Source organism: Bradyrhizobium sp. HKCCYLRH3073 (genome assembly GCF_051167995.1).
In the GTDB taxonomy this organism is placed as follows: Bacteria; Pseudomonadota; Alphaproteobacteria; order Rhizobiales; family Xanthobacteraceae; genus Bradyrhizobium.
Genome location: NZ_JBNPUD010000013.1, coordinates 57672 through 112889 on the forward strand (window position 1 = coordinate 57672; position 55218 = coordinate 112889).

A 55218-nucleotide genomic window follows, 5' to 3' on the forward strand; every position below is an offset into this window, starting at 1 on the left:
GACCGACCAGCCGGTCTCGGCGGCCATCGGCTTGAGGAACACCGGCAGCGAGAACAGGCCGCCGACCGCGACGCAGCCGAGCACGCCCCCGGCCGCCACGATCACCCAGCGATAGTGCGATGTGCTCATTCGTCTCCTCCTCTGCCGTTCGATGACAAGACGAACGGCGCGGGGCTCGGACGACATACGCGCGGACCATTTTTCGTCGCCCCTGGACCGTCGAAGGGATCGGCCGACGCGCGCAACCGGCAGCCGCGCCCCAAGCCGGTGCCGATGCGCTGGTCGCTTCCGATCCGTGCCTACTCCGTCTCGATCTCGGGAAAGGGCGAGTAGACGCGCTTTGCGTCGCAGCTGAGCATCGCGATCTCGCGCCGGCCTTTCAGACCTGCGTGATTCAGGCGCTTGTTGGTGAAGGAAATCGATTCAACCACCGTCCGCGGGCTGAGCTCCTGTCCAAAAGCACGCGGCTTGGTCATGTAGCGCACGCAGATGCCGACCACGGTTCCACCATTGAGGATGTCACCGAACTCCTTGGCGGGGTTCGATATCTGGGCCTTGGTGATGGGCATGCCAGCGTAGTCCGGCCAGGTCTTGAAATCGTTGGCGAGGATCTGACGATAGTCGGCCGGCAGATGCGTCGCCATCGCGGCGGCTTCCGCAGCCTTGTCATTTTCCGCGCTCTGCGTGACGCAGCCGGTCAGCAACGGAGGGATGAGAGATACGAGAGGCCAGCGACGCATGAGTCCTTCCATTCGCTTTCAGCACACGTCCTTCCATAGGGCGCGGCGGGGCGAAGTTCCATGCGGAAGTTGCGAGGCACGTGACGTCCAGGACGATCCTTGCCCCTCGCCGCCTCACACCGGCGTCATGCCGTGCTGGCGCTTGGTCTCGGCGGTCTCGTCCGAGACCAGATATTCGATGAACGCGCGTGCGGCGTCGGTGTGTGCGCCGGCGTTGCACAACGCGGCGGCGAACACGGTGCCCGGCTGCAGCGCGTCCGGCAGCAGACCGACGATGTCGATGCCAGGTGCGCCGAGCATCTCGCTGAGCTGCTGGAAGCCGACATCGACCTCGCCATCGGCGAGCAGCTTGGCCACGGGAATGCCGGGCTTGGCCTGGACCAGGCGCGAGGCGCCATCGCCCTCCAGGCCCCAGTCGCGGGCGAGCTTCTGCACATATGTGCCGCTCGGGCCGGTGGAGATGCCGATCGCCTTGGCGTTCTCCATCGCCTTGCGCATGGCGGCTTCGTCGAGCGGATCGGGCTTGGCGCTGCCGGCGCGCACCGCCATCGCCATCGGCGATTCCGCGATCTCGATGATGCTGCCGGGCACGAGGTGGCCGTCGGCCTCGAGCTTCTGCAACGCGTCGGAAGCCAGCACCGCGAAATCGAACGCTTCGCCGGCGCGGATGCGCTTGGCGGCATCGACGCCGCCGACGGATTCGATCGTGATCACCTCGCCGGTCGCCTCCTCATAGGCGGCCGCGAGCTCGGCGAGGATCTGCCTCGTCGCCATCGAGGAAATGCCGGCGGCGGTCACGCTCATGGAGGGGCTCCGTTTGAAGAGGCAATTGCAGCGCCGCAAACTACGCTGCGACGCTTTTTCGGATATGGCAAGCGGGGCAGCGGAGCAAGACGGTGGGAGGCAACAGCGGTTACGGCGAGCGCCGCTGCGCTCCCTCTCCCCGTTCTTACGGGGAGAGGGAGCGCACCGCCCGTGATGCAAAACGGTGCGCCATCAACATGCCACGAGAACTGCGTCCCTCACTTCGGCACGCTCTCCAGGTCCTCCAGCCACGCCGTGGCATTGCCGTCCGACGGCGCGCGCCAGTCGCCGCGGGGCGATAATGCGCCGCCGGCCACCACCTTCGGGCCGTTGGGCATCGCCGAGCGCTTGAACTGGCTGAAGGCGAAGAAGCGCTTGAGGAACACTTCGAGCCACTTCCTGATGTCGCCGAGCGCATAGGCGTTGCGCTTGTCGGGCGGAAAGTGCGGCGGCCAGGCGCCCTCGCCCGCATCCTTCCAGGCGTGATGCGCCATGAAGGCGATCTTCGACGGGCGCATACCGTAGCGCAGCGTATAGAACAGGTTGAAGTCCTGCAGCTCATACGGGCCGATCGTGGCCTGCGTGCTCTGCGGCGTCTCGCCCTCCTTCACCGGCACCAGCTCCGGCGAGATCTCGGCCGACAGCACCGCCTCCAGGGTGCGGTCGACATCAGCCGAGAACTGATGCGAGGCGATGACCCAGCGGATGAGATGCTGGATCAGGGTCTTCGGCACGCCGGCATTGACGTTGTAGTGCGCCATCTGATCGCCGACGCCATAGGTGCACCAGCCGAGCGCGAGCTCGGAGAGATCGCCGGTGCCGAGCACGAGGCCGCCGCGGTCGTTGGCGAGGCGGAACAGATAGTCGGTGCGCAGACCGGCCTGCACGTTCTCGAAGGTGACATCGTAGACCTCTTCGCCGCGGCCGAACGGATGGCCGATGTCCTTCAGCATCTGCGTGGCGGCGGGGCGGATGTCGAGCTCGGCGGCACTGACTTGAAGCGAAGACATCAGCGCATGCGCGTAGGACTTGCTCTGCGCGCCCGTGGCAAAGCCCGGCATCGTGTAGGCCAGGATGTTGGTGCGAGGCAGGCCGAGCAGATCCATCGCCTTCGCCGCGACGATCAGCGCATGCGTGGAATCGAGCCCGCCGGAGACGCCGATCACGATGCGCTTGGTGCCGGTGGCGCGCAGCCGCTGCGTCAGGCCGGCGACCTGGATGTTGTAGGCCTCGTAGCAGTCCTGATCGAGCCGCGCGGCATCGCTCGGCACGAACGGAAAGCGCTCGATGCTGCGCCTGAAGCCGATGTCGCCCTCGGCCGGCTGCAGCTCGAAGCCGATGCGGCGCCAGTGCACGCCGGCGCCTTGCGCGCGCGCATTGTCGTCGAACGTGCCCATCAGCGCGCGCTCCTGGCGCAGCAAATCGAGATCGACGTCGGCGACGATGGTCTGGCCGGTCTGGCGGAAGCGCCCGCTCTCGGCGAGCAGCACGCCGTTCTCGAAGATCGAGGTCTGGCCGTCCCAGGCGAGGTCCGTGGTGGATTCGCCGGCGCCGGCCGCCGCGTAGACATAGGCGGCGAGGCAGCGCGCCGAGGTCGAGCGGCACAAGAGTGAGCGAGACTCGGCGCGGCCGACCGTGATCGGGCTGCCGGAGAGATTGGCGAGCACGGTGGCGCCGGCAAGCGCAAGTTCGGACGCCGGCGTGACAGGGATCCACATGTCCTCGCAGATCTCGACGCCGATCACGAGCCCGGCGACATCGGCGGCGGCGAACAGCAGGTCGGTGCCGAACGGCGCCATGGTCTCGGCGACCTCGATCATCTCGCCGCGGATGCCGGCACCGGAGGCGAAGTGGCGGCCTTCGTAGAACTCGCGATAGGTCGGCAGGTAGCTCTTGGGGATGACGCCGAGCACCTCGCCGCGATGGATCACGACGGCGCAATTGTAGACCCGGTGGGCGAACCGCAGCGGCGCGCCGACGATCAGCACCGGCATCAGGTCGTGCGAGGCTTCGACGAGGGTGAGCAGCCCGCGCTGCACGGCATCGAGCAGCGGGTCCTGCTTGACCAGGTCCTCGATCGCGTAGCCGGACAGACAGAGCTCCGGAAACACCGCGACCGCCGCGCCCTGATCATGGCAGGCGCGCGCCGCCGCCAGGATCGCCGCCGCGTTGGCGGTCGGGTTGGCGACGCTGGAGACCGTGACGCAGGCGGCGACGCGGGCAAAGCCATGGCGGTAGATCGAATGGAAATTCATCGTGGCAGTCCATCTCCTGTCGCCGGAGCATACGACATGGACCATGACGGGAGCCATAACAAGCGCGGCAGGTCAGCACCGCCCCGCCCGCAGGCTGACTCCGCGCGCGTCATTTGAATTGCGCGGGCCACCCGGCGCCGGGTAACTCGGAGGCTCATCTATTCGCGCAGTGCAGGTGAACGGCATCCATGAACCTCTTCGTCATCGGCTTCGGCTACACCGCCCAGCGCTTCGTCGAGCTGCACCGTGGCGCGTTTGCCCGCATCGGCGGCACGGTGCGCAGCGCCGGCAAGCGCGCGGAGCTGGCGCCTGATGACATCGACCTGTTCGACGGCACGGCGCCCGCCGCCGCGACGCTGGCGAAGGCGGCGGACGCCGACGTCGTGCTGATCTCGGTGCCCCCCGGAGCGGGCGACGACCCGGTGCTGGCCGCATTCGGCGACGCGATCACGGCGGGGCGCGCGCGGCGCGTGGTCTATCTCTCGACCGTCGGCGTGTACGGCGACCACCAGGGCGGCTGGATCGACGAGGACACGCCGCTGGCGCCAGAGCACGACCGGGTGCAGGCCCGTGTCCGCGTCGAGGCGGAATGGCGCGCTGTCATCGGCGACCGGCTCGCGGTGCTCCGGCTCGGCGGCATCTACGGGCCCGGCCGCAACGCGCTGGTCGAGCTGCAGGCCGGGCGGGCGCGCCGCATCGTCAAGCCGGGCCAGGTGTTCAACCGCATCCATGTCGATGATGCCGCCAGCGCGATCATGGGTGCGATCCGGCACGGACAAGGCGGCGCCTGGAACATCGTGGACGACGAGCCGGCGCCGCCGCAGGACGTCATCGCCTATGCCGCCAGCCTGATGGGCATCGCGCCGCCGCCCGAGCTGCCGTTCGACAGCGCCGAGCTGTCGCCGATGGCGCGCAGCTTCTATGCCAGCAACCGGCGCATCCGGAATATTCGCGCCAGGCAGGAGCTCGGCGTCGGCTTCGCCTACCCGACCTATCGCGCCGGGCTCGACGCGCTGTGGGCCGCCGGCGACGGGCGCTGAGGCAAGATTTTCGCCGCCGGGCGGGAAACCTTTCATGCCACCGGCGATTGCAACGAACAGAGATTGTCATGCGGGTTTGACGCGACTGCACGTCGCGCAGCCCTCACGGATCAAAGGATGTTCGACATGCAAGGCGATCAACCCATCAGCTGGCTGATGTTCTTCACGCTCGCGGCTGCGATCATCATCGCGGCCGGCGCGTTCCTGGCCTTCCTGCGCTCGCGGCACAACCGGGAGATCGCGGCGGTGGCGCTCGAGGGCGACGGCCGGAGCCGCGGCGTCGCCCCATCTGGCGCGCTGCCCGAGCTCGGCGGCCTGTTCGTGCTCGGGCTCGTGGTCGCCGGCCTGCTGGTCGCCGGCTATCAGAGCGGCGGTGCGACGCGCTTTGCCGGCGGCGACAAGCCGACCCCGGTGCCGTCGGCGCCGAGCAACACCGATCGCGGCACCACGGTCGGCGCCGGCGCCGCGATCACCCCGCCGGAAGCTCCGACCATGACCCAGCCGGCGCGGCCGGGCCCGGACCTGCGCACCGCGCCCGCGTCGTCGCCGACCGGAGCCGGTCCCGAGAGCGGCGGGCATCCAGAGGCCAATCCGCCGGCGCGGTAAAAGACCCCCTCGAACAGCGAAGGCCGCGCAATGCGCGGTCTTTTGACGTGTTCACGGCAGGGATCGCCCGGATCAGATCGCAGCTGCGACCTTGTCGAGGCCGATCGTGCGCGCGAGCCGCCGCACTTCGTCCTTCTGGTCCTCGCGCAACTGCCAGAGCAGCGGCATCGCGGCCGACTTCAGCTGTTGCACCTCATCCGAATCCGGATCGAGCGCCACCGCGCCCGGCTTCGCCGCGCCCTGCCGTCCGGCGTGGATCTTGCGGGCGACGGCGCGCAGCGCCGTCTCGACCGCCGGCCAATAATATTCCTGGCTCGACGAGAGCCGCAGCCGCTCCTTGATGCCGGCGATCTGGCCGTCCGACAGCAGCGAATAGGCCTTCTGCACCTCGGGCTTCAGCGGCGCCGGCGTCGGCTCGCTCCGGGCGAGAATCTTGGACTTCGGCACCACCGGCTCGGCAGCAACGACCGCAGCGGCCGACGCCTTGGCCATTTCGGCCTCGGACGGCGCATAGGCATAGGCTTGGCGGAGAGTCGTCTTCGGGGCGGCACTCGGCTGCTGCACCTCGGGGGCCGCAAGTGTGACCATCGCCAGGCGGTCGCCCTTGGCTTCACGGTTGGAGAGCGGGCTCTTCGCCACCACGGGCGGCATCATCGCACCGGCCGAAGGCACGCTGTCCTGCATCAGGACGCTCGTCACGGCCGCGCCTGCGATCAGCACGCCCAGCAAAGCGACAAAAGCGATCGACTTCGTCACGCAATTCTCCGTATCCCGGCGGAAAGCCGCACTTTGCCGAAAAGTGGGAGTTAATTAAGGCTTTACGATGCCACAGAAACACGCCGGCCACCATTCCGCCCTGTGAACATGACGGATATTTTTTTCACGCCGCCGAAGACAGCTCGGCCGGGATCAGCAGATCGTACGCGGCCTGGATGTCGGCAACGATGTCGGAGGCCTCCCAAAGCGCCGCCGGTTCCACCGAATGCAGGCTGATGGTCCAGTTCCCGCCGCGGGCGGTGCGGGGAACGCTCATGATGTCGAACTGGACGCTGCGGCACAGCGGATGCCGCTGCAGGGCATGCCCGACACGGATCCGGATCTCCTCAAGCGTCGCCCGCTCTTTGTCCTGCCGTAGCCCGATGCCCATCGCACGATTCCGCCAAGTTCAAGCTCCGCGGATTGTGGGACCCGATGGTTAATGGTGCCTTAAGGACACACATCACGTTTTCTCACGAGCGTGGCCACCGGCGCCCATGTACTCATCGGCCGTGCGCGCGACCAGTTCGGCAACGGACGGAATGTCGGTGACCCCAGAGGTCGCGTGCCCCGCACTCCAGATGTCGCGCCAGCGTTTCGGCCGCGCCTCGCGCGCAGCAATGTCGATGTCGCTGCCGATCTCGATCGCGCCGCGCGCCGGCAAGGCTTCGGGGTCGAGCCCGGCGGCGACGATCGACGGCCGCAGCATGCTGGTCGGCAGGCCGGTGAAGGCGGACGTCAGCAGCACGTCGTCGGCCGAGCTCGCGACCAGCATCGCCTTGTAGCGATCATCGGCCAGGCTTTCGCGTGTGGCGATGAACTTCGTGCCCATATAGGCGAGGTCGCAGCCGAGCACCTCCGCCGCGCGTAGCGCGACGCCGTCGCTGATGCCGCCGGCAAGCACGATGGGACCATCGAAGAACGCCCTGACCGCGCGCACGAAGGCGAATGGATTGAGCCAGCCGGTCTGGCCGCCGGCCCCGGCCGTGAGCAGCACCAGGCCATCGGCGCCGGCCTCGACCGCGCGCTCGGCATGACGGATCGAGGCAACGTCAGCGAACACCAGCGCGCCCGCATCATGCAGGGGCGCAACGACCTTCGCCGGCGAGCCGACCGAGGTGATCACGATCTCCGGACGATGCCGCAACAGCACCGCGAGATCGTCCTGCAGCCGCGCGTTGGAATGGTGCACGATCAGGTTCGGGCAGAGCGGCGCAGCCGCCCGCCCACTGGCATCGCTGTGGCGCGCGAGCCGATCGGCCATCTCGCGCAGCCAGGCGTCGAGCTCATCGGGAGTGCGACAATTGACGGTCGGGAACGCGCCGATCACGCCGTTCCCGCAGGCCGCGCTCACCAGCTCGATCCCCGACACCAGAAACATCGGCGCTGCGATCAGCGGCAATCGCAGCCGCGTCCGCAGCCCTCCCCATCGCGTGTCCTGCACTTCAGGTCCCTCCCTGATCCTTCGTTGGGCTCAGGGATAGCGACGCGACCGCGTGCGATCAATCGTCGCCGAAGAAGCTGAAGCGCGGTCCATCCATGCCGACCGGCTGCGCCGCATAGGCGCGCGGCGTCGTGTCATCGCGCACCGCCTGCTCGACGGCGCGCATATCCTGCTCGCGGCGCTGCCGCCGGCGCTCGACATATTGCCGGTGCCGCTCGGCGCGGCGCTGCTCCGCGGCGCGCTTGCGCTCGGCGCCGCGCGACTTGAGATCGGCGTCCTCGGGCTTCGCTGCGGCCTTGTCCTGAACGTCCTCGGCGGTAGCGGTCTGGGTGACGGCGTTCGCCGAAGAGGCCGCCGTCGCCTCTGCTGCGGCGTCTTGCGGCGCCGGCGAGGGATCGGTCGAGACCGGGGTCACGGGCCTCGTCTCGGTTGCGGCAGGCGCCACCTTGACCGGCGTGATCGCAGCCGCCTGCGTTGCCGCAAGATACGAGGTGACCGTCGGACTTGGCGACGGCGCCTCCGGCACGGAACGCTCGAGCTTGGCCTGCTCGAGCGCCGGCGATCTCGGATGCATGCCTTCCGCGATCATGAGCCCGCCGCCGAGACCGGCCGCGACGGCAATGGCAACCGTTCCGGCTCCCGCAAAAAAAGCTGTCGAGGTGCGCATGGCCTTGCTCCGTTGTTGTTCGGCCGGGCAACGCGGCGCGCGCAGCGATGTTCCGAGGACGACAAGCGCACCTTGAGCGCGATCGGCTTTCTGATAGCGTCGGCAACAAGCCACGCGACGCAACAACGATCGCGGCATCTCGGAAGGATCGTCCATGAGCCCACAGCTTCATTCGTTTCCGGTCGTCTGTGAGCAGACCCTGCTCACGCTGTCGCGTCATCCGTCGCGCACCGCCTTCAGCTGGCCTGGTGGATCGCTGACCTATCAGGGCGCGACCGACCTCATCGGCCGCATGCAGGGCGTGTTCATGCGGCTCGGCCTGCCGCCGGGAACACGCGTCGCGTTCCTCAGCGCGAACCGCGCCGATGCCTGGTGCGCCGGCACGGCGGCGCAGCTGTCGCGGCTCGCCATCACCTGGCTGCATCCGCTGGGCTCGCTGGACGATCAGCTGTTCCAGCTCGCCGATTCCGAATCGCAGGTGCTGGTGATCGATGCCGCCGCGTTCCACGACCGCGGCGGCGAGCTGGCCGCGCGCTCGGGCGGCCTGCGTCACGTGTTCACGCTGGGCGCAGCCGGCTATGGCGCCGACCTCCTCGCCGCGATCGAGCAGTCCGGCCACGCCACCGCGCGAAGCTTCGCCACGCCCGAGGACATCGCGACCTTGAACTACACCGGCGGCACCACCGGAAAGTCGAAGGGCGCGCTGCGTCATCACCGGGAATATGGCGGCTTCGCCACCGCGATCCTCGCCGATTTCGAGATTCCGGAGCGCGCCCGCTACCTGACGGTCGCCCCGATCAGCCATGTCGCCGGCACCAAGGTGCTGCCGACCCTGATGCGCGGCGGCACGGTTCACATGCTGAAGGGCTTCGATCCCGAGGCGGTGCTGGCGACGATCGCGCGCGAGCGCATCAACTTCACGCTGTTCGTGCCGACGATGATCTACGTGCTGCTCGATCATCCCGCGTTGGCCAGGACCGATCTCTCCTCGCTCGAGCTGGTGCTGTATGGCGCCTCGGCGATGTCGCCGACGCGGCTCGTCGAAGGCATCGAGCGCATCGGCCCGGTGTTCTCGCAGCTCTACGGCCAGACCGAATGCTATCCGGTGTCGGTGCTGCGCAAGGCCGACCACGATCCGAAGCAGCCGGAGCTGTTCCTGTCCTGCGGCTTCCCGATCGCGGCCTGCGAGGTCAAGATCCTCGATGACAATGATCAGGAGGTTGCGCAGGGCGAGGCCGGCGAGATCTGCGTGCGCGCGCCGCATGTGATGAGTGAATATTGGAAGCGGCCGGACACCACCGCCGAGACCCTGAAGAACGGCTGGCTGCACACCGGCGACATCGCCCGCCGCGACGAGCGCGGCTACATGTACATCCTCGACCGCAAGAAGGACATGATCGTCTCCGGCGGCTTCAACATCTTCCCACGCGAGATCGAGGATGTGCTGACGCAGCACGCCGATGTGGCGATGTGCGCCGTGGTGGGCGTGCCCGACGACAAATGGGGCGAAGCCGTCACCGCCATCGTGGTGCCGCGCGCCGGCGCGCAGATCGACGCCGACGCGCTGATCGAGCTGGTCAAGGCGCGCAAGGGCTCGGCGCACGCGCCGAAGCGCGTCGAGTTCGTGAAGGAGCTGCCGGTGACGGGCGTCGGCAAGATCGACAAGAAGGTGCTGCGCGCGCGGTACTGGGAGGGACGCGGGCGGATGGTGGGGTAGCGGCACGGCAGCGCGGCTTCGATGGTCGTCGTCATTGCGAGCGAAGCGAAGCAATCCCGGGTCATCGCGGGACTCTGGATTGCTTCGTCGCTGCGCTCCTCGCAATGACGGCGAACCATTCATTGAAAGAGACCAGACGAAACGACGGCGCGAATGTCTGGTTAGCCCTGCTCGCAACCGCCGCACTCCGCTGTCGTCCCGGGCAAGCGAAGCGCGACCCGGGATCCATAACCACAGGATGGCGTGGTGAGCGCGGATGTCGCGGCAGTCGTGCCTCATACAACGTCCTGTGGTTATGGGTCCCCGCGTTCGCGGGGACGACACTATTTGCGTGGCCCGAGGCGCCGGAATCCAATAGGTCACCCTCGACCGATATGCGCCGCTCAAATCGACCTGAACGTCTGTTGCACGATCTGCAAACATGACATCGCCATCTCGCGGCGCATCGGCGTCCGAGTCTTGCTGACGTCTCCCCTCCATCAGACGGAGGGGGCAGGGAAGGCCAGGCCTCGACCGAGGCCTGCGGTCCGCGTGCAGCAAAAAAGCACGCGGCAGAACCACAGGTTCGGCCGGATAGACCCGGCCTTCCCTGCGCGATGGGTTGACGGATTATACGCAGTCTCCCCGGCGACCGGGCTTGTTTGCCACCGTCGTCCCGCAAGATGCCCCTCGGCGATCTCACGAAACTTGACCTCAGCGTCGGGAGGCCAGGACCCTGCGACTTCACCGTCCGCGACGAGACGTACGTCGGCATGCTTGGAGCACGCTGCGCCCGTCGCGGCCACCGCCTCCCACCCCAACGCGTCGTGACGTTCGCGAAGCGCCCCTCGTCAGTGAGGCGGGATGAGACGAGGAAAGCAGATATTTCGGATAATGCAAAGTCATTTATTTCTTGTCGAAGATCTGGACAGGCCAAATCAGTTTGAAGGCGTTGCCGAATTTCACATGATTGCGCACGCGGTTTCAGCTGCGCGGCGCCGCCGTGGAGCCGGGTAAATGTGAGAAAGCCTGCTCGTCGGGCAAATCACCTCGCGCGGTCGATGACCCCGCTTCTGCACGATGGCCGACGCACGGGGATTGGCGTCCGCTGCCGCGCCGGGCCGGCTACGGCTTTCGACCGCTCCGCTTCGTCCCGTTGAGCGCCACCGCGGCGCGGATGAGGGCCGTGAACGCCGCCTCGTCGATGACATCGCCTTCATGGATATCGATGGCGCGGCGGTTGTTGCCGTCGAGGCTGGCGTTGAAGAGGCCGGAAGGGTCGGGCAGCGAGGCTCCCTTGAGGAAGGTCAGCTTCACCACGCTCTTGTAGGTTTCGCCGGTGCAGATGATCCCGCCATGCGACCAGACCGGCACGCCGCGCCACTTCCACTCTTCGACGATCTCGGGATCAGCTCGTTTGATGAGATCGCGGATGAAGCTCAGCCTGGTGCCACGCCAGTCACCGAGTTCCGCGATCCTGGCGTCGATCGACTCCGACGCCGATGGGCTCCCCTTGTCGACGTTCGCAGTCCCCGCTGGTTTTGCCATGACGCTTGTTCCCCATCACCCGCTTGTAGTTCCATCTGCGTGTAGTTCGCAGCGTGCCGTATTTATACGGCCGGCCTGCTCTGCTCAAGTTTAGAGCAATATTTATAACTCCGAGGCCAAATCAGCAGCACGCGCGGACCACGATGCCTCAACGTTGAGCGCTCGGCGCGCGATCTGCAGCACGCGCACATCTCAAGCCGGCTGCCCCCAATCCCCGGAACTATCGAAGCTGGAGTCGCAGATGCCGTCGTTTTCCAACCTGTCCATTCGTAACAAGGTCCTGCTGGCCTTCGGCATCGTGCTGATCACCGCGATAGGGCTCGGCGGCTTCTCGATCGATCGTCTTGGCACGGTCAACGGCTCGGCTGCGGAGGTGCGCGACAACTGGCTGCCGGCGACCGGATGGCTCGGAACCATCTCCAAATCGATCGAGCAATATCGTGCCCGGCAGGGTCAGTTCCTGCTGGCGACCACGGCCGAGGAAAAGGCCATCCAGGAGCGGCAGATCGCCGAAAGCCGCGAGCTGTTCGACAAGACGTGGCGTCTCTACGAGCCCACGGTGACGACCTCGGAAGAGAAGGCGCTGGTGGCCGCGTTCAAGAAGCCATGGACCGCCTATCTCGACGACAGCAAGCAGTTGCTCGAACTGTCACGCAAGAACCAGGTCGAGGCCGCAACCGCGCTCTTCATGGGCAAGCTGCGCGACGACTTCGTCCTGGCCCGCAAGGCGCTGGAGCAGGACCTCGCCTGGAACGTCGAGCAGGGCAAGAAGGAAGCCGACAGGGGCGCAGCCGTCTATCTGTCGTCGCGCGCCTGGATCCTGGGTGGGATCGCACTGGCGGCGCTGCTGTGCATCGCGATGGGTTACCTGATCGTGGCCGGCGTATCGCGCCCGATCACCGCGATGACCGACGCGATGCGCCGGCTCGCCGGCGGCGACATGTCGGCGCCGATTCCCGGCACCGACCGCAAGGACGAGATCGGCAACATGGCGGGCGCCGTGCTGGTGTTCAAGAACAATGCCATCGAGACCGAGAAGCTGCGCGCCGAGCAGGCGGAGGCCGAGAAGCTCGCCGTCGAGCGGCGCAAGCGCGACATGCACGAGCTTGCCGACAGTTTCGAGAGCGCGGTCGGCGAGATCATCAACACGGTCTCCTCCGCCTCGACCGAGCTCGAAGCGTCGGCCACGACCCTGACCTCGACCGCCGAGCGCACGCAGCAGCGCACCACCACCGTCGCGGCCGCATCCGAGCAGGCGACCGCCAACGTGCAGTCGGTCGCATCGGCCACGGAGGAGCTGAGTTCGTCGGTCACCGAGATCAGCCGCCAGGTGCAGGAATCGGCGCGGATGGCCAACGAGGCCGTCGACCAGGCGCGCAAGACCAACGACCGCGTCGGCGAGTTGTCGAAGGCCGCAGCACGCATCGGCGACGTCGTCGAGCTGATCAACACCATTGCCGGCCAGACCAACCTGCTCGCGCTCAATGCAACCATCGAGGCGGCGCGCGCCGGCGAAGCCGGCCGCGGCTTCGCCGTGGTCGCCTCCGAGGTCAAGGCGCTGGCCGAGCAGACCGCCAAGGCGACCGGCGAGATCGGCCAGCAGATCTCCGGCATCCAGGCGGCGACCCAGGAATCGGTCGGCGCCATCCGGGAGATCAGCGGCACCATCGAACGGCTGTCCGAGATTTCCTCGACCATCGCCGCGGCGGTCGAGGAGCAGGGCGCCGCGACGCAGGAGATCTCGCGCAACATCCAGCAGGCGGCACAGGGCACCCACGAGGTGTCGTCCAACATCACCGAGGTGCAGCATGGCGCCAGCGAAACCGGCTCGGCCTCGTCCCAGGTGCTGTCGGCGGCGCAGTCGCTGTCGCAGGACAGCGACCGGCTGAAGCTGGAAGTCGGACGGTTCCTCAACACGGTGCGGGCGGCGTAAGAGCGAGATCATTCGTCGTCGGACTCGTTCACTCGCGACGACGGCAGTTCGTTCCGTCTCCCGCTTGCGGGGGAAGGCCAGGGAGAGGGCAGCTCCAGCGGCGGTGTGCGTGGCGCCCCCTCTCCAACTCTCCCCCGCAAGCGGGGGAGAGGGCGCAGCGGAGCGCGAGGTTGATTGGCTCACCGGAAACGGAGCAAGCGGCTGCCGATCACCCGCGCCGTTGGAAACGAAGCAGCGCCGGTGCGGCGATCAAACTCGCCAACTTGCTATCAACGTAATCCGGACGGCTGACCGCCCCGCTCACCGCTTCTCGATCACCAGGCTCTGCACCACCCGTCCGAAGTAACCCTTCGCATCCCCCAGGCGCGCCATCGCCAACCCCGCACCATCAGGGCCGATCCAGCTTTCGGCGTCGAGCAGGATCCAGTCGCCGACCGGCTCGCGGGCCATGTTCACGGTGAGGTCGGCATTGAGGAACGTGTAGCTGTGGAAGTCGAGCGCGGCCGAGGTGCCGTTGCAGAAGTCGCTCGCGACCACGGCGCGCATCGCCTGCGATACGGCATGGCCGTCGACGAGCGGCCAGTCGACGCGGTACCAGATCGCGCCCGGTCCCTTGACGCCGAAGCGGCCGCGCGCGGCGCGGAGCGTCATGCCGCGCACGAAGGGGCTGGTCGAGAAATCAGCCGGCTCCGGCAGCGCCTCGTCGGGGCCGACCAGATCGACCGGCAGCTCGCCGACATCGTCCGGCAGCGGCACCGCATCCTGCCTGATCTTGAGCACGGTCGCCGTGACGACCACCGTGTCGCCGGCGCGCAAGCGCACGGCGCAGAGCTGGATCTTGCGCCCCTCGCGCAGCACCTCGGTCTCGATGAGGAGCTCTGCGAGCGGCACCGGGCGCATCAGGTCGATGGTGACGCGGGCGATGCGCATCGGCGACTTCGTGGGAATGCGCTCGGCCGCCCACACGGCCAGCGCCGATGGCGCAGACCCATGTTGCATGGTCGGATCCCATGGTCCCGCAGCATCGGAGCTGACGGCGACCCGATTATCCGCGATGCGGAAGATCGGCCGCATCAGCGCGCGCCTCGCCACGTCTCAGCCGGCGCTGGCAAAGGCGCGGTCGGCGCCATTGGGCAGTTCGATGTCGACCTCGAGCGTCGAGACATGCTTTCCCCGGTCCATGCGAACGATGACCTTGTCCGGATCAAGTACCACATGGCGCGAAACCACGGCGAGGATTTCCTCGCGCAGCTGCATCAGGAGATCGGGCTGGCCGCGCAGGCTGCGCTCATGCGCGAGCAGGATCTGCAGCCGCTCCCGCGCGACGGGCGCGGAGGCCGCACGCCCCGTAAAGAGCCGCAGCACACTCATGCAGCCCTCCGTCCCAGGAGCAGGTTCATCAGGCCCTTGCGCTCGGTCGGGATCTGCATCTCGACCTCCTCGCCGAGCAGGCGGCGCATTGCATCGTGATAGGCGCGCGCCGGCGCGCTGGCCGGGCTGTTGAGCGTCACCGGGCAGCCGACATTGGAGGCGCGCAGCACGTCCTGGCTCTCCGGCACGATGCCGAGCAGCGGCGTCGCCAGGATCTCCAGCACGTCGTCGATCGACAGCATCTCGCCGCGCGCGGCACGGCCCGCATCGTAGCGGGTGATGAGGATGTGCTTCTCGACGCGCTCGCCGTTCTCGGCGCGCACGGTCTTGGAATCGAGCATGCCGATGATGCGGTCGGAATCGCGCACCGACGACACTTCGGGATTGGTGACGATGAGGGCCTCATCGGCGTAGCGCATCGCGAGCATCGCGCCGCGCTCGATGCCGGCCGGGCTGTCGCAGATCACCCAGTCGAATGTCTTGCGCAGCTCGGTGATGACGCGGCCGACGCCATCCTCGGTCAGCGCGTCCTTGTCCTTGGTCTGCGAGGCCGGCAGCAGCCACAGATTCTCCAGCCGCTTGTCGCGGATCAGGGCCTGCGGCAGCTTGGCGACGCCATGCACCACGTTGATGAGATCGAACACGACGCGGCGCTCCGCGCCCATCACCAGGTCGAGGTTGCGCAGGCCGACGTCGAAATCGACGACGACGACCTTCTCGCCGGCCTGCGCCAGCGCCGCGCCCATCGCCGCCGTCGTGGTGGTCTTGCCGACGCCACCCTTGCCCGACGTTACAACAAGTACTTTCGACATTTTGGGAATCCTCCTGCTACTCAGTTCAATGCAACGATCTTCATGGAATGACCTTCGAGCCGCGCCTGCGCGGCCCGGCCGCGCAACGCGGCATCGATCTGCTCGGCGGTCTGGTAGTAGCCGTCGATCGCGACCAGCTCGGCCTCGATCCTCTGGCAGTAGATGCGCGCCGCCGCGTTGCCGTTGATGCCGGCCATCGCGCGGCCGCGCAGCGCGCCGTAGACGTGGATCGAGCCGCCGGCGACGATCTCGGCGCCCGACGACACCGCGCCGAGCACGGTGACGTCGCCATCGGGAAACACGATCGACTGGCCCGAGCGTACGGGCTGGTCGAGCAGCAGCGAGGTCGGCTGCTGCAGCTGTGGCTTCTCCGGCTCGATCTCCTGCACGGCGCAGTGACGGCCGCCGGACAACAAGGGCGGCATGCCGAGCGACAGCCGCCCCTGCTCGACGCCTTCGAGGCCGAGCACGCGGATGTTGCGCGACTCGATGCTCTTGATGAGATGGGTGATGGCGAGCGGGCTCAGATCCAGCGCCGAGAGATCGAGCACGATCGGCTTGCCGACGAAGAAGCCGGGCGAGCCCGCGAGCGTTGCATCGAGCTCAGCCAGCCAATCGGCAATCGGCACAACCGGCGAAAACACGAAGGCGACGTAGGAGCGCCCGCGCAGACGAATAACAGGACGCACCGTTTCAGCGCTGGCACTCATGACCATCCGACCCAACCCTTCTTAGTGATTGGTTAACTGTCGGCGCCAGATGGTTAACGGATGGTTAAATCGACGCTAAGCCGCTCAAAAATCGACAGCGGCCCGCCCGACATAGTTCGATGATGATCGAATCAAGGCACAATGTTGGCATCAATGAGACGCAATTCATGAGCATCTGCGTCAAGACCTGTCATGCCTCATTTTAATCACATCATGATGATAACTTTAACGTACATATAATTCGGAACCGACGGCTTTAGGAAGTTCCGATCGATTGACACTCGTCAGGGGGCGGGGCATGGGATCGATAGAGGCGCCCAAGGCACGGCAAACCTGCCACGGCGCCTTGCAGGAAGGGACTGCTGGCGTGCGATCGCTGATCGACGCGAAACGTCTGATTCTGCAAATGATTCCGTGTGATCTGAAGTGGCAGAACCGCTCCCGCTCTTCGTTTGAAACTAGCTCTCATACGACCGTGGCAGAAGCGTATCAGTTTACCGGAATCGAGCGTCAGAGGAGTAGCGTATGAGTTCGTTGAGTGAACAGAATCCGATGAACCCGCAGGACCCGCTGCACTATGCACCGCGGTGGCTGCGCGAACGTCCGGAAGCCGCGCGTCTATCTCTCGTCGGTGACAATGCCAAGGCAGCGGAGGCGGCCGAGCGTCCCGCTTCGGGACAGCAAGGACCGCTCGATGCTCGCCTGGAGACCGCCGTGTTCGAATCCCTTCGCCAATCGCTGAATCCCCAGGTCATGCGCGAGCCGCCGGATCTGGAGCGCGAGCGCGACCGCCGCTCGGTCGTGTTCAAGGTGGCCGGCCGCTTCGCCGCCGCAACCGGCGTCGCCGCCGTCGTCGCGCTGTTCTTCGTCAACATCGTGCCGGTGTGGCGCCAGCCCGACGCGAGCTCGTCCTTCGTCGCCGCCGTGCAGTCGATGAAGACGCTGCCGCCGGTCGCCGCCGACGTGCAGGACGCCAAGGCGGATCAGACCAGCGCGCTGCCGGAGCGGGTCGAGGCTCAGGCCGCCCCGGCGCTGTCGCAGTTCAAGTCGCTGCTCGCGGACGCTCCGGAGCCCGCGGCAGATTCCGACAATCCCGAAAAGCCCATGCTGCAGCAGTTCATGCAGTGGAACCAGAAGACGGGTCAGATGGAGCGGGTTCGCTAACCCTCTACGACTGATCCAGCTTCCAACACTTCACAGGCGACGATGATCGACGTCCTACCGCAGAAAGCGGCAGCACGCCGTCCGCTGGCTCACGCCCGTGTGGCAGCCATCCTGCTCGCGTCCCTCGTGGCCGGCGAGGCCGTTGCCGCGCCCGGCGAGAGTGTGAGCGTGGCGCGCCAGCTCGGCAGCCGCGTCGGCCCGATCATTGGCGCAGCACTCGCGTGCCGCGACATCGCCCGGCCGCGCATCCAGGCCATCATCGAGAAATTCCAGCTCGTCATCCGCGAGGCCGCGTCCAGCGAGGCCGACCGTGACGAGCTGACGCGCCTGCTCGACCGCTATGTGGCCGAAGGCCGCAGCCTCGTCACGTCAGGCCGGATGGATTGCGGCGGCGCCGATCGGCAGCTTGCCGATCTCGAACGATCCATCGCAGCGCCGCCTCCGGCGCGCGCGAACCTGCCTGCCGTGAGCATCGGACCTGCGACGGCGCAGGCCGCGACCGTCCCGGCGCAACTGCTGCCGCCGGCCGGCAACGTGCGCGGGGTGACGCAGAGCGAGATCAAGCTCGGCATGGTCATTCCCTACAGCGGACCGGTGAAGGAGAGCGGGCGACTGCTCAAGATCGGCGTCGAGACGGCGTTCAATCGCGCCAACGAGGCCGGCGGCGTCAACGGCCGCATGCTCAAGCTCGTCACCGCCGATGACGGCTACGATCCCGCGCGCACGCTGGATGCGATGAAGCAGCTCTACGAGAAGGAGCAGGTGTTCGGCTATATCTGCAATTTCGGCTCGGCCACCGCCGCGGTCGCCATCCCCTACGCGCTCGAGCGCCGCACGCTGTTCTTCGCGCCCTATACCGGCGCCAACGTCGTGCGCCACGATCCGCCCGACCGCTACGTCTTCAACTACCGGCCGAGCTATGCCGAGGAGACCGACGCGCTGGTCCATTATCTCGTGAAGATGCGAAGGCTGCATCCGCGCCAGATCGTCGTGTTCGCGCAGAACGACGCCTTCGGCGACGCGGGCTTCGCCGGCGTGGCAAAGGCATTCCGGACGCTCGGGGTGAGCGACAATTCGATCGTCCGGGTCAACTATCCGCGCAACACGGTCGAGGTCGACGACGCCATCAATCAGCTGAAGCTGCTGAAGACCCCGGTCAAGGCGGTGGTGATGCTGGCGACGACGCGTGCCGCCGCCAAGTTCATCGAGAAGGCCCAGGGCGTATTTCCAGGCGTCATCTTCGCCAACATCTCGGCGGTTGCCGGCTCGGCGCTCGCCAGCGAGCTGATGCTGCTCGGACCGCGCTACGCCGAGGGCGTGATCGTCAGCCAGACCGTGCCCGGCGTCTCCGGCTATTCGAGCCTGGTGATCGAATACAAGACCGCACTTGCGAAATATGCCCCAGGCGAGCCGGCCGACTACACCTCGCTCGAGGGCTACATCGCGGCGAGCATCCTGATCGAGGGACTGAAGCGCGCCGGTCCGAACTTCGATACCGAGCAACTGGTCGAAACGCTCGAGAACATGCGCAACGTCGATCTCGGCCTCGGCACGCAGCTCGGCTTCGGCCGCGCCGAACACCAGGCTTCGCACAAGATCTGGGGCACGGCGCTTGACAACAGCGGCACCTACCAACCCGTCGAACTTGAATAGGATACCGCTGGAGGCGCGACGGCCTCGACTACCACGACAAAAGAGCGACAGAGAAACCCGACATTAATTCGAAATGCCACGAATAGTAGAACGAAGAGGGTTTGAAACAGGCTGAGCAGGTGGAAGGTTCGATGGCCGTGCGTTGGTCCACGTTGATCATCGGGAGTGTTTTCGCAGCTCCCTTCAGCCCCGCTCTGGCGGCGGCTCCCGACGTCGTCAGGGAGCTCGGCAGCCGGGTTGGGCCGATCGTGGGACAGGCATCCGCCTGCCCGGACATCGCGCAGGGCCGCGTCCAGGGCATGGTCGACAAATTCCGCGAAGCCATCCGCCAGGCGACGAGGAATGACGGCGAGCGCGATCAGCTGACCCGCAGCTTCAATGGCTACATCGCCGAGGGCCGTAGTCGTACGGGCGCCTCGCAGGCGACCTGCGCGGCCGCGGAGCGGCAACTGACGGAGCTCGAACGCTCGCTCGGCGAGCCGGCTGCGGCGACGGCCCCGATCACACCGGTCAAGGCCGACACGACGACCGGCGCCGTCACCGCCGGCCCCGTGCGCGGCATCACCGACCGCGAGATCCGCTTCGGCATGGTCCTGCCGTTCTCCGGCATCCGCAAGGAGACCGGGCGTCAGATGCGCCAGGGCATCGAGGCCGCGTTCGCACGCACCAACGATGCCGGCGGCGTCAACGGGCGCATGCTCCGCCTCGTGGCGGCGGACGACGGCTACGATCCGAACCGCACGCTGGCGGCGATGACGCAGCTCTACGACAAGGAGCAGGTGTTCGGCTTCATCGGCAACGTCGGCACCGCCAACTCGCAGGTGGCGATCCCCTATGCGCTGGAGCGGCGCACGCTGTTCTTCGCGCCGAACACCGGCGCAGCCGTGGTGCGACGCGATCCGCCGGATCGCTACGTCTTCAACTATCGGGCGAGCTACGCAGAGGAGACTGCCGCGCTGGTGCGCTACCTGATCAGGATGAAGCGCGTCTCGCCCAAGCAGATCGCCGTGTTTACCCAGCAGGACCCATTCGGCGACGACGGTTACACCGGTGTCGCGAAGGCCTACCGACAGTTGAACATCGGCGATACCGTGACGCGCATCAACTATCCGCGCGCGACGATGGACGTGGAAGAGGCGGTCAATCAGGTCAAGGCGCACAAGCCGGGACTCAAGGCGATCATCATGGTCGCGACCGATCGCGCCGCCGCGAAGTTCATCGAGAAGACGCGCGACGCGGTGCCGGGCCTGATCTACGCCAACGTGTCCGCCGTCGGCTCGACCTCGCTCGCGACGGAGCTCAAGCTGCTCGGCCCGCGCTTCACCAACGGCGTCATCGTGACGCAGGGCGTGCCGGCGGTTTCGGGCTACTCAAGCCTCGTGCTCGACTACAAGAACGCCCTGGCCAAATACGCGCCCGGCGAGGCACCGGATTACACGTCACTCGAAGGCTATATCGCGGCGACGATTTTGATCCAGGCGCTGAAGCAGACCAATCCGCTCGACACCGAGCGGCTGGTCGACACGCTCGAATCGATGCGCAGCCTCGATCTCGGCCTCGGCACGACGCTCGCATTTGGACGCGCGGAGCACCAGGCCTCGCACAAGATCTGGGGCACCGCACTCGACGAAACCGGCACGTATCAGGCAATCGAACTTGAGTAGAATTAGCTTCGAAGGGGAAGAACTGGTGAAGACGTTTCGTTAGCAGGTCCTAAAGTATGATCGGAAAAAGGCGTGTCGGGTTACCGAAATGGTCATGCTCTTAGGAAAGGCTGGTCTGTGCATGGTGACGGTCTTATGTCTTCTCCGTCGCAGACACGGCGTCAATTCACCAGGCGGAAGACCTGGATGGGGTCCAAAGTGGGATAGTGGCAATGAACTTTCGTTGTAGCGTGTTCTTGGTTGCGGCATTGCTCGCAACGCCCGCCAGCGCGGCGGGCACCAATGCGGATGTGGTGCGTAATCTTGCGAGCCGGGTCGGGCCGATCGTGGGAGCAGCATCCGCCTGTCAGGCGATCGACCAGGGCCGCGTTCAGGCCATTGTCGACAAGTTTCGCGAGGTGATCCGGGAGGCCTCCACCGGCGGCTCGGATCGTGACGAGCTCACCCGCGTCTTCAACGGCTACGTCGCCGATGGACGCAACCGCGTCGGGGCGGCTCAGACCGACTGTAACTCCGCGGGCCGCCAGCTCGCCGAGCTCGAGCGCTCGCTCGGGCAAAGCGCGCCGAGCCAGACCGCCACCAGCCTCGCCGGGGTGATCGCCCCGTCCGCGGCTGTCGCCGCGACGGCACCGACCGCGACGCTGCCGCCGGCGTCCACGACCAACGTCCAGGGCGTCACCGCCAACGAGATCCGCTTCGGCATCGCCGCTCCGTTCTCCGGCGCTGCCAAGGAGCTCGGCCGGCAGATGAAGATGGGCATCGAGGCTGCCTTCAACCGCGCCAACGACGCCGGCGGCATCGCCGGGCGCTCGCTGCGGATCTATTCGGCCGACGACGGCTACGAGCCGTCGCGGACGCTGGACGCGATGAAGCAGCTCTACGAGAAGGACAAGGTGTTCGGCTTCGTCGGCAACGTCGGCACCCCAACTTCTGCCGTGGCGATGCCCTACGCCCTGCAGCGTCGCGTGCTGTTCTACGGCGCGTTCACCGGCGCCAACCTGCTGCGCAACGATCCGCCGGATCGCTATGTATTCAACTATCGCGCCAGCTACGCGGAAGAGACCGACACCGTCGTGCGCTACCTCGTCAAGCTGCGCCGCCTGCCGGCCAAGGACATTGCCGTGTTCGCGCAGCAGGACGCCTATGGTGATGCAGGCTTCTCCGGTGTGGCCAAGGCCTTCCGCACGCTCGGCCTTGCCGACACGTCCATCTTGCGCCTCAACTACAAGCGCAACACGGTCGACGTCGACGACGCGGTCAACCAGCTGAGGGCGTTGAAGAACCCGCCCAAGGCGATCGTCATGGTCGCAACCTATCGCGCCGCCGCGAAGTTCATCGAGAAGACGCGCGATCTGTTCCCGCACATGATCTACACCAACGTCTCCTTCGTGGGTTCGACCGAGCTCTCCGACGAGCTGATGCTGCTCGGCCCGCGCTATGCCAGCGGCGTGATCGTCACCCAGGTGGTGCCGGCCGTCGGCGGCTATTCGAGCGCCGTGCTCGAATACAAGAGCGCACTGGAGAAGTACTTCCCGGGCGAGGCACCGTCCTACGTGTCGTTCGAAGGCTACGTCTCGGCCAACGTGCTGATCCAGGCGCTGCGCCGGGTTGGCCCGCAGCTCGACACCGAGGCGCTGATCGATACGCTGGAGAACATGCGTGACATCGATCTCGGTCTCGGCGCCAAGCTCGGCTTCGGCCGCGCCGAACACCAGGCCTCGCACAAGATCTGGGGCACGGCGCTGGACGAGCGCGGCAAGTTCCAGGCGATCGAACTGGAGTAACTCGTCCAGCTTATTACGGGTTAAAAAAAAGCGCGGCAGCCCAGGCTGCCGCGCTTTTCCTTTTGTCCGTCGCTGAGCCGCCTCACAGCGGCGGGTCGATCGCCTCGTCATATTCCTTCTTGAAGCGCGCGATCAGCTCGGCGGCGGGGACGACGTCCTTGATGGCGCCGATGCCCTGCCCCGATCCCCAGATCTCCTTCCAGGCCTTCGGCTTGGCGCGCTCGCCCGCGGCATCGGTGCCGAAGCTCATCTTCGACGGATCGGAGGTCGGGAGGTTGTCCGGATCGAGGCCGGCGGCGACGATCGACGGCTTCAGGTAGTTGCCGTGCACGCCGGTGAACAGGTTCGAATAGACGATGTCGTCGGCGCCGGACTTGGTGATCATGTCCTTGTAGCTTTCGACGGCGTTCGCCTCCTTGGTGGCGATGAAGGCCGAGCCGATATAGGCGAAATCGGCGCCGAGCACGCGCGCGGCGCGGATGGCGCGGCCGTTGGCGATCGCGCCGGACAGCGCGATCGGGCCGTCGAACCAGCTACGGGTCTCCGCCACGAAGGCGAACGGCGAGATCGTGCCGGCATGGCCGCCGGCGCCGGCCGCGACCAGGATCAGGCCGTCGGCGCCCTTCTCGATCGCCTTGTGGGCGAAGAACTGATTGATGACGTCGTGGAAGACGATGCCGCCCCAGCCATGCGCCGCCTGGTTCAGCTCCTCGCGCGCGCCGAGCGAGGTGATCATCATCGGCACCTTGTACTTCTCGCACAGCGCGAGATCCTGCTCGAGCCGGTTGTTGGAACGATGCACGATCTGGTTGACGGCGAACGGCGCCGACGGGCGTTCCGGATGCGCCCGGTCATAGGCGGCGAGCTCTTCCGTGATGCGCGCCAGCCATTCGTCGAGCAGCGCGGCCGGCCGCGCGTTCAGCGCCGGAAACGAACCGACCACGCCGGCCTTGCACTGCGCGATCACCAGGTCGGGCACGGAGATGATGAACAGCGGCGAGCCGATCACCGGGATCGACAGGCGGCCCTTGAACAAGGCGGGCATGGACATGGATGGGAATTCCTCGTTGTGAAATGCGGTCGCTCGTGATTGCGAGCATGCCCGACATCATGCCGTGATGGCAATTCGCTCGCAGAGGGACCGGAAAAGCCCGATCACGGTCTTGCGTTGAGGCGCTGGCATGCAGGCGTCATTGGCAGAGCGCCGAGGTGACGAAGGTATCTGTGCGGCAGTCGCCCGGCTTGCGCTGCCGGCCCGGGATCAGCACCCTGGCCGAGCAGGTCTCCGCCGAGTCGGTGTTGAGGCTCTTGCCGTCCTTGTAGCCCTTGCCCTGGCACAGCCGGTCGGCGCCGAGCTTGCAATCCGGCGTGCCGTTGGTGGCAATCGGGCAGACCGAGCGCCCGGTGATCATGCTCGAGGGCTTGGCGAGGCGCGACAAGGTCTCGCCGGTCTCCTTCAGCACGTCTTTGGTGTCGGCGCCGCCCTTCGGCGCGACCGGGCCAGTGGGCTGCACCGGTGTCGCGGCGGGCTGATCCGCGGCAGCGCCGGTGGGATCGCTGCCGGCCGCCGGCGGCTCGGCGCGGGCATCGCCCGAAGGTTTCAGCGGAATGATCGACATCTTCTCGAACAGCTTGCCGAGCTCCTCCACCAGACCCGGATTGGAGGGCGGCGCAGGCTGGACGGCAGGCGCCTCCGGCGGTGGCTGTTGCGGCGCTTCTCGCAACCCCAAGGAAGGCGCCGTTTGCGCGCATGCCGCGGCGGCAGAGAGCACGGAGACGACCACGAGCAGCGCTGCCCCCGCCCCCCGCCCCGGGCGCAGCGGCCGCATCAGATCAGCTTCACGGCGATGACGAAGCCGGCCACCAGCACGGCCGCGCCGATCGCCACCCACAGGCCGAGATGCCTCTCGATGCGCACCCTGATCCATTCGCCATAGCGGTTGAGCAATATCGCGGCGATGAAGAAGCGTCCGCCGCGCGCGATGATCGAGCAGACGATGAACAGAAACAGATTATAGCCGGCGAAGCCCGACGTGATCGTGACCAGCTTGTAGGGGATCGGCGTCAATCCCTTCAGCAGGATGATGACGGCGCCCCACTCGGCATAGGACGCCCGGAACGCCTCGACCTTGTCGCCGAGGCCGTAGAGCTGGATCAGCCAATGGCCGAGGGAGTCGTAGAGCAGCGCGCCGATGGCATAACCGACCAAGCCGCCCGCCACCGAGGCCGCGGTGCAGACGCCGGCGAACAGCCAGGCCCGCTGCGGCTTCGCCAGCGACATCGGGATCAGCATCACATCCGGCGGCACCGGAAAGAACGAGCTTTCAGCGAAGGCGACCGCGGCCATGATCCACATGGCATGCGGCTTGTGGGCGGCGTCGATACACCAGTCGTAGATCCGTCTGAGCATGGTGGCGATGAAGCAAACCGGGCAGGATTTGTCCATGGCCCATATGCCGGTCCGAATCGGACCGCCGCACTAGTGCCGCTTGCGGATCGTCCGGTCGGCCGCGACGATCGGTCGCCCCGCCACCCGTCCGGGCGCGGCCTTGGCGACCTTCGCGGCCGATTTCGGCAGCTTCTCGGCGATGCCGAGCATCAGCTCGCGCCGTTCCATCTCGCGCCAGACGTCCTCGGGCTGGACATCGAGCTCGGCCCACAGCACGGCCAGATTGTAGATCAGGTCGGCGCTTTCGCGCACCACGGCCTGGGCGTCGCCGCCGACGGCATCGATCGCGACCTCGATCGCCTCTTCGGCGAGCTTCTTGGCCATCTTGGCCGTGCCCTGCTGCATCAGCTTGGCCGTGCGCGATCGCGCGGGATCGAGATCCCTGGCCGCCAGGACAGCGCGATAAAGCCGATCGATCGAATCAGTCATCTCGCCACACTAGTTAAAATCGATGGCCCCCATATTAACGTTCGCAGCAGGCAAGAAAAAATCCGCCGGCCCAGGGCCGGCGGATCGTCTCATCCGATCTCACATCACCAATGCGGGTGATGATAATAGCCGCCACCGTAATAGGGGCCACCGCCGTAGTACTGATAGCGCGGCCCGTAGCCGTAATAGGCCGGACGGCCATAGTAATAGTTGTCCTCGTAGTAGGAACGGCGGTTCTGCGCCGCCGCGATGGCGAGGCCGGTGCCGACGATGCCGGCAAAGGCAGCCGCAGCCGCCGCGCCGCCATTGCCGCGATAGTGGCGCCGGCGCGCGCTGACATCGGTCAGGCCGCCATCATTGGCCGTCTTGGCGACGACACCCTTGTCGGCCGGCGCGGAGCCGGCAAAGGCGAGTGTCGGCTGCACGGCCGTCAAAGCCACCGCGGCCACCGTCGCCAGGACGGTAGCACGGCCAAAGCGGGAAAAACTTCCGCACTGTGCGATCATGTGTTTTCTCCGTACGATCAAATCTCGCGTACCAACTCGCGAACTGCGCCCACAGTTCCCCTCGCGAAACCCGGAGTCGAAGCCGCAAATCGCCGCAGGCCTTGCTCATGGACCGTTCACATTCGATCCGACATGATGAGGCACCGCCGGCCCCGAGCGGGGCAGCGAGACAGCGACGTTGTCACGAAATTGACATGACGATCCCGCGACGGCCGGCGAACTGATTAGAATACCGGCGTGACAAGACCGGTACGGCCTGCGAATACCGGCGTGACATGATGCGCATGCGACGATCCCTCACCCTGCTTGCTTTGGCGCTCCTCGCCGTCGTCGTCGTGCCCTCATGCCTGTCGCGACAGGAAGCTGCGGCGGAGGAGCCGAAACGTCCGGTCGCCGTCATGTTCGCGCTGGATCGGCCGCTCGATGGCAGCATGGCGCCACTGGTCCTCGCCGCCAGCCGCGGGCTGTTTGCCACCGAAAGCGTGACGGTCACCATCACCACGGCCAAGGGCTCTCCCGATGCGATCGCGCGGGTCGCTTCCGGCGAGGCCGACATGGCGCTCGCCGACATCAACGAGCTGATCCGCTATCGCGACGCGTCGAACAGCCAGCCGGTCAAGGCCGTGTTCGTGCTGTTCAACAGGGCGCCTTACGCGATCATCGCGCGCAGGAGTCGCGGCATCAACGGGCTCGGCGACATCGAAGGCAAAACGCTCGGCGTCGCCGAGGGCGATCTCTCGATCCGGCTGTGGCCGGCGGTCGTGAGGCACAACCATCTCAGGCCCGAGACCATCAAGCTGTCGCGCGTCGGCGCGGCCGTGCGCGAGCCGATCCTGTCGGCCGGCCAGGTCGATGCCGTCAGCGGCTTCTCGTATCTCTCGGCGATCAATCTGCGCGACCGCGGCGTGCCCGCCGCCGATCTCGCGGTGCTGCGCTTCGCTGATTTTGGCTGCGAGGCCTATGGCCATGCGGTGATCGTCAATCCCGGCTTTGCGGCCAAGCAGCCGGCTGCCGTGAAGGGCTTCCTGCGCGCGCTGACGTCGGGCCTCCAGCTTGCCATCAAGGACCCTGCCGGCGCGATCGCCGACGTGGTGGGCCGGATGGATGACGGCTCCCGCGAGCTCGAGCTGCAGCGGCTGCAGAGCGTGCTCGTCGACAACGTGCTGACGCCGGACGTCCGACGCGATGGCATCGGCGGCATCGATCCCGCCCGGTTCGAGCGGGCCCTCGACCAACTCGCCGAGGACGGCAAATTCCACCACAAGCGTCCGCAACCCGCCGACATCTTCGACGACAGCTTCCTGCCGCCCGCCGACAGCCGGCTGGTCAACTGAGCGCTCGCCGCGGCGGCCGTTCCCTTGCTAACATGGCGCCGCGCGCCCAGCGCTGATTCCAACTGCCGACACGAAGCGCCCCGCCCATGTCCCTGCTCCGCATCTATGCCCGCGTGCTCCATCTGCTCGGAAAGGAGGCGCGGCTCGGCTGGTTTCTCGCGATCGCCAACCTGGCGCTGGCGGTGGCGCAGTTCGCCGAGCCGGTGCTGTTCGGACGCATTGTCGACTCGCTCTCGGGCAACGCCTCGACCAGCACCGCCTGGCCGCTGCTCGCGGCCTGGGCCGGATTCGGGCTGTTCACGATACTGGCCAGCGCCTGGGTCGCGCTGCAGGCCGACCGGCTGGCGCACCGGCAGCGCCATGCGGTGCTGACGAGCTATTTCGAGCACATCTTGCAGCTACCGCTGACGTTCCATTCCGGCACCCATTCCGGCCGGCTGATGAAGGTGATGATCAACGGCACCGACGCGCTGTGGAAGCTGTGGCTGTCGTTCTTCCGCGAGCACTTCGCCGCGATCATGTCGGTGCTGGTGCTGCTGCCGCTGTCGCTCTATCTGAACTGGCGGCTCGCGATCCTCTTGTTCGTGCTGTGCGTGGTGTTCACCGTGCTGACGACCCTGGTCGTGCGCAAGACCTACGGCATGCAGAGCGAGGTCGAGGAGCATTACAGCGACCTGTCGGCGCGTGCCTCCGACGCGCTCGGCAACGTCGCGCTGGTGCAGAGCTTCGTGCGCATCGATGCCGAGGTGCAGGGCCTGCGCACCGTGGCCGGACAATTGCTGTCGGTGCAGATGCCGGTGCTCGGCTGGTGGGCGCTGGTGACGGTCATCACGCGTGCCTCGACCACCATCACCGTGCTCGCGATCTTCACGCTGGGCATCGCCCTGCATCAGGCCGGGCTGACGTCCGTGGGCGAGATCGTGATGTTCGTGTCGTTCGCGACCATGCTGATCCAGAAGCTCGAGCAGGTCGTGTCCTTCATCAACAACGTGTTCATGGAGGCGCCGCGGCTGGCCGAGTTCTTCACCGTGCTCGATGCGGTGCCGGCCGTGCGCGACCGCCCCGACGCGATCGAGGTCGGCCGGCTCTCGGGCCTGGTCGAATTCAACGACGTCTCGTTCTCCTATGACGGCAAGCGTCCGGCGGTGGAGGACCTCACCTTCACCGCGCTGCCCGGCCAGACCATCGCGCTGGTCGGACCGACCGGCGCCGGCAAGTCGACCGCGATTGCACTCTTGCATCGCGCCTTCGATCCGCAATCCGGCTTCATCAGGATCGACGGCATGGACGTCCGCGGATTGAAGCTCGCGGCACTGCGCAGGAACATCGGCGTCGTGTTCCAGGAGGCGCTGCTGTTCAATCGCTCGATCCGCGAGAACCTTTTGGTCGGCAAGCCGGACGCGACCGACGAGGAGCTGCGCACCGCCGCCGCGCGCGCCCAGGCGCTCGATTTCATCGATCGTGCCGACCAGGGCTTCGATACCAACGCCGGCGAGCGCGGCCGCATGCTGTCCGGTGGCGAGCGCCAGCGGCTCTCGATCGCGCGTGCCCTCTTGAAGGATCCTCCGATCCTGATTCTCGACGAGGCGACCTCCGCGCTCGATGCCGTCACCGAGGCCAAGCTCAACGCGGCGCTCGACGAGGTGATGAAGGGACGCACGACCTTCGTGATCGCACACCGGCTCTCGACGATTCGCAATGCAACGAGAATCCTGGTGTTCGAGAACGGGCGCGTGATCGAAAGCGGAACGTTCGATGAACTCGTTGCCAAGGGCGGCCATTTCGCGGAACTCGCGAAGGCCCAGTTCATGGTGCAGGAGAACGCACGCGCGTCGCTTGTCGCGCCGGACAGCGACGGCACCACCGTCAAGGCCTGATCGCGGGACGCTTTCATCGTGGAATTGAATGGCTGGGCTCTGTTCGCCAGCGTCGAGCCGGTATAGGTTCGCGACCTGCCGCAACCGAAGCGGCACCGGACACGCTTGAAACCCGAAAGCCCGTTTGCCCACCTCGCCGCGCGAGGCGGGTCTCAAAGGACCGGATCTGACCAGTGCAGACGCTTCGCCTGTTGTTCCGCTATTCCCCGATCAAGATCATCGTTCTCGCTGCCGCTCTCGTGCTCGCGCCGCGCTGGGCCCATGCCGAGGCGCTGCTGCTCGTCGAAGCCGACACCGGCAAGGTGCTGGAAGCGCAGAACGCGACCTATCCCTGGTACCCAGCATCAGTCACCAAGCTGATGACCGCCTATGTCACCTTGAAGGCGGTCAAGGAGGGCAGGATCACGCTCGACACGCTGTTCACGGTCTCGCCGACCGCGGCTTCGCAGTCGCCGTCGAAGATGGGCTACCGGCCGGGCACGCAGCTCACCGTCGACAACGCGCTCAAGATGATGCTGGTGAAGTCCGCCAACGACATGGCGGTGGTGCTCGCCGAGGGCGTCGGCGGCTCCATCGACGGCTTCTCGGCGATGATGAACGACACCGCCCGCAAGCTCGGCATGACGCAGACCAGCTACGTCAATCCGAACGGACTGCCTGCCGACGGCCAGATCACCTCGGCGCGTGATCTCGCGATCCTGGCGCGCGCCATCATCCGCGATCTTCCCGAGTACGAATACTTCGTCCACATCCCGTCGATCCGCTACGGCCGCCGCGTGGTGCAGAACTTCAACAAGCTGATCGGGCGCTATCCCGGCGCCGACGGTTTCAAGACCGGTTTCATCTGCGCCTCGGGCTACAATCTGGTGGCCTCGGCGACCCGCAACGGCAAGCGCCTGATCGCGGTGGTGCTCGGCGCCTCCTCGGGACAGATGCGCGCCGTGCGCGCGATCCAGATGCTCGACCGCGGCTTCAACGGCAACCAGCTGAGCTGGCTGAAGTCGCCGCTCGGCACGGTCGATCAGTTGGCCCCGGTCGACGCGACGCCGCCCAACCTGCGCGACGACATGTGCAACGGCCGCCGCCACCGGCCGGCCAGCGATGAGGACGAGGACACCGTTGCCGGTGCGGACGGCGAAGCGACCGGCGGCACCCTGCTCGCCGGCCTGCAGTCGCCGTCCATGAAGCCGTCCGAACTGCTGGCGGCGGCGCCCGCCCCGTCCGAGCCGGTCGTGGTCTACACCGGCCCGACGCGCACCGGCGCGGCGCTGATCGCCGCCGTCGCCGCCGATGCCGACGCGCAGACCCCGGCCAGGCACCGCGGCAAGAAGGCGCACGCCGCCGCCCGCAAGGATGCCAAGCCGGCGACCCGGACCGCCGCCAAGACCGATGTGGATGCGAAGGCCGCGGCCAAGCCGTCGGATGCCAAGCCGTCGAACGCCAAGCCGGGCGCGGCACGCCACGTCGCCGCCAAGCACGAAGCCGGCGGAAAACCGGCGGAAAAAGCCGGCTCCGACGCGCCCAAGCCCACCAAGCCCAAGGCCGCCGCAAAGCCGAAGACGGACGGCAAGCCCGCGCCGAAGGACGGCTGATCCCGCGCGGCGCATACTGACGCAGCCAGCAACTGGCGCGGGCCCTCGGCCCGGACTGCCTGTACCTCCCCTTTCATCGACGCGCCGGCCGCTTGCCTTGAACGGCCGGAAATTCGATATTGGCGCCGCCGGCCCCAGAGAGGCGGCTGCCGATATACGAACAAGAGACGATCAGAGAGGAAGGGTCATGGAGCGCATCTGGCTCAAGCACTATCCGGCCGGCGTTCCCGCCGATATCGATCCGGGCAAATACCCGTCGCTCGTCGACCTGCTGGAAGAGAGCTTCAAGAAATTCGCCGATCGCCGCGCCTTCATCTGCATGGACAAGGCGATCAGCTATCGCGAGCTCGACGAGATGTCGGTCGCGATGGGCGCCTATCTGCAGGGCCTGGGTCTGGCGAAGGGTGCGCGCGTCGCACTGATGATGCCGAACGTGCTGCAATATCCGATCGCGATCTCCGCGGTGCTGCGCGCGGGCTACGCCGTCGTCAACGTCAACCCGCTCTACACGCCGCGCGAGCTCGAGCACCAGCTCAAGGATTCCGGCGCCGAGGCGATCATCGTGCTGGAGAATTTCGCCCACACCGTGCAGCAGGTGGTGGGACACACCCAGGTCAAGCACATCGTCGTCGCCAGCATGGGCGACCTGCTCGGCTTCAAGGGCGTGATCGTCAACCTCGTCGTCCGCCGCCTGAAGAAGATGGTGCCGGCGTTCTCGCTGCCGGGCGCCGTGCCGTTCAACGATGCGCTCGCCGCCGGCCGAGGCAAGCGCTTCCAGAAGCCCACTATCGGCCCCGACGACGTCGCCTTCCTGCAATATACCGGCGGCACCACCGGCGTCTCCAAGGGCGCCACCTTGCTCCACCGCAACGTCGTCGCCAACGTGCTGCAGAACGACGCCTGGCTGCAGCCGGTCACGGACCGGCCGCCGCATGTCGATCAGCTGCTGATCGTCTGCGCGCTGCCGCTCTACCACATCTTCGCGCTGACCTGCTGCTTCCTGCTCGCAGTGCGCGCCGGCGGCGCCAATCTGCTGATCCCCAATCCCCGCGACATTCCCGGCTTCATCAAGGAGCTGATGAAGTATCAGGTCAACACCTTCCCGGCCGTCAACACGCTCTACAACGGCCTGCTGCATCATCCTGACTTCAAGAAGATCGACTTCTCCAAGCTCAAGGTCTCCAACGGCGGCGGCATGGCCGTGCAGCGCCCGGTCGCCGAGCAGTGGAAGCAGGTGACGGGCTGCAGCATCGCCGAGGGCTACGGCCTGTCGGAGACCGCGCCGGTGCTGACCTGCAACGTGCCGACCTCGACGGAGTTCACCGGCACCATCGGCCTGCCGTTGCCATCGACCTGGCTGTCGATCCGCGACGATGACGGCAACGAAGTGCCGCTCGGCCAGGCCGGCGAGATCTGCGCCAAGGGCCCGCAGGTGATGGCAGGCTACTGGAATCGTCCCGACGAGACCGCCAAGGTGATGACGGCGGACGGCTTCTTCCGCACCGGAGACGTCGGCGTCATGGCCGCGGACGGCTCGGTCAAGATCGTGGACCGCAAGAAGGACATGATCCTCGTCTCCGGCTTCAACGTCTATCCGAACGAGGTCGAGGAGGTCATCGCGACCCATCCGGGCGTGCTGGAGACCGCCGTGATCGGGTTGCCGGACGAGAAGACCGGCGAGGTCGTCAAGGCGTTCGTGGTGAAGAAGGACCCCAACCTCACCTCCGAGGACATCATCAAGCACTGCCACGAGCAGCTCACGAACTACAAGGTGCCGAAGCAGATCGAGTTCAGGACCGAGCTGCCGAAGACCAATGTCGGCAAGATCCTGCGCCGGGAGCTGCGCGACGAGAAGAAGAAGCCGGCAGCGGCGGCCTGATCCGTTGGCGGGGCGGCAGCGTTGTGCGATGACGGAGTCGTGATCGCGGCGGGCCGTTGCCGTTTCCGGCCTGCCGAATAGTGTAGCGCGCACCGCGCAAGACAGATCCAAGACACATCCAGGGGAAGGAGTAACTCGAATGACCATAAAGGTTGGCGATAAGCTGCCGCAGGCCCAATTCCGCGTCATGACCGGCGAAGGCCCGCAGGTCAAAACCACCGACGACATCTTCAAGGGCAAGAAGGTCGCGCTGTTCGCGGTGCCCGGCGCCTACACCGGCACCTGCCACAAGATGCATCTGCCCAGCATCTTCCTCAACGCCTATGCGATGAAGGACAAGGGCGTCGACACCATCGCGATCGTCTCGGTCAACGACGCCTTCGTGATGAACGCCTGGAAGCGCGACACCGACCAGCGCGACGAGGCCGTGTTCCTGGCCGACGGCAATGCCGAGTTCACCAAGGCGATCGGCATGGAGCTCGACGCCTCCGGCGCCGGCCTCGGCATCCGCTCGAAGCGCTACTCGATGCTGGTCGAGGACGGCACGGTCACCAAGCTGAACCTCGAAGCCGCCCCGGGCAAGGTCGAGGTCTCCGGCGGCGACACGCTGCTCGGGCAGCTGTGATCCTGCTTTCCTGACCTGATCCGAAGGCCCGCGGTGCCCCCGCGGGCTTTTTTCTTCTGCTTCGACCGAGCCTGCGTTCTACCACCAGAAGAGCGCAGCAGCCGTCGCAGCGACAATCCTAGATGAACAAAAGCCGCTCGGACGCGTTGTAGGCCCCGGTTCATGGAACAAGGGGAGGCCAGCATCTTCAGCGAGCAGACCGAGCAACTGGCGCAGGAAGATGTCCGCAGCGCGCGACCGCCATGGGCGGCTGCACCTTCGTTTCCGATGGCCGCCGTCGTTTCAAACTTCCGTTGCGACATCCTGATCGTTGGCGCCGGGATTACCGGCGCGATGATGGCCGAACGGCTGACCCGTCAAGGCCGCGACGTCGTCGTGATGGATCGCGAGAAGCCCTGCCGCGGCAGTACGGCTGCGAGCACGGCCATGCTGTTGTGGGAGATCGACCGGTCGCTGAGTGAGCTCTCGGTGATGATCGGCTTCGAACGCGCTGCGCGGTGCTATCAGGCGAGTCTGCGGGCGGTGAACGAATTGATGCGCCTGGTCGGCGAGCGCAACCTGCCTGGCGAACTGCGGCAGAGACAATCGCTCTACCTTGCGCGAGAAGACGATTCCCGCTCGCTGCGGGAAGAGCTGGAGCAACGCGTTCGGGCCGGGCTTCCCGGCGCATTCCTCGATCACCGAACCCTGCTCGAGCATTTCGGGTTTGCCCGCGCCGGGGCGATCCTGTCTCCCGGCGCGGCCGAAGCCGATCCGGTCAATCTCGCAAGTGGTCTGCTGTCCCTCGCGCTGTCGCAGGGCGCGCGCCTGGTCCATGGTGATGCGGTGGCCTTTGACAGCGGCAAGGCGAGTGCCACGGTCGGCCTCGACAGTGGACATGAGATCGAAGCCCGTCACATCGTCCTGGCGACAGGATATGCAATGCCGGCGATCATCCAGCCGACGATCCATCGTGTCGCGTCGAGCTGGGCCGTCGCGACCAGGCCCCAGCCACAAAATCTCTGGCGAGACGACGTACTGATCTGGGAGAGCAGCGAAGACTATCACTATGGCCGGACCACGGCTGACGGGCGCATCATTTTCGGGGGAGAGGACGATGAGGACCTCATCGAGCCCGAAGCTCGCGACCGCGCCATTCCGGACAAGTCGCGGCGGCTCGCCGCAGAGCTCTCGGCGCTGTGGCCGCGCGCGATCGTCGATTTCGATTATCAGTGGTCCGGAACGTTTGATACGACCGATGACGGGCTGCCTCTGATCGGCCGCGTTCCGCGCGCTCCCAACATCTATGCGGCCTACGGATATGGCGGCAACGGGATCACCTTCAGCTATCTCGCCTCCGAGCTGATCGCTGCCTTGATCGAGGGCCGCAGCTCACCGCTCCTGGACGATTTTGCCATCGAGCGGAGTTCGCCCGGGCGTCCGTAGTGGTGCCGCGACGTCAGCCGCGCACGTTCTTCTGCATCCTGGCCATCGCCACGCCGTCGCGCGCCAATTGATCGGCGCGCTCGTTCTCGGCGTGCCCCGCATGGCCCTTGACCCAGTGCCAGTTGACCTTGTGCGGCTTCAGCGCGGCGTCGAGCCGCTGCCACAGCTCGGCGTTCTTGACCGGCTTCTTGTCGGCGGTCTTCCAGCCGTTGCGCTTCCAGCCGTGGATCCAGCCGGTGATGCCCTGCCGGACATATTGGCTGTCGGTGTAGAGCTCGACCTGGCACGATTTCTTCAGCGCTTCCAGCGCCGAGATCGCGGCCATCAACTCCATGCGGTTGTTGGTGGTGTGCGGCTCGCCGCCCTTGAGCTCCTTCTCCTTGTCGCCGAAGCGCAGGATCGCACCCCAGCCGCCGGGCCCGGGATTCCCCGAGCAGGCGCCGTCGGTGTAGATGCTGACGACCGGATGCTCGCTCACGCCACTGCTCCACCGATGCCATAGTCGCGCACGCTGGCGACGTTCTGATGGAAGCGCAGCTTGCGGGCGTATTCCAGCGGATCCTTCGGCTTGACCAGCGCGCCCGGCGGCACGTTGAGCCAGTCCACCAGCCGCGTCAGCAGGAAGCGGATCGCCGCGCCTCGTGCCAGCAGCGGCAGCGCCTCCAGCTCGGCCTCCGACAGCGGCCGGACGCGGCCATAGGCGTTGAAGAAGGCGCGCGCCTTGGTGACGTTCAGCGAATGATCGGCCTCGAAGCACCAGGCGTTGAGACAGATCGCGACGTCATACGCCAGAATGTCGTTGCAGGAGAACGGGAAGTCGATCAGCCCCGAGAGCCTGTCGCCGAGGAAGAACACGTTGTCCGGAAACAGATCGGCATGGATGACGCCCTCCGGCAGATCCGTCGGCCATGCGCGCGAGAGATGATCGAGCTCTGTCGACAGCAGCGCGGAGAGGCCGGGCTGCACCGTGTCGGCGCGGTCGCCCGCCTGGGCGAACAGCGAGCGCCAGCCGGACACCGAGAGCGGATTCTTGCGCACCAGCGGAAAGTCGCGTCCGGCGAGGTGCATCTGCGCCAGCGCCGCACCGACCCCGGCGCAGTGGGTGACGTTCGGCTTGCGCGGCCACATGCCTTCCAGGAAGTTGATGATCGCCGCGGGCCGGCCGGACAGGCTCGAATACACCGCGCCGTCCCGATTGCGCGCCGGCTGCGGACAGCTCACGCCGCGCTCGGCCAGATGCGCCATCAGTCCCAGAAAATACGGCAGGTCGTCCACCGCCACGCGCTTCTCGTACAGCGTGAGGATGTAGGAGCCCTTGGTGGTGTGGAGCAGGAAGTTGGAGTTTTCGACCCCTTCGGCGATGCCCTTGTAGGACAGCAATTCGCCGATGTCGTAGGTCTTGAGGAAGTCCGCAAGCTCGTCGGCGGCGACGTCGGTATAGACCGCCATGCGCTATCCCAGTTGTCGAAGTTCGCCTGCCCCCGCCTCTCCGATGCGAACTTCATCACCGGACAGGCCCGTTGCGCCCTTCATCGCGCATGCGGGCGCCGGGTTCAAGGCCGAGAGGCCGCCGAGGGCGGAAAACAAGCGGCCGGCTTACTCGGCGGCCGCTTCCGGACGCAGCGAGCGCGGCAGCGGGAAGAACTCGTTCTCCTCGGCCGCCGACACCGTCTCGACATGCAGCACGTAGCGCTCGGCAAAGGCACCCATGATCTCCTCGACGATCACCTCCGGCGCCGAGGCACCGGCGGTGATGCCGAGGCTCTTGATGCCCTCGAAGCGCGCCCAGTCGATGTCCGAGGCACGCTGCGCCAGCACCGCAATCGGGCAGCCCTCGCGCTCGGCGACCTCGCGCAGGCGCTGCGAGTTCGACGAGTTCGGCGCACCGACCACGATCAGCGCGTCGACCACTGGGGCCACCTTCTTGACCGCCAGCTGGCGGTTGGTGGTGGCGTAGCAGATGTCCTCCTTGTGCGGGCCCGAGATGTTCGGGAACCGGCCCTTGAGGATCGCGACGATGTCCTTGGTGTCGTCGATCGACAGCGTGGTCTGGGTGACAAAGGCGAGGTTGTCCGGGTCCTTCGGGGTGAAGGTCGCCGCGTCCTCGGCGGTCTCGATCAGCGTCACGGCGCCGGCCGGAAGCTGGCCGACCGTGCCGACCACCTCCGGATGATGCGAGTGGCCGATCAGCAGGATCTCGCGGCCGCGCTTGAAATGGATCGCGGCCTCACGGTGGACCTTGGTCACCAGCGGGCAGGTCGCGTCCAGGGAGAAGAAGTTCCGCGCCTGGGCCTCGGCGGGAACCGACTTCGGCACGCCATGCGCCGAAAAGACCACCGGTGCGTTGGTACTGTCGGGAATCTCCGCCAGCTCCTCGACGAAGATGGCGCCCTTGGTCTTCAGGCTGTCGACGACGTATTTGTTGTGCACGATCTCGTGGCGGACATAGACCGGGGCGCCATAGATGGCGAGCGCCCGTTCCACGGTGTCGATGGCGCGCACCACGCCGGCGCAGAAGCCGCGCGGCGAGCAAAGCACGATTTTGAGGTCTGGTTTGGCTGCCATGGGGCTGGTCTGAGCTGATCTGTGCGGGCTGGTTTCGGCGACCACGGACCCCCGGGCCGGCAAGCGGGGGCGGTCGATACGCGAAGAGCTTGGGTCTGACACTCGTTTGGGTAGGACTTGGGACTGCTTTCGAGCGCTGTCAAGGCCGTTTTCTCCAGGCCATTGCGCCCCGCCCCCGGGACGGCTTATATAGGGCCAATTCCCGTCATCGCCGATGACCACAGGTTTCGCCTCCCAGGGCCGGGGCGGAGCACAAAGGAGATTTGCCATGAGCAACGCCCCGCTGATGCCGAAGGCAACTGCCGTGTGGCTGGTCGACAATACTGCGTTGACCTTCGACCAGGTCGCCGATTTTACCAAGATGCACCCGCTCGAGGTGCGCGCCATCGCCGACGGGGACGCCGCCCAGGGCATCAAGGGCATGGATCCGATCTCGACCGGGCAGCTCACCCGCGAGGAGATCGAGAAGGCCGAGCGCGACCCGAACTACCGCCTGCGGTTGCAGGAGAGCAAGGTGGTGCTGCCGCCGCAGCCCAAGCGCAAGGGCCCCCGCTACACCCCGGTGTCGCGCCGCCACGAGCGCCCGAGCGCCATCCTCTGGCTGGTGCGGAACCATCCCGAGCTCAAGGACGCCCAGATCATGCGCCTGGTCGGCACCACCAAGACCACGATCGCCAGCGTGCGCGACCGCACCCATTGGAACGCGCAGACGCTGACGCCGATGGATCCGGTGACGCTCGGCCTGTGCTCGCAGATCGAGCTCGACTTCGAGGTCCAGCGCGCCGCCAAGGAAAAGCCGCTCGACGCCAATTACAGCGGCGCCACCCTGCTGCCGGCCTCCGAGACCACCCGCAAGGACGAGTACGAGCCGGCGGGCCGCGACGAGGACGATCTCAACGTCGACGCCGTGTTCGCCAAGCTCAAGACCATCGGCGGCAAGAAGCAGGACGAGGACGAAGAGTAGGACGCGCGGGCGTCCATCTCTATCGGCCATCAACAGCGCCTGCCACAATCATCGGTGTCGTCCCCGCGAACGCGGGGACCCATAACCACAGGCTTGCGGAACGGCCCAAGCCGGTCGTGGCTCAGCGCCTCGTCCTTCATTCCCGCCGCGGCGTATGGGTCCCGGCTCAAGGCCGGGACGACAGCGGTGGGGGAGGCGCGAGCTCCAGCCAAACTCAAAACTAGCCAGCAGCAATTCTCCCCCAAAAAAATGGCGCCGGGGATGCCGGCGCCATGCAGTCTTGGGAGGAACGCGACAAATCAGAACTTGTAGGTGACGCCGACGCCGACCAGCCACGGATCGATGTTGGCGCGGCCGGTGACCGGAATTGCGCCGTTGACGGTCGCCGAGTAGTTCGGCTGCAGCCACAGCTTCTTGACGTCGACGTTCAGGCCCCAGTGCCTGTCGAGCATGTAGTCGAAGCCGAACTGGACCGCGGCGCCCCACTGGTTGGAAATGTGCAGGTTGGTGACGGCAAGGCCGTTCCAGACCTGGTTCGCGGCGCTCTGGTTGAAGAAGACCGTGTAGTTCACGCCTGCGCCGACATACGGCTTGAACGCGCCGAAATCGGTGAAGTGATATTGCAGGGTCAGCGTCGGCGGCAGCAGCCAGGCCTTGCCCATGTTGAGGCCGTCGAGCGAGCCGGTGCCGCCGATGGAATGCCGGGTGACGCCGAGGATCAGCTCGGCCGCGATGTTCCTGGTGAAGAAGTAGCTGATGTCGAGCTCGGGCACGACCGAGTTGGAGATCGACAGGCCGGAATTCGGCGACGACAGGGCCGGCACGCCGGTCACGTTCACGGTGGAGCCGCCGGCATCCGGCAGCACGCCCAGCGCGCGGACACGGAGCATCCACGGATTCCACGCCTCGACCACCGGCGCCTTGGTATAGACCGGCGCCGCCTGCAGGTCGGCTGCTTGCGCCGAGCCCATGGCTCCGCAGATCGCCGCCAGCACCAGCAGCGATGACGAGAGTTTCAAGATTCTGTTCATCGAGGTCCCCATAACCACCCTTGAGCAACATTTGCGCGGGCACGGCCGCGCCTTGCGGTCACAGGTGTGGCAGGGACGCCATGGGCTTGGATTTGATCTCAATCAATCGGCATTGTTGCAGTGCCGATGTCACGCAACTGTTGCATCGAAGTCACGGGCCATGAGAGGCGCTTGCACTGGCGCTCAGGGCCGGTCGGGATGGTTCATCATGTATTCGCCGAGATCGCGCTGCCGGCGGTCGGCACGCGCCTCGGCGCGCTGCCGCTGCACGTCGCGATCCTTGCGGCAGGCGACATATTCGGCCGAGCCCGGCGCGACCTTGCCGCCGGCCTGACACACCGCATCATCATCGTCATTGCCGAGCGCCACCGCAGGACCCTGGCTGCGCGAGGCGCAGGCCGAGAGCGAAAGCACGGCCATCAGCACCAGGGCCAAGCGGGCGGAGGTCTGTCGCATCGAACGTTCCATTCTCGTCAATCAGGCTGGTCTGGAGCCGTTGCTTGACGACAATGGGCGCCCGGGTCAAGCCCGGGCACAATAGATCGAGCTAGACCCGGCTCTTCAGCGCCTCGCCGATTTCCTCGAGCACCTTGGGATCCTCGATCGTGGCCGGCATGCTCCATTGCTCGCCGTCGGCGATCTTCTTGATCGTGCCGCGCAGGATCTTGCCGGAGCGCGTCTTCGGCAAGCGGCCGACGGTGATGGCGAGCTTGAACGCGGCGACCGGTCCGAGCTTGTCGCGCACCAGCGCCACGATCTCCTTCTCGATCACAGACGGGCTGCGCGACACGCCGGCCTTGAGCACGATGAAGCCGCAGGGCACCTCGCCCTTGATCGCATCCTTGATGCCGAGCACGGCGCATTCCGCGACGTCGGGATGCGACGCCAGGATTTCCTCCATGCCGCCGGTCGACAGCCGGTGGCCGGCGACATTGATGATGTCGTCGGTGCGCCCCATCACGAAGACATAGCCGTCCTCGTCCTTGTAGCCGGCATCGGAGGTCTTGTAGTAGCCGGGAAACTCGCTGAGATAGGATTCCTTGAAGCGCTCCTCCTGCTGCCACAAGGTCGGCAGGCAGCCCGGCGGCATCGGCAGCTTGATCACGATCGAGCCCATCGTGTTGGCGGGCACGGGCTTGGCGGCTTCGTCGACGATGTCGACCTGGTAGCCCGGCATAGGAACCGTCGGCGAGCCGTGCTTGACCGGCAATAGCCCGATGCCCACCGGATTGCCGGCGATGCACCAGCCGGTCTCGGTCTGCCACCAGTGGTCGATCACCGGCACCTTCAATTGCTGCTCGGCCCATTCCACCGTCGGCGGATCGGCGCGCTCGCCGGCCAGGAACAGGGTGCGGAAATGCGATAGATCATATTTGCGCAGGAAAGTGCCTTCCGGATCCTCCTTGCGGATGGCGCGGAATGCCGTGGGCGCGGTGAACAGAGCGACCGCCTTGTGATCGCTGATGACGCGCCAGAACGCGCCGGCATCGGGCGTTCCGACCGGCTTGCCCTCATACATCACCGAGGTCGCGCCATGGATCAGCGGGCCGTAGATGATGTAGCTGTGGCCGACCACCCAGCCGATGTCGGAGGCGCACCACCAGACCTCACCCGACTTGATGCCGTAGAGATTCTCCATCGACCATTTCAGCGCGACGAGGTGCCCGCCATTGTCCCGCACCACGCCCTTCGGCTTGCCGGTCGTGCCGGACGTGTAGAGGATGTAGAGCGGATCGGTCGCCAGCACCGGCACGCATGGTGCCAGCTTGCCATTGGCGAGCGCGGATTTGCGCAGCGCCGCCCAGTCGTAGTCGCGGCCGGGCTTGAGCTCGCAGACATGCTCGGGACGCTGCAGGACGATGCAGGCCTTGGGCCTGTTGTCGGCGAGCTCGATCGCCTGGTCGAGCAGCGGCTTGTACTGCACGATGCGGCCGGGCTCGATGCCGCAGCTCGCCGACAGCACGAGCTTCGGCGTGGCGTCGTCGATGCGGGTGGCGAGCTCCTTGGCGGCGAAGCCGCCGAACACCACCGAATGCACCGCGCCGATGCGCGCGCAGGCGAGCATCGCCACCATGGCCTCCGGCACCATCGGCATATAGAGGATGACGCGGTCGCCCTTGGCCACGCCGAAATCCTGCATGATCGCGGCGAGCGTCTGCACCTCCTTCAGCATCTCGGCATAAGTGAGCTTCGTGACCGAGCCGGTGAGCGGCGAATCGTGGATCAGCGCCAGCTGATCGCCGCGGCCGGCGGCGACGTGACGGTCGAGCGCATTGTAGCAGGTGTTGACGACGGCCCCGGCAAACCAGCGGCCATAGGCGCCCATCGCGGGATCGAAGATGGTCTTGGCCGGCTCGATCCAGTCGATCGCGCGGGCGGCCTCGGCCCAGAACCCTTCCGGGTCCTGCAGCGACCGTGCATGGACCTCGTGATAGCGGCTCGCAGCGCTCATGACGTTTCCCCAAGATCTGTGTTTATTCCCGAGTATTGTCACGGGACAAAGCGACAGTTCAAGCCGTCATGAATTGATCCAGATCAGGCGCAACCTGGAGTCCGGTCACTTTCCCGGGCGGATCAATGCCCTGCGTCGCGCAGCATGTCCAAACGTCGCTGCAGGGCTAGACGAAGGTCGTAGCCGGGCTTGCCGAACCGGGCATTCCGTTCGGCGATGAAGTCACGCTGTGCGCTGCGCAGTTCGGCCGCAAGGCGACCACGGGACGATTTGAGCCGGCGAGCGTAGCTCTCGGCGATGCCGAGGTCCAGCACCGACAGCTGCGGGTCGGCACAGATGACCTTCTCGACCTCGCGCACGGCGGTGGTGCATTCGAACGACGGCCCGCTGCGCTCCGAAGGCGCATTCAACGGGCGCGGCGGCTCGGCGCCGAACGTCTTGATCTCGGCCAGCATGACGCGCCGGCCGGCGATGGCATTGTCGTTGCCGGGATCCAGCCGCAGCGCCGCCTCGTAATCCGCCAGCGCCTTGGCGCGTTCGCCCATCTTCTTGTACAGCACCGCACGGTTGTTGTAGGCGAGCGCGAAATTCGGATCGATCCGCAGCGCAGCGTCGTAGTCGCCGAGGGCCGCGCCGAGCTCGTTCTTGAACTGATGGGAATCGCCGCGATTGGTGAGGAAATTCGCCCGCTGCTCCATCCGGATCGCCTGGTCATAATCGGCGATCGCCTTGTCGTACTCCTTCATGGCGGCGTAGGTGAGGCCGCGATTGTCGTAATATTCCGACACCTTCGGATCGCGCCGGATCGCCTCGTCGTCATCGGCCAGCGCCTTGTCCATCTGGCCGAGCTTCTTGTAGGCGGCGGCACGGTTGGTGAAAGTGCGGGGACGTTCGGGGTCGAGCCGGATCGCCTCGTCATAGTCGCGCACCGCCTTCTCATTGTCGCCGCGCAGGTAGAAGGCGACGCCGCGGTCGGCATAGGCCTGCGCGAAGTCGCGCTTCAGGCGGATCGCCTGGTCATAGTCGGCCAGAGCGCGATCAAGACGGCGCTGCTCGGTATAGACAACGCCACGCAACTCATAGGCCTCGGCGTCATTCGGATCGAGCGAGATCGCCATGCTCAGATCGGCCGCCGCCTTGCCGGCATCGCCACCGGCCTCGCGCATCAGGTCGCCACGCAGCCGGTAGGCGCGCGCATTCTTGCCGTCGAGCGCGATGGCACGGTCGAGGTCCTTCAGGGCCTGGGTCATGCCGCCCGAGGTGCGGGCACGGGCGTCGGCGCGGGCGACCAGGGCGATGGATTGATCCTTGGGCGAACTCGATGCCTGCTCGATTGCGGTCGAGCAGGCGGCAATGAGTTCGGACGGTGGCGCCTTGCTGCCCAAAGCGCATTCGGGGTCCGCAGCGAATGCAGGCTGGGCCCCGAGGCCAAGGACGAGGCCGGCCGCAAGACGCAGCGCGAGGTAGGATGAGCGGGATGAAATCGAATGGATGAAAGCGTGCATCGGCGTGGGCTCGGAATTTCGACTGTTGCGGGTTGAGACGCTGATCTCCCCCGTTGTCGTCTCCGGCCGGAACCCGGTTCAAGCGGCCACGCCGATGATCAATAGCCGTCGACGCCGTTCAGCCGCCGCAGGCGGTCCTGCATCGCCTTCTTGAGATCGTAGCCGGGCCTGCCAAAGCCGGCGTTGCGCCGCGCGATGAACGCGTCCTGTTCGCGCTGCAGGGCGCGTGCCGCGGCGGGGCCGGCCGCCTCGCGAACGACGCGGGCCTGCGCGCCGTCGATCTCGCGATCGAGATTGGCGAGCTCCGGATCGGCGCAGATCGCCTTTTCCACGGCGCGCCGCGCCGCGGCGCAATTGAAGCTCGGCCGGCCCGCGACGGCCATCTGCGCGCCCATGCGCTCGAGCTCCACTGCGAGCGCGTGATAGTTGCTGCGGGCGCTGGCGTGATCCGGATTGAGCCGCAGCGCCGCGGCGAAATCGGCCAGCGCCTTCGGACGGTCGCCCTTCTTGCGATGCAGTTCGCCGCGTGCATTGAAGATGCTGGCGAGCGTCGGGTTGAGCTGCAAGGTGACGCCGTAATCGGCGATGGCGCGATCGATCTCACCCCTGGTGATGAAGATCGAGGCGCGCGCGATCAGTGCGTTGATGCGATCGGCCCTCGCGGCCTTGGGATTGTCGATCACGGCGCCGCATTCGGTGAGCACCTTGTCGCCATCGCGCGCCTCCGAGGCCGCCATGCAGGCACCGGCATCCACCGCCGGCTCCTTGCCAGGCTCGGCCGCGCCGACCGCATGGGCCTGGGTCGAAGCCAGCCATCCGAGCGTGACCAGCGCGGCAAGGCGCAGCAGCCCATCCCGGCGACCGACTGCAGCCCATGAGGAGGCGGATGAAGTCAAGGCAGATGGCTCTCTCAGGTCGTGGGCGGTCCGGCACGGCGCGCGGGGCGTAACCGCCTCTGCGGCGACTTCAACTATACAGCGGCAGCAGCGGTGCGACAGTCCTTTCCTGCAGAAGGCAACCCTTGCGAATGGGGCTCGCGAGCCGATCGCGGCCCCCGGCTGAAATGCGCGTGATCGTGCCGCGCATTCCCTTCAAGATGTTGTGGATGCGCGCCCCGGCGACGTCCTCGATCGTCATTTGAACCTGTTGCGGTTCCCGCAGACACAACCGCATGACTATTCTGACCGACAATTCGCGCGCACGCGGCGTCGTTGCGTCCCCTGCGCGCTATTTCTATTTCAACATGGCTCTGGCCTGCATGGCCGTTGCGATCATCGGCTTCGCGCCGACCTACTGGCTGCCACTGGCCCGCGGCTCATTCTCCGGCGCGCCCGTGATTCATTTCCACGGCTTCCTGTTCTTCACCTGGACCTTGTATTTCGCGCTGCAGAGCTGGCTTGCCGCATCCGGACGCACGGCGTGGCACCGCTCGCTCGGCATCTTCGGCGTATCGCTCGCCACGGCGATGACGATCTTTGGCTTCCTCGTTGCTATCGAGGCGATGAAGCGTTCCGCGGCGATGGGGCAGGCCAACGAGGGCATCGCCTTCGCCATCGTGCCGCTCAGCGGCATCGCCTTCTTTGCCGTGGTCTTTACGCTCGCGGTTATCCATCTGCGCCGGCCGGAAACCCACAAGCGGCTGATGCTGCTCGCCGGCATCTCGCTGCTGGACGCCGCCGTGGCGCGCTGGTTCCTGACATTCCTGGCGCCCCCCGGTCCGCTCGGCCCGCCGCCGGTGTTCGTGACGATCCCGCCGGCCTTCGTCGCCTACCTGCTGCTCGTCGTCGCGATCATCCACGACCGCCGCACGTTCGGACGCGTCCACCCGGTCTACATCTATGGCGGACTCGCGCTGATCGCCGTGAAGCTGCTGAACTGGCCGGTCAGCGTGACGTCGGCGTGGCACGCGATCGGCGGCAGCATGCTGGCAATGGCGCAATAATCGCGCAGTGTATCGCACCTCGTCATTGCGAGGAGCCGCAGGCGACGAAGCAATCCAGAGTCCTTGCTCGGCCCTGGATTGCTTCGCTTCGCTCGCAATGACGCAGAGAGAGTTAGCTCCTGCAGGTCAGCCCGCCATCGACCACAAGCATGGTGCCGGTGACATAGCGCGACTCGTCGGAGGCGAGGAACAAGGCGGCATTGGCGACGTCGAAGGCGTCGCCCATATGTCCCATCGGCACCTGCGCATCCCGCTTCTTCCACATCTCCTCGACATCGCCCTTGGCGTAGCTCGCGGCCAGCCCCGCGGAGTGCTCGACCATCGGCGTCTTCATCAGCCCGGGCAGGATCGCATTGACGCGGACGTGCTTCGGCGCGAACTCGACCGCGGTCGTGCGTGTCATCTGGTTCATCGCCGCCTTGCTGGCGCCATAGCTGACATAGGAAATGCCGACCTGGCGGATCGAGGCCACTGAGGAGATGTTGATGATGGAGCCGCCGCCCTGCCCGATCATCACCGGAATGACGTGCTTCATGGCGAGATAGGCGCTCTTCAGGTTGACCGCGAACACGCGGTCCCATTCCGCTTCATCGACATCGACCACGCTGCCCATCTCGGCAATGCCGACATTGTTGTCGAGCACGTCGATGCGGCCATAGGCGGCAACGCAAGCCTTCACCATCGCCTCGACCTCGACGGCCTTCGAGACATCGGCGGTGAACGCCTCGGCCTGCCCGCCTTCGCCTGAAATGATCGAGGCCGTCTCCGCGGCGGCGTCCTTGTTGCGGTCGACGCAGAACACCTTGGCGCCCTGCCGCGCAAAGGTCACGGCCGTGGCCTTGCCGTTGCCCCAGCCCGGCCCGATCGAGCCCGCACCGACCACCAGCGCCACCTTGCCCCTGAGACGATCCATCGCGTTCTCCCGTCGTTTGTTCGTTATTCGGTACAGGCGCTCATCGTGATCGTCGCGGCGCCGATGTCATGGCCGAAGATGTCCGACAGCGTCCGGCATTGCCCGTCCGCGCAGATGCGCCACTCGCCGGCCGCGCCGGAATTGGCGAGCACGATCCGCGACAGCGGACCCCGCTGGGCCTGCCATTGGAACCAGCCATCGACCAGCCGTGCCTCCGGCGGCGGCTCCATGCCGGCGCCGGAGCCCTTGACGCGGGCCTGCACCAGTTCGAGACCGTCAGGCGTGACGCGCCAGTCCTCCTGCCACGCGGTCTTCTCGACCGAGTGGGTCCAGGCCAAGGTGAAGCCGGCGAGGGCCAGCGCCTTCACCACACCCGATGACGCGAGGCAGAGGCTCAAGCGGAGGCCGCCACGGCAGCCGGCGGCCGCTGCCGCCACTGCCACGCCACGATCACCACCGCGAGTGCAAATCCCAGCATGTCGCTGTAGGGAAATTCGCCGAGCAGGCAGACGGACGCGACAAACGCCAGCAGGCGCTCGACCAGGGTCATGCGCACGTACAGGAAGCCGATCGCCACCATGCCGAACAGGCCGATCGAGATCAGCGCCTTGACGGAAGCATACGCCACCGCGCCGATGAAGCCGAGTTGCGCCTCCATCGGGTCACCTGGCTGCAGCATCAGCGCGGGCGAATAGACGAACAGAAACGGAATGACATAGCCGGCGAGCGCGATCCGCATCGCCTCCCACCCGATCTTGTCGGGATTCTCCTTGGCGATCGGGGCGGCGGCCAGTGCGGCCAGCGCAACCGGTGGCGAAAGGTCGGCCATGATGCCGTAGTAGAACGCAAACATGTGACTCGCGATCAGCGGCACGCCCAGCTTGGCGAGCGCGGGGGCTGCGAGCGCCGCGGTGATGATGTAGGTCGGGATGGTCGGGATGCCGGTGCCGAGCAGGATCGACAGCAGCATGGTCATGATCAGCGCCGCGAACAGGCTGGTCTTGCCGAGGCCGATCACCCAGCTGCCGAAGATCGAGCCGACGCCGGTCTGGGTCATCATGCCGATGATGACGCCGACGATGGCGCAGGCCATGCCGACGGTCAGCGCCGACTTCGCACTTTCCGCCAGAGAATCGCGGCAGGCGTGCAAGGTGCCCATGCCGCCGCGCACGAAGCCGGTGATGACGATGAGCGCGACGACGACGGAGGCGACGGGAATGATCTGCAGGCCGTTGCGCGACAGCGCGCCGACGACGAGCGCGAGCCCGATCCAGAATACGTAGCGCAGCACCTGGTTGGAGAAGCCTATGGTGATCGAGGTGCCCAGGATCAGCGCCACCGTCAGCGCGAGTCCCATCGAGCCCGCATACAGCGGCGTGAAGCCCTCGAACAGCATGTAGACCAGCGCGGCGAGCGGCAGCACGAGATACCAGCGCGCCACCAGCGCCTTCCAGGCGCTCGGGATCTCCGACGTCTTCATGCCGGTCAGGCCGTGCTTGCCGGCCTCCAGGTGCACCATCCAGAACGCCGAGGCGAAATACAGGATCGCCGGGATCACGGCGGCCTTGACCACCACCGAGTAATCGACGCCCAGCGTCTCGGCCATGATGAAGGCGACCGCGCCCATCACGGGCGGCATGATCTGGCCGCCCATCGACGCGGTGGCTTCGACGCCGGCCGCAAAGGCGCGGCGGTAGCCGAACCGGATCATCAGCGGAATCGTGAACTGGCCGACGGTGACGACATTGGCGACGCCCGAGCCCGAGATCGTGCCCATCATGCCCGAGGCGAACACCGCGACCTTGGCCGGACCGCCGCGGGTGCGACCGAACAGGCCGAGCGAGACGTCGGTGAACAGCTGGATCATGCCGGCATGCTCGAGGAACGAGCCGAACAGGATGAACAGGAAGATGTAGGTCGCCGAGACGTAGATCGGCACGCCGTAGAAGCCCTCGGTGCCAAACGACAGATGCGTCACGATCTGATCGAAATCATAGCCGCGATGGTTGAGCGGCGCCGGCAGATACTGGCCGAAGAACCAGTACAACAGGCAGGCGCCGCACATCAGCGGCAGCGCGAGTCCCATCAGCCGGCGCGTGCCCTCGAAGATCAGGACCGCCAGCAGGGTTCCGACCACGAGATCGACGCGGGTCGGATCGCCGTCACGCGCGATCAGGTCGGCGTAGAAGATCCACTGATAGAGGCCGCAAAGGAAACCGATGGCGCCGATGGTCCAGCCGGCGATGCGCCCCGCATCGGTCCTGGCGGTGAAGTTGCCGATCAGGCCGAAGGTGAGCAGCAGCAGGAAGCCGACATGGACGCCGCGCACGACCTGGCTCGGCAGATAGTTGAAGGCGGCGACATAAAGCTGGAACAGCGCGAACGCGAGACCGATGCCGTAGGCCAGATAGCCCCAGCGGCCGGGACCGAAGCCCTCCGGAAAGCCGTGCTCGAAATTGTCGAACTCGACCTTGACCGGCGTTTCCATGTTAACGGCTTCGATCGTCATGATCCCCCCAACGCGCCCATCAGGCGCTGCTGACCATGGCCGCAATCACCTGAACGACAAGACTGCGCGGAAGGTTTCCCGCGCAGCCGGTTGCGAATGACCCGGCCTGCAAGGCACGCCGGGCGAGCAGCGTCCTTATTTCAGGATGCCCTTTTCCTTGTAGTAGCGGATCGCGCCCGGGTGCAGCGGCACCGGGCTGTCCTGCGCCGCCGTCTCCAGCTTGATCTCCTTGCCGGCGGCGTGCGCATTGGCGAGCTCCGGCAGCGACTCGAAGATCAGCTTGGTCATCTGATAGGCGAGATCGTCTGATACCGCCGAGCTGGTGACGAGATAGTTGATCACGGCCGCGGTCGGCACGTCCTTGTCCTGGCCGGTATAGGTGTTGGCCGGGATGGTCGCCGCGACGAACGGGGGCCCGATCTTGTCGACGACCTCCTTCGGCACCGACACCACGGTGATCGGCGACGAGGTCGACAGATCCTTCAACGATGCGACGCCGAGGCCAGCCGACTGCAAGGTGGCGCCGAGCTGCCGGTTCTTCATCAGGTCGACGGATTCAGCGAAGGGCAGATACTCCACCTTGCCGAGATCCTTGTAGCTCATGCCGGCAGCGGCGAGGATCGCGCGCGAGTTGAGCTCGGTGCCGGACTTCGGCGCGCCGACCGACAGGCTCTTGCCCTTGAGGTCCGCCAGCGTCTTGATGCCGGATTCGGCCGTCGCGACGATCTGGATGTAGTTCGGATAGATCGCGCCGATGGTGCGCAGCTTGTCTAGCTTGGTCTTGAAACCGGCCTCCTCCTCGCCGTTCCAGGCGGCCTTCAGGGAGTCGCCGAGCGCGAAGGCGAGCTCGCCGCGTCCCTGCTGCAGCAGGATCAGGTTCTCGACCGAGGCCTTGGTCGCCTGCACCTGGGTTTTCACATTGGGGATCTTGTCGCCGTAGATCTTCCCGATGGCGACGCCGAGCGGATAGTAGACGCCCGACGTGCCGCCGGTGAGCACGTTGATGAAGCTCTGTGCCTGCGCCGCCGGCGCCGCGAGCATGCAGGCGGCCGCCAGAATGAAACCGGTTGCAGTGCCAGAGATTTTCGAGAAACGCATGGATCCTCCCATTGATTTTGCCGCAAATTGGACGGCTGCAGGCGCGGGGTCAACCCATCCGAAAGACTGGCGCACCAGCCTCTCCCGCTCCCACGGCGCGAGGCCGGGACCGATGCGCCCCCGCGTTCAATCTTACATTGACAGTAACACCAGCTTGAACCGCAGGTGCAGCCCAGAGCGGCGGGCTGCCTCCCTCGCAAGGCCGCCGCTCATTGGAACGTCATGTCGACGCACTTGGAGATGTCCGAGCCGAGCCCGGACGAGATCGTCATGCAGCCGCGCACTTTCTGCTGGGTCGTATCCGCCACCCAGATCGAATAGCCGCCATTGCCGAAGAAGGAGTTGGTGTTCGCCGGCTCGGTCTCGGTGGCATCGAACTCGTATTTGGAATCGGTGTCGAACACGCGCGGCTTCCTGGTGCAGCCGCCGTCGGTCTGGACGTTGATGACCTCCTTGTTGTCCCGGGTCAGCGACAGTGAGACCTGGCAGCGGAAATATTCCGAGGTCTTCACGTTGAAGAGGTAGGCGTAGGACTTGCAAACGGCCGTATTGAGCTTGCCGGCGGAGAGACCGCGGCTGCAGGCGATGCGCTGGTTGTTGGACAGCTTGAAGTCGTCGGCCCGGGCGGATGCCAACGTCACCAGCGACAACGCCGCAACCCAACCGATCTTCGTGACGAGGCTCATCCGAATCATCCCCAAAGTGTTTTCTTGGCCTATGTTTCTAAACCACGCTGCAGGATAATCGCGAGATCGGCGAATGGAAAATCCGCCAACGATCACCGCGCTGCGACGGGGCCACGATGATGCCAACGCGTTCGCGATTTGTTCGAGACGACATCGATTGGAGGAGGACATGAAGAGCCCGTTTCTGAAAGCCCTGATCGCCCTGGGGGCGCTCGGCGCACTGACCAGCGTGAGCTGCGCCGCACCGCCGGAGCCGTGGGAGCTGAAGCCCGACATGGGTTACGCCTATGGCAAGGACGGCAAGACGCTCGCCTACAAGATGGGCACCAAGAACGCCGACATGCTGCTCAAGGGTGCCAAGAAGGTGCCGAAGGGCACGCTGTTCTTCGTCGGCCAGAACGGTCAGCTCTACATGCGGACCGCCCCCTATCTCGACGGCGACGGCAGCTTCTCGTTCGGCGCGGATGAGTAGAGGCGAGCGCGCGCAGCCTCAGAACGCGGCCGCCAGCTCCTTGGCGCCGGGCAGGCTGCTGAGCGAGTCCATCCTGGAATCCGTCACCGCAAGCAGCTTCGCCACGGTGTTGTGGCGAACGGCGACCGGATTGCGCTCATAGCCGCCGCGCTGGAAGAAGTTGGCGGTCGGAACCTGATCGCGCATCTCGAGCGGCATCGTCACCATGTCGAAGCCCGTGCCGTCGCCGGTGAGATTCATCATTTCGAGCTCGGCGGCCGAAAGCGGCCTCGTGTAGCCCTTGGCGCGTGCGAACAGCACCGACGTCAGGAGCTTGTGCGTCTGCAGCATCGGCCCGACGTCGATGTCGAGCACCATCGCGTGCATGGCCCAGCCCTGCGGCGTGTTGCCGATCTTCTCATGCGCCGACCAGTCGTCCGGTACGGAGCGCGCGATTGCGACCATCTTCTTCAGGACCGCGAGCTTGTGCTCCATCGCGCCGCGTGCCGGCCCGGACGTCCGCGCCACGCGTTCGCCGAGCAGGCGGATGAACAGCGGGCCCTGCTCGGCCAGCAGCTCGACGCTGTTGGTGGTCAAGAGCTGATTGTAGCCGATCGCCGTCGAGATCGCGCGGTTGCCCTTGAAGCCCGATTGCGAATCGTGCTTGCCGTTGCCGCCGGTCTCGAAGGCATAGACGCGCACCGCCTGCTCGCGAGTCAGTCCCGACGCCGCGGCGAAGCGCGCATAGGCGCGCTTGAAATCGATGTCGCTGGCGGGGCGCTGCGGCGACCATTGGAAATGCTCCTGTGCCGCCTTCACGAGGTCGGCGACCACCGGGATGTATTTGCGCTCGCGCGGCTCGCCCTCAGGTTCCGGCTCGGGATTCACCGGCCGCTTCGGCCCGGTGTAGACCGGCGGCTGCTCCAGCACATAGTCGTCGAGCCCGATCGGCTGACGATCGCGGCGCTTGGCATTGCGCGCACGGCGCTTGTCGGCGATCGCCTTCCAATAGGCGCCCGCCTCCTGGTCGAACTCCGCGCGCGCCTGCTGATATTCGGCGAGTTTGCGCCGATACTCCGCAATCGCGGCGGGCGATGCCATCTGCGCCAAAGCTTCGCGCGGGGCGACCGGTGCGCCGGGTTCCGCGGCCAGCAGAGGCGGCGCGCCGGACACGGCGCAAGCGACAATCAGGACAAGCGTGCGAATCGGCTGATGAAGCATGCCGCCCTTGTAGCCGAAACGGCGGCTACTTCCAGGCAAACACCGGCTGTTCCAGCTCATGCACCCGGGTGTCGCGGCCGGACAGCACCTCCCGGAACTGATAGATCAGCGCCGCGGTGGGTGCGTGAATGAGGCCCTCGCGGGCGTGAAACCGGATGACGCGCCGCGTGCTCTCGGGGATCGCGGTGAAATCGAACGCGTCATCCGCCGTGATCGCGTCGAGGCCGATCCGGTGCACCGACGCGACCTCGTCCGGATTCGGCCGCAGCGTGCGGCCATTGGCCGCCCATACGACGACGGGGGTAATCAGATAGCCCGACCGTGTCGGATAGTCGTCGAGCATGCCCAGCACCGCATCCGGCGCCAGGCTCAGCCCAAGCTCTTCCGCGAGCTCGCGGAGGGCGGCCTCGACCGTCGTCTCGCCGGCATCGCAGCGTCCGCCCGGCAGCGCCCATTGCCCGCCATGGCTGCGCAGCCCTGCAGCACGCAGCGTGAGCAGCAGCGCCGTGTTGCCGGTCTCGTGGTGGGGCGCCAGCGCGATCACCACCGCCGCGCGCTTCAGCGAGGCCGCCCCCGCAGTCGCCTCCAGCCGCACGAAACCGGCACAGCAGCCTGCGATTTTCCGCCTCGTGGCATCGTCGAACGGCATGGGCATGCAGCTTGACTACACCAGGCCAGCGACGGATGAAACGATCTGCGAGCCGGATTTCGGGCGCGACAGGAAAGGTCTTCAGCGATGACGAAATCAGCCGCGGCCAGGATGACGTCCGACGGCTGGGAGATCGTCGACACCTCGGGCTTCCTGCACCTGATCGGCCCGCTGTGGCAGCGCGTCGTCGACGGCGCCCATGAATACGCCATCGTCACCGAGGACAAGCATCACAACCGCCGCGGCCTGGTCCAGGGCGGCGTGATCATGACGCTGGCGGACCGCAGTTGCGGCATGATGGCCCGCCATGCCGCGGGCAAGGAGCACATGGCGACGATCCAGTTCGACACGCATTTCGTCGAGTCCGGCAAGATCGGCGAGACCCTGGTGTCGCGGCCGCATGTGGTGCGGATCACCCGCAGCCTGGTGTTCATCACCACCGAGGTGACGGCCGGGCATCGCGTGATCGCGATGGCGTCGGGCGTGTTCAAGATCCTGAAAAGCGAGTGAGAGCCCTACTCTCTCCGCCGTCATTGCGAGGAGCGCAGCGACGACGCGTCCGCCGAAGCCGATCGGGCGAAGGCGGAAGCAATCCAGAGTCCCGCCCCGGCTCTGGATTGCTTCGCGGAGCCTGTCATCGGGCCGCGCATCCGCGCGGACCCGGTGGCTCGCAATGACGCGCAGAGAGAGCTATCGTATCCACTCCGTCCGCGGGCGGTGATGGTTTGGAAATGAGGCAAGAATGCAATATCGCCAGCTCGGCCGTTCCGGCCTGAAAGTGTCGCCGATCTGCCTGGGCACGATGATGTTCGGAGGTCCCACCGACGAGCCGACATCGGCCCGCATCATCGCCAAGGCGCGTGACGCCGGCGTCAACTTCATCGACACTGCGGATGCCTACAACAAGGGCGCGTCGGAGGAGGTGGTCGGCCGCACCATCGCGCGCGAGCGCGACCGCTGGATCGTCGCCACCAAGCTCGCCAACCCGATGGGCGACGATCCGAACCGCGCCGGCCTGTCGCGGCGCTGGGTAATGCAGGCCGCGGACGAAAGCCTGCGGCGGCTCGGCACCGGGCATATCGACATCTACTATTTGCACAAGGAGGACCACGCGACGCCGCTGGAGGAGACCGTGCGCGCCGTTGGCGACCTCATGCGCGCCGGCAAGACCCGGTATTTCGGCGTCTCCAACTACCGCGCATGGCGGCTCGCCGAGATCTGCAATCTCTGCGACGGCATGGGCATTGACCGTCCTGTCGTCAGCCAGCCCTACTACAACGCGATGAACCGGATGCCCGAGGTCGAGCACTTGCCGGCCTGCGGCTATTACGGCCTCGGCGTCGTGCCTTACAGCCCGCTGGCGCGCGGCGTGCTCACCGGCAAGTACAGCCCCGATGCGCCGCCGGACAAGGAGACCCGCGCCGGCCGCAACGACACCAGGATGATGCAGACCGAGTGGCGGCCCGAATCGCTGAAGCTGGCGCAGGAGATCAAGCGCCACGCCGAGACGAAGGGCTTCACGCCGGGGCAGTTCGCCGTGTCCTGGGTGCTCAACTCCGCCTTCATCAGCTCGGTGATCGCGGGTCCGCGCACCGAGGCGCAATGGGACGACTACATCCGCGCGCTCGACTATCCCTTCGCCGCCGACGACGAGGCGCTGATCGACCGGCTGGTCGTGACCGGTCACGCTTCGACGCCCGGCTACAACGATCCGGCCTATCCGATCGAGGGCCGCAGGCCGCGGGTGGGCTGAGATGGAGGAGGATCGCTACGGCCTGCCCCTGTCGACCGCCTCCACTGATGCGGCCGCGGCCTATCGCGAGGGCGTCGACCTGCTGCTCGCCTTCTGGCCCAGCGCGGCAGATGCGTTCGAGCGGGCGATCATGCTCGATCCGGATTTCGCGCTGGCGCACGCCGCCCGCGCGCGCATTCATGCCATCTATATGCAGCGCGAGGCGGCGCTGCAGACCATCAAGCGCGCCCGCGACCTCGTTGCCAGGCGCGGCACGCCGCACGAGCAGAGCCATGTCGCGACCCTGGTGCTCGCCATCGAGGGCCGCGGCACCGACGCGCTCGACGCGACCTTGGCCCATCTGGAAAGCTGGCCGCGTGACGCCATGATCATGGCGCTGCCGCTCGGCGCCTTCGGCCTGCTGGCCTTTTCCGGTCGCAGAGATCACGACGCCGCCCGACGCGAGCTGTGCGACCGGTTTGCCGCCGCCTATGGCGAGGACTGGTGGTTCCTATCGAACCACGGCTGGGCGCTCACCGAGGCCGGTGATATCGCGCAGGGACGCGCCGTCACCGAGCGCAGCTTCGCGTTGCGCCGGCACAACGCTTATGCCGTGCATGCGCTGCTTCATGCGATGTTCGAGGCTGGTGCGCTGGACGAGGCCGATGCGCTCGTCGAGGGGTGGATCGGCGACTACGATCGCACCGGGATGCTGCACGGTCATATCTGCTGGCACC

General features: G+C 66.4%; 54 protein-coding genes (2 of these 54 running past the window's edge). 20 read left to right on the forward strand and 34 right to left on the reverse strand.

Features of this window, described 5'->3' with window-relative positions; genetic code table 11:
• From ACQR1X_RS25910 to ACQR1X_RS25925, 4 genes are all read right to left on the reverse strand, one after another.
• Positions 1–129: the beginning of an MFS transporter gene (locus tag ACQR1X_RS25910; protein ID WP_434899889.1), read on the reverse strand. 1104 nt of this gene lie to the left of the window's left edge; the window shows 129 of its 1233 coding nt (coding positions 1–129); it begins with the start codon at positions 127–129; its stop codon lies beyond the left edge, outside the window.
• Positions 130–299: 170 nt separating this feature from the next.
• Entirely contained in the window at positions 300–740 is a 441-nt protein-coding gene (locus ACQR1X_RS25915) for a hypothetical protein (protein WP_434899890.1), read from the reverse strand.
• Positions 741–854: 114 nt separating this feature from the next.
• The gene (locus ACQR1X_RS25920) at positions 855–1544 is read right to left on the reverse strand and encodes a substrate-binding domain-containing protein (RefSeq protein ID WP_434899891.1); all 690 of its coding nucleotides are present in this window, start codon (positions 1542–1544) and stop codon (positions 855–857) included.
• Positions 1545–1762: 218 nt separating this feature from the next.
• The gene (locus ACQR1X_RS25925; protein WP_434899892.1) at positions 1763–3799 is read right to left on the reverse strand and encodes an NAD(+) synthase; all 2037 of its coding nucleotides are present in this window, start codon (positions 3797–3799) and stop codon (positions 1763–1765) included.
• Positions 3800–3987: 188 nt separating this feature from the next.
• On the opposite strand from ACQR1X_RS25925, the gene ACQR1X_RS25930 reads away from it, so the two are divergent.
• Both ACQR1X_RS25930 and ACQR1X_RS25935 read left to right on the forward strand, forming a co-directional pair.
• Positions 3988–4839, forward strand: a complete 852-nt coding sequence (locus ACQR1X_RS25930; protein ID WP_434899893.1) for an NAD-dependent epimerase/dehydratase family protein — start codon at positions 3988–3990, stop codon at positions 4837–4839.
• Positions 4840–4965: 126 nt separating this feature from the next.
• Positions 4966–5445 carry a hypothetical protein gene (locus tag ACQR1X_RS25935; RefSeq protein ID WP_315804594.1) on the forward strand — a complete coding sequence of 160 codons (480 nt, stop codon included), beginning with the start codon at positions 4966–4968 and terminating at the stop codon, positions 5443–5445.
• Positions 5446–5517: 72 nt separating this feature from the next.
• Here the strand turns inward: ACQR1X_RS25935 and ACQR1X_RS25940 are convergent, their stop codons facing one another.
• From ACQR1X_RS25940 to ACQR1X_RS25955, 4 genes are all read right to left on the reverse strand, one after another.
• A complete protein-coding gene (locus ACQR1X_RS25940; protein WP_315804683.1) occupies positions 5518–6144 on the reverse strand; it encodes a hypothetical protein in 627 nt (208 codons plus the stop codon).
• A gap of 181 nt (positions 6145–6325) precedes the next feature.
• Positions 6326–6592: a hypothetical protein gene (locus tag ACQR1X_RS25945; protein ID WP_434899894.1), complete on the reverse strand. Its 267-nt coding sequence runs from the start codon at positions 6590–6592 to the stop codon at positions 6326–6328.
• A 72-nt stretch (positions 6593–6664) separates the two neighbouring features.
• Positions 6665–7645 carry an NAD(P)H-dependent flavin oxidoreductase gene (locus ACQR1X_RS25950; protein ID WP_434890839.1) on the reverse strand — a complete coding sequence of 327 codons (981 nt, stop codon included), beginning with the start codon at positions 7643–7645 and terminating at the stop codon, positions 6665–6667.
• 58 nt (positions 7646–7703) lie between these two features.
• Complete coding sequence (locus ACQR1X_RS25955) at positions 7704–8312, reverse strand: hypothetical protein (protein ID WP_315804597.1); 609 nt, start codon at positions 8310–8312, stop codon at positions 7704–7706.
• Between the two features lie 154 nt (positions 8313–8466).
• On the opposite strand from ACQR1X_RS25955, the gene ACQR1X_RS25960 reads away from it, so the two are divergent.
• Entirely contained in the window at positions 8467–10029 is a 1563-nt protein-coding gene (locus ACQR1X_RS25960; RefSeq protein WP_434899895.1) for an AMP-binding protein, read from the forward strand.
• A gap of 1104 nt (positions 10030–11133) precedes the next feature.
• On the opposite strand, the gene ACQR1X_RS25965 is transcribed toward ACQR1X_RS25960, so the two are convergent.
• Complete coding sequence (locus ACQR1X_RS25965) at positions 11134–11556, reverse strand: DUF1801 domain-containing protein (protein ID WP_434881750.1); 423 nt, start codon at positions 11554–11556, stop codon at positions 11134–11136.
• A 241-nt stretch (positions 11557–11797) separates the two neighbouring features.
• Here ACQR1X_RS25965 and ACQR1X_RS25970 point away from each other — a divergent pair, with 241 nt between their 5' ends.
• Positions 11798–13489, forward strand: a complete 1692-nt coding sequence (locus ACQR1X_RS25970) for a methyl-accepting chemotaxis protein (RefSeq protein WP_434899896.1) — start codon at positions 11798–11800, stop codon at positions 13487–13489.
• 300 nt (positions 13490–13789) lie between these two features.
• Here ACQR1X_RS25970 and ACQR1X_RS25975 read toward each other — a convergent pair whose 3' ends face one another.
• The 4 genes from ACQR1X_RS25975 to minC are packed head-to-tail and all read right to left on the reverse strand — an operon-like array spanning position 13790 to position 16388.
• Positions 13790–14563, reverse strand: a complete 774-nt coding sequence (locus ACQR1X_RS25975) for a thioesterase family protein (RefSeq protein ID WP_434899897.1) — start codon at positions 14561–14563, stop codon at positions 13790–13792.
• Between the two features lie 21 nt (positions 14564–14584).
• Positions 14585–14860 carry a cell division topological specificity factor MinE gene (minE, locus tag ACQR1X_RS25980; protein WP_315716282.1) on the reverse strand — a complete coding sequence of 92 codons (276 nt, stop codon included), beginning with the start codon at positions 14858–14860 and terminating at the stop codon, positions 14585–14587.
• Complete coding sequence (gene minD / locus ACQR1X_RS25985) at positions 14857–15672, reverse strand: septum site-determining protein MinD (RefSeq protein WP_315804603.1); 816 nt, start codon at positions 15670–15672, stop codon at positions 14857–14859. Before minD ends, minE begins: the two co-directional genes overlap by 4 nt.
• Positions 15673–15692: 20 nt before the next feature.
• On the reverse strand, positions 15693–16388 hold the full coding sequence (gene minC / locus ACQR1X_RS25990; RefSeq protein ID WP_315804604.1) for a septum site-determining protein MinC: 696 nt from the start codon (positions 16386–16388) through the stop codon (positions 15693–15695).
• 519 nt (positions 16389–16907) lie between these two features.
• On the opposite strand from minC, the gene ACQR1X_RS25995 reads away from it, so the two are divergent.
• From ACQR1X_RS25995 to ACQR1X_RS26010, 4 genes are all read left to right on the forward strand, one after another.
• The gene (locus ACQR1X_RS25995) at positions 16908–17546 is read left to right on the forward strand and encodes a hypothetical protein (RefSeq protein WP_315804605.1); all 639 of its coding nucleotides are present in this window, start codon (positions 16908–16910) and stop codon (positions 17544–17546) included.
• A 42-nt stretch (positions 17547–17588) separates the two neighbouring features.
• Positions 17589–19199, forward strand: a complete 1611-nt coding sequence (locus ACQR1X_RS26000) for an ABC transporter substrate-binding protein (protein WP_434899898.1) — start codon at positions 17589–17591, stop codon at positions 19197–19199.
• Between the two features lie 131 nt (positions 19200–19330).
• A complete protein-coding gene (locus tag ACQR1X_RS26005) occupies positions 19331–20863 on the forward strand; it encodes an ABC transporter substrate-binding protein (protein ID WP_434899899.1) in 1533 nt (510 codons plus the stop codon).
• Positions 20864–21075: 212 nt separating this feature from the next.
• Positions 21076–22647, forward strand: coding sequence for an ABC transporter substrate-binding protein (locus ACQR1X_RS26010; RefSeq protein WP_315804608.1), 1572 nt, complete (start codon positions 21076–21078; stop codon positions 22645–22647).
• Between the two features lie 82 nt (positions 22648–22729).
• On the opposite strand, the gene ACQR1X_RS26015 is transcribed toward ACQR1X_RS26010, so the two are convergent.
• The 5 genes from ACQR1X_RS26015 to ACQR1X_RS26035 form a co-directional block, all read right to left on the reverse strand.
• Positions 22730–23698, reverse strand: coding sequence for an NAD(P)H-dependent flavin oxidoreductase (locus tag ACQR1X_RS26015; RefSeq protein ID WP_434874322.1), 969 nt, complete (start codon positions 23696–23698; stop codon positions 22730–22732).
• A 139-nt stretch (positions 23699–23837) separates the two neighbouring features.
• Entirely contained in the window at positions 23838–24476 is a 639-nt protein-coding gene (locus ACQR1X_RS26020) for a hypothetical protein (protein ID WP_434899900.1), read from the reverse strand.
• Positions 24476–25057 carry a YqaA family protein gene (locus ACQR1X_RS26025; RefSeq protein WP_316181277.1) on the reverse strand — a complete coding sequence of 194 codons (582 nt, stop codon included), beginning with the start codon at positions 25055–25057 and terminating at the stop codon, positions 24476–24478. The genes ACQR1X_RS26020 and ACQR1X_RS26025 overlap by 1 nt, the downstream gene beginning before the upstream one ends.
• A 69-nt stretch (positions 25058–25126) precedes the next feature.
• The gene (hisE, locus tag ACQR1X_RS26030; RefSeq protein WP_434874321.1) at positions 25127–25525 is read right to left on the reverse strand and encodes a phosphoribosyl-ATP diphosphatase; all 399 of its coding nucleotides are present in this window, start codon (positions 25523–25525) and stop codon (positions 25127–25129) included.
• A gap of 104 nt (positions 25526–25629) precedes the next feature.
• Entirely contained in the window at positions 25630–26031 is a 402-nt protein-coding gene (locus ACQR1X_RS26035) for a hypothetical protein (RefSeq protein WP_434899901.1), read from the reverse strand.
• 278 nt (positions 26032–26309) lie between these two features.
• Between ACQR1X_RS26035 and ACQR1X_RS26040 the strand changes: the two genes are divergently transcribed.
• The 6 genes from ACQR1X_RS26040 (at position 26310) to ACQR1X_RS26065 (ending at position 34763) form a co-directional block, all read left to right on the forward strand.
• Positions 26310–27365, forward strand: a complete 1056-nt coding sequence (locus ACQR1X_RS26040; protein ID WP_434899902.1) for an ABC transporter substrate-binding protein — start codon at positions 26310–26312, stop codon at positions 27363–27365.
• A gap of 86 nt (positions 27366–27451) precedes the next feature.
• Entirely contained in the window at positions 27452–29242 is a 1791-nt protein-coding gene (locus ACQR1X_RS26045) for a glucan ABC transporter ATP-binding protein/ permease (RefSeq protein WP_315804614.1), read from the forward strand.
• Between the two features lie 173 nt (positions 29243–29415).
• Positions 29416–30834 (forward strand): serine hydrolase, encoded by a 1419-nt coding sequence (locus ACQR1X_RS26050; protein ID WP_434874318.1) that lies wholly within the window; start codon positions 29416–29418, stop codon positions 30832–30834.
• A gap of 187 nt (positions 30835–31021) precedes the next feature.
• Positions 31022–32713, forward strand: coding sequence for a long-chain fatty acid--CoA ligase (locus ACQR1X_RS26055; protein ID WP_434899903.1), 1692 nt, complete (start codon positions 31022–31024; stop codon positions 32711–32713).
• Positions 32714–32852: 139 nt separating this feature from the next.
• Positions 32853–33338: a peroxiredoxin gene (locus ACQR1X_RS26060; RefSeq protein WP_315804617.1), complete on the forward strand. Its 486-nt coding sequence runs from the start codon at positions 32853–32855 to the stop codon at positions 33336–33338.
• A gap of 267 nt (positions 33339–33605) precedes the next feature.
• Entirely contained in the window at positions 33606–34763 is a 1158-nt protein-coding gene (locus ACQR1X_RS26065; protein WP_434899904.1) for an NAD(P)/FAD-dependent oxidoreductase, read from the forward strand.
• A 13-nt stretch (positions 34764–34776) separates the two neighbouring features.
• Here the strand turns inward: ACQR1X_RS26065 and rnhA are convergent, their stop codons facing one another.
• The 3 genes from rnhA to ispH form a co-directional block, all read right to left on the reverse strand.
• On the reverse strand, positions 34777–35241 hold the full coding sequence (rnhA, locus tag ACQR1X_RS26070; protein ID WP_315736125.1) for a ribonuclease HI: 465 nt from the start codon (positions 35239–35241) through the stop codon (positions 34777–34779).
• Complete coding sequence (locus tag ACQR1X_RS26075; protein ID WP_434899905.1) at positions 35238–36212, reverse strand: homoserine kinase; 975 nt, start codon at positions 36210–36212, stop codon at positions 35238–35240. Before ACQR1X_RS26075 ends, rnhA begins: the two co-directional genes overlap by 4 nt.
• 147 nt (positions 36213–36359) lie before the next feature.
• A complete protein-coding gene (gene ispH / locus ACQR1X_RS26080) occupies positions 36360–37328 on the reverse strand; it encodes a 4-hydroxy-3-methylbut-2-enyl diphosphate reductase (protein WP_315804620.1) in 969 nt (322 codons plus the stop codon).
• A gap of 268 nt (positions 37329–37596) precedes the next feature.
• On the opposite strand from ispH, the gene ACQR1X_RS26085 reads away from it, so the two are divergent.
• A complete protein-coding gene (locus ACQR1X_RS26085; RefSeq protein ID WP_315804621.1) occupies positions 37597–38292 on the forward strand; it encodes a DUF1013 domain-containing protein in 696 nt (231 codons plus the stop codon).
• Positions 38293–38591: 299 nt separating this feature from the next.
• Here ACQR1X_RS26085 and ACQR1X_RS26090 read toward each other — a convergent pair whose 3' ends face one another.
• From ACQR1X_RS26090 to ACQR1X_RS26115, 6 genes are all read right to left on the reverse strand, one after another.
• The gene (locus ACQR1X_RS26090; protein ID WP_315804622.1) at positions 38592–39323 is read right to left on the reverse strand and encodes an OmpW/AlkL family protein; all 732 of its coding nucleotides are present in this window, start codon (positions 39321–39323) and stop codon (positions 38592–38594) included.
• Between the two features lie 183 nt (positions 39324–39506).
• Complete coding sequence (locus ACQR1X_RS26095; protein ID WP_434893169.1) at positions 39507–39779, reverse strand: hypothetical protein; 273 nt, start codon at positions 39777–39779, stop codon at positions 39507–39509.
• A gap of 91 nt (positions 39780–39870) precedes the next feature.
• On the reverse strand, positions 39871–41775 hold the full coding sequence (locus ACQR1X_RS26100) for a propionyl-CoA synthetase (RefSeq protein WP_434893170.1): 1905 nt from the start codon (positions 41773–41775) through the stop codon (positions 39871–39873).
• Positions 41776–41897: 122 nt separating this feature from the next.
• A complete protein-coding gene (locus tag ACQR1X_RS26105) occupies positions 41898–43280 on the reverse strand; it encodes a tetratricopeptide repeat protein (RefSeq protein WP_434885793.1) in 1383 nt (460 codons plus the stop codon).
• 98 nt (positions 43281–43378) lie between these two features.
• Positions 43379–44128 carry a tetratricopeptide repeat protein gene (locus tag ACQR1X_RS26110; protein WP_315804685.1) on the reverse strand — a complete coding sequence of 250 codons (750 nt, stop codon included), beginning with the start codon at positions 44126–44128 and terminating at the stop codon, positions 43379–43381.
• A 118-nt stretch (positions 44129–44246) separates the two neighbouring features.
• Entirely contained in the window at positions 44247–44417 is a 171-nt protein-coding gene (locus ACQR1X_RS26115) for a hypothetical protein (protein WP_434893171.1), read from the reverse strand.
• 34 nt (positions 44418–44451) lie between these two features.
• On the opposite strand from ACQR1X_RS26115, the gene ACQR1X_RS26120 reads away from it, so the two are divergent.
• Positions 44452–45222 (forward strand): hypothetical protein, encoded by a 771-nt coding sequence (locus ACQR1X_RS26120; protein ID WP_434893172.1) that lies wholly within the window; start codon positions 44452–44454, stop codon positions 45220–45222.
• Between the two features lie 112 nt (positions 45223–45334).
• Here the strand turns inward: ACQR1X_RS26120 and ACQR1X_RS26125 are convergent, their stop codons facing one another.
• From ACQR1X_RS26125 to ACQR1X_RS26145, 5 genes are all read right to left on the reverse strand, one after another.
• Positions 45335–46135, reverse strand: coding sequence for an SDR family NAD(P)-dependent oxidoreductase (locus ACQR1X_RS26125; protein WP_315804628.1), 801 nt, complete (start codon positions 46133–46135; stop codon positions 45335–45337).
• Positions 46136–46158: 23 nt separating this feature from the next.
• Positions 46159–46533: a DUF1850 domain-containing protein gene (locus ACQR1X_RS26130; protein WP_315804629.1), complete on the reverse strand. Its 375-nt coding sequence runs from the start codon at positions 46531–46533 to the stop codon at positions 46159–46161.
• Positions 46530–48623 carry a TRAP transporter permease gene (locus ACQR1X_RS26135; protein ID WP_434893201.1) on the reverse strand — a complete coding sequence of 698 codons (2094 nt, stop codon included), beginning with the start codon at positions 48621–48623 and terminating at the stop codon, positions 46530–46532. The genes ACQR1X_RS26130 and ACQR1X_RS26135 overlap by 4 nt, the downstream gene beginning before the upstream one ends.
• Before the next feature lie 156 nt (positions 48624–48779).
• The gene (locus ACQR1X_RS26140; protein WP_315804630.1) at positions 48780–49742 is read right to left on the reverse strand and encodes a TAXI family TRAP transporter solute-binding subunit; all 963 of its coding nucleotides are present in this window, start codon (positions 49740–49742) and stop codon (positions 48780–48782) included.
• A gap of 209 nt (positions 49743–49951) precedes the next feature.
• On the reverse strand, positions 49952–50428 hold the full coding sequence (locus tag ACQR1X_RS26145; protein WP_315804631.1) for a hypothetical protein: 477 nt from the start codon (positions 50426–50428) through the stop codon (positions 49952–49954).
• 169 nt (positions 50429–50597) lie between these two features.
• On the opposite strand from ACQR1X_RS26145, the gene ACQR1X_RS26150 reads away from it, so the two are divergent.
• A complete protein-coding gene (locus ACQR1X_RS26150) occupies positions 50598–50900 on the forward strand; it encodes a hypothetical protein (RefSeq protein ID WP_315804632.1) in 303 nt (100 codons plus the stop codon).
• 18 nt (positions 50901–50918) lie between these two features.
• Here the strand turns inward: ACQR1X_RS26150 and ACQR1X_RS26155 are convergent, their stop codons facing one another.
• The gene (locus tag ACQR1X_RS26155) at positions 50919–52100 is read right to left on the reverse strand and encodes a hypothetical protein (RefSeq protein WP_434847114.1); all 1182 of its coding nucleotides are present in this window, start codon (positions 52098–52100) and stop codon (positions 50919–50921) included.
• Positions 52101–52125: 25 nt separating this feature from the next.
• Complete coding sequence (locus ACQR1X_RS26160; protein WP_316181086.1) at positions 52126–52755, reverse strand: NUDIX hydrolase; 630 nt, start codon at positions 52753–52755, stop codon at positions 52126–52128.
• An 81-nt stretch (positions 52756–52836) separates the two neighbouring features.
• Here ACQR1X_RS26160 and ACQR1X_RS26165 point away from each other — a divergent pair, with 81 nt between their 5' ends.
• The 3 genes from ACQR1X_RS26165 to ACQR1X_RS26175 all read left to right on the forward strand — a co-directional run.
• Positions 52837–53259: a PaaI family thioesterase gene (locus tag ACQR1X_RS26165; protein WP_315804635.1), complete on the forward strand. Its 423-nt coding sequence runs from the start codon at positions 52837–52839 to the stop codon at positions 53257–53259.
• 232 nt (positions 53260–53491) lie between these two features.
• Complete coding sequence (locus ACQR1X_RS26170) at positions 53492–54502, forward strand: aldo/keto reductase (protein ID WP_434899906.1); 1011 nt, start codon at positions 53492–53494, stop codon at positions 54500–54502.
• Position 54503: 1 nt separating this feature from the next.
• Positions 54504–55218, forward strand: partial view of a tetratricopeptide repeat protein gene (locus ACQR1X_RS26175; protein WP_434899907.1) — the 5' portion only. It continues 608 nt past the right edge of the window; only the first 715 of its 1323 coding nucleotides appear in the window; the start codon lies at positions 54504–54506; the stop codon falls past the right edge of the window.

What these genes read in the sequence shown, in the direction of transcription:
- ACQR1X_RS25995 (WP_315804605.1), top strand. Translation starts at nt 16,908, where the DNA reads ATGAGTTCGTTGAGTGAACAGAATCCGATGAACCCGCAGGACCCGCTG.
- ACQR1X_RS26005 (WP_434899899.1), top strand. Translation starts at nt 19,331, where the DNA reads ATGGCCGTGCGTTGGTCCACGTTGATCATCGGGAGTGTTTTCGCAGCT.
- ACQR1X_RS26085 (WP_315804621.1), top strand. Translation starts at nt 37,597, where the DNA reads ATGAGCAACGCCCCGCTGATGCCGAAGGCAACTGCCGTGTGGCTGGTC.
- ACQR1X_RS26135 (WP_434893201.1), bottom strand. Translation starts at nt 48,623, where the DNA reads ATGGAAACGCCGGTCAAGGTCGAGTTCGACAATTTCGAGCACGGCTTT.
- ACQR1X_RS26165 (WP_315804635.1), top strand. Translation starts at nt 52,837, where the DNA reads ATGACGAAATCAGCCGCGGCCAGGATGACGTCCGACGGCTGGGAGATC.
- minD (WP_315804603.1), bottom strand. Translation starts at nt 15,672, where the DNA reads ATGTCGAAAGTACTTGTTGTAACGTCGGGCAAGGGTGGCGTCGGCAAG.
- ACQR1X_RS25960 (WP_434899895.1), top strand. Translation starts at nt 8,467, where the DNA reads ATGAGCCCACAGCTTCATTCGTTTCCGGTCGTCTGTGAGCAGACCCTG.
- ACQR1X_RS26065 (WP_434899904.1), top strand. Translation starts at nt 33,606, where the DNA reads ATGGCCGCCGTCGTTTCAAACTTCCGTTGCGACATCCTGATCGTTGGC.
- ACQR1X_RS26055 (WP_434899903.1), top strand. Translation starts at nt 31,022, where the DNA reads ATGGAGCGCATCTGGCTCAAGCACTATCCGGCCGGCGTTCCCGCCGAT.
- ACQR1X_RS26035 (WP_434899901.1), bottom strand. Translation starts at nt 26,031, where the DNA reads ATGATCGCACAGTGCGGAAGTTTTTCCCGCTTTGGCCGTGCTACCGTC.
- ACQR1X_RS26105 (WP_434885793.1), bottom strand. Translation starts at nt 43,280, where the DNA reads ATGCACGCTTTCATCCATTCGATTTCATCCCGCTCATCCTACCTCGCG.
- ACQR1X_RS26060 (WP_315804617.1), top strand. Translation starts at nt 32,853, where the DNA reads ATGACCATAAAGGTTGGCGATAAGCTGCCGCAGGCCCAATTCCGCGTC.
- ACQR1X_RS26100 (WP_434893170.1), bottom strand. Translation starts at nt 41,775, where the DNA reads ATGAGCGCTGCGAGCCGCTATCACGAGGTCCATGCACGGTCGCTGCAG.
- ACQR1X_RS25935 (WP_315804594.1), top strand. Translation starts at nt 4,966, where the DNA reads ATGCAAGGCGATCAACCCATCAGCTGGCTGATGTTCTTCACGCTCGCG.
- ACQR1X_RS26010 (WP_315804608.1), top strand. Translation starts at nt 21,076, where the DNA reads ATGAACTTTCGTTGTAGCGTGTTCTTGGTTGCGGCATTGCTCGCAACG.
- ACQR1X_RS25930 (WP_434899893.1), top strand. Translation starts at nt 3,988, where the DNA reads ATGAACCTCTTCGTCATCGGCTTCGGCTACACCGCCCAGCGCTTCGTC.
- ACQR1X_RS25975 (WP_434899897.1), bottom strand. Translation starts at nt 14,563, where the DNA reads ATGCGGCCGATCTTCCGCATCGCGGATAATCGGGTCGCCGTCAGCTCC.
- ACQR1X_RS25955 (WP_315804597.1), bottom strand. Translation starts at nt 8,312, where the DNA reads ATGCGCACCTCGACAGCTTTTTTTGCGGGAGCCGGAACGGTTGCCATT.
- ACQR1X_RS25925 (WP_434899892.1), bottom strand. Translation starts at nt 3,799, where the DNA reads ATGAATTTCCATTCGATCTACCGCCATGGCTTTGCCCGCGTCGCCGCC.
- ispH (WP_315804620.1), bottom strand. Translation starts at nt 37,328, where the DNA reads ATGGCAGCCAAACCAGACCTCAAAATCGTGCTTTGCTCGCCGCGCGGC.
- ACQR1X_RS26150 (WP_315804632.1), top strand. Translation starts at nt 50,598, where the DNA reads ATGAAGAGCCCGTTTCTGAAAGCCCTGATCGCCCTGGGGGCGCTCGGC.
- ACQR1X_RS26020 (WP_434899900.1), bottom strand. Translation starts at nt 24,476, where the DNA reads ATGCGGCCGCTGCGCCCGGGGCGGGGGGCGGGGGCAGCGCTGCTCGTG.
- ACQR1X_RS26040 (WP_434899902.1), top strand. Translation starts at nt 26,310, where the DNA reads ATGCGCATGCGACGATCCCTCACCCTGCTTGCTTTGGCGCTCCTCGCC.
- minC (WP_315804604.1), bottom strand. Translation starts at nt 16,388, where the DNA reads ATGGTCATGAGTGCCAGCGCTGAAACGGTGCGTCCTGTTATTCGTCTG.
- ACQR1X_RS26160 (WP_316181086.1), bottom strand. Translation starts at nt 52,755, where the DNA reads ATGCCCATGCCGTTCGACGATGCCACGAGGCGGAAAATCGCAGGCTGC.
- ACQR1X_RS26140 (WP_315804630.1), bottom strand. Translation starts at nt 49,742, where the DNA reads ATGCGTTTCTCGAAAATCTCTGGCACTGCAACCGGTTTCATTCTGGCG.
- ACQR1X_RS26025 (WP_316181277.1), bottom strand. Translation starts at nt 25,057, where the DNA reads ATGCTCAGACGGATCTACGACTGGTGTATCGACGCCGCCCACAAGCCG.
- hisE (WP_434874321.1), bottom strand. Translation starts at nt 25,525, where the DNA reads ATGACTGATTCGATCGATCGGCTTTATCGCGCTGTCCTGGCGGCCAGG.
- ACQR1X_RS26115 (WP_434893171.1), bottom strand. Translation starts at nt 44,417, where the DNA reads ATGACGATCGAGGACGTCGCCGGGGCGCGCATCCACAACATCTTGAAG.
- ACQR1X_RS26045 (WP_315804614.1), top strand. Translation starts at nt 27,452, where the DNA reads ATGTCCCTGCTCCGCATCTATGCCCGCGTGCTCCATCTGCTCGGAAAG.
- ACQR1X_RS25920 (WP_434899891.1), bottom strand. Translation starts at nt 1,544, where the DNA reads ATGAGCGTGACCGCCGCCGGCATTTCCTCGATGGCGACGAGGCAGATC.
- ACQR1X_RS26000 (WP_434899898.1), top strand. Translation starts at nt 17,589, where the DNA reads ATGATCGACGTCCTACCGCAGAAAGCGGCAGCACGCCGTCCGCTGGCT.
- ACQR1X_RS26125 (WP_315804628.1), bottom strand. Translation starts at nt 46,135, where the DNA reads ATGGATCGTCTCAGGGGCAAGGTGGCGCTGGTGGTCGGTGCGGGCTCG.
- ACQR1X_RS25945 (WP_434899894.1), bottom strand. Translation starts at nt 6,592, where the DNA reads ATGGGCATCGGGCTACGGCAGGACAAAGAGCGGGCGACGCTTGAGGAG.
- ACQR1X_RS26170 (WP_434899906.1), top strand. Translation starts at nt 53,492, where the DNA reads ATGCAATATCGCCAGCTCGGCCGTTCCGGCCTGAAAGTGTCGCCGATC.
- ACQR1X_RS26145 (WP_315804631.1), bottom strand. Translation starts at nt 50,428, where the DNA reads ATGAGCCTCGTCACGAAGATCGGTTGGGTTGCGGCGTTGTCGCTGGTG.
- minE (WP_315716282.1), bottom strand. Translation starts at nt 14,860, where the DNA reads ATGAGTGTGCTGCGGCTCTTTACGGGGCGTGCGGCCTCCGCGCCCGTC.
- ACQR1X_RS25915 (WP_434899890.1), bottom strand. Translation starts at nt 740, where the DNA reads ATGCGTCGCTGGCCTCTCGTATCTCTCATCCCTCCGTTGCTGACCGGC.
- ACQR1X_RS26155 (WP_434847114.1), bottom strand. Translation starts at nt 52,100, where the DNA reads ATGCTTCATCAGCCGATTCGCACGCTTGTCCTGATTGTCGCTTGCGCC.
- ACQR1X_RS26090 (WP_315804622.1), bottom strand. Translation starts at nt 39,323, where the DNA reads ATGAACAGAATCTTGAAACTCTCGTCATCGCTGCTGGTGCTGGCGGCG.
- ACQR1X_RS25970 (WP_434899896.1), top strand. Translation starts at nt 11,798, where the DNA reads ATGCCGTCGTTTTCCAACCTGTCCATTCGTAACAAGGTCCTGCTGGCC.
- ACQR1X_RS25965 (WP_434881750.1), bottom strand. Translation starts at nt 11,556, where the DNA reads ATGGCAAAACCAGCGGGGACTGCGAACGTCGACAAGGGGAGCCCATCG.
- ACQR1X_RS26095 (WP_434893169.1), bottom strand. Translation starts at nt 39,779, where the DNA reads ATGCGACAGACCTCCGCCCGCTTGGCCCTGGTGCTGATGGCCGTGCTT.
- ACQR1X_RS26120 (WP_434893172.1), top strand. Translation starts at nt 44,452, where the DNA reads ATGACTATTCTGACCGACAATTCGCGCGCACGCGGCGTCGTTGCGTCC.
- ACQR1X_RS26015 (WP_434874322.1), bottom strand. Translation starts at nt 23,698, where the DNA reads ATGTCCATGCCCGCCTTGTTCAAGGGCCGCCTGTCGATCCCGGTGATC.
- ACQR1X_RS26075 (WP_434899905.1), bottom strand. Translation starts at nt 36,212, where the DNA reads ATGGCGGTCTATACCGACGTCGCCGCCGACGAGCTTGCGGACTTCCTC.